This is a genomic window from Streptococcus sp. OMI870 (genome assembly GCF_047460295.1).
Taxonomy (GTDB): Bacteria; Bacillota; Bacilli; order Lactobacillales; family Streptococcaceae; genus Streptococcus.
On the sequence record NZ_JASHGM010000001.1, the window covers coordinates 634,388 to 691,551 of the forward strand.

Annotated in this window: 65 protein-coding genes (2 of these 65 running past the window's edge); 3 read left to right on the top strand and 62 right to left on the bottom strand. The window is 40.9% G+C overall.

Annotated features, from left to right (window positions below; all coding sequences use genetic code 11):
- The 42 genes from QM968_RS03160 to QM968_RS03365 all read right to left on the bottom strand — a co-directional run.
- Positions 1–1,821 carry the 5' portion of a peptide ABC transporter substrate-binding protein gene (locus QM968_RS03160; protein WP_414382166.1) on the bottom strand. 147 nt of this gene lie to the left of the window's left edge, so the window shows 1,821 of its 1,968 coding nt (coding positions 1–1,821); it begins with the start codon at positions 1,819–1,821; the stop codon falls past the left edge of the window.
- A 264-nt stretch (positions 1,822–2,085) separates the two neighbouring features.
- A complete protein-coding gene (nth, locus tag QM968_RS03165) occupies positions 2,086–2,709 on the bottom strand; it encodes an endonuclease III (RefSeq protein ID WP_315375136.1) in 624 nt (207 codons plus the stop codon).
- Between the two features lie 105 nt (positions 2,710–2,814).
- A complete protein-coding gene (locus tag QM968_RS03170; protein ID WP_414325159.1) occupies positions 2,815–3,123 on the bottom strand; it encodes a hypothetical protein in 309 nt (102 codons plus the stop codon).
- Between the two features lie 21 nt (positions 3,124–3,144).
- Entirely contained in the window at positions 3,145–3,837 is a 693-nt protein-coding gene (locus QM968_RS03175) for a 5'-methylthioadenosine/adenosylhomocysteine nucleosidase (protein WP_414325158.1), read from the bottom strand.
- Positions 3,838–3,861: 24 nt separating this feature from the next.
- On the bottom strand, positions 3,862–4,197 hold the full coding sequence (gene macP, locus QM968_RS03180; RefSeq protein ID WP_009732494.1) for a cell wall synthase accessory phosphoprotein MacP: 336 nt from the start codon (positions 4,195–4,197) through the stop codon (positions 3,862–3,864).
- 11 nt (positions 4,198–4,208) lie between these two features.
- Positions 4,209–4,754: an NUDIX hydrolase gene (locus QM968_RS03185; protein WP_129822257.1), complete on the bottom strand. Its 546-nt coding sequence runs from the start codon at positions 4,752–4,754 to the stop codon at positions 4,209–4,211.
- Positions 4,755–4,763: 9 nt separating this feature from the next.
- Positions 4,764–6,143 carry a bifunctional UDP-N-acetylglucosamine diphosphorylase/glucosamine-1-phosphate N-acetyltransferase GlmU gene (gene glmU / locus QM968_RS03190; RefSeq protein WP_414382169.1) on the bottom strand — a complete coding sequence of 460 codons (1,380 nt, stop codon included), beginning with the start codon at positions 6,141–6,143 and terminating at the stop codon, positions 4,764–4,766.
- 103 nt (positions 6,144–6,246) lie between these two features.
- On the bottom strand, positions 6,247–6,687 hold the full coding sequence (locus QM968_RS03195; RefSeq protein WP_414325154.1) for an ASCH domain-containing protein: 441 nt from the start codon (positions 6,685–6,687) through the stop codon (positions 6,247–6,249).
- The gene (locus QM968_RS03200; RefSeq protein ID WP_414382172.1) at positions 6,629–7,531 is read right to left on the bottom strand and encodes a putative PEP-binding protein; all 903 of its coding nucleotides are present in this window, start codon (positions 7,529–7,531) and stop codon (positions 6,629–6,631) included. The genes QM968_RS03195 and QM968_RS03200 overlap by 59 nt, the downstream gene beginning before the upstream one ends.
- Before the next feature lie 41 nt (positions 7,532–7,572).
- Complete coding sequence (locus tag QM968_RS03205; RefSeq protein ID WP_314837023.1) at positions 7,573–8,301, bottom strand: GNAT family N-acetyltransferase; 729 nt, start codon at positions 8,299–8,301, stop codon at positions 7,573–7,575.
- Positions 8,302–8,308: 7 nt separating this feature from the next.
- On the bottom strand, positions 8,309–8,788 hold the full coding sequence (locus QM968_RS03210; RefSeq protein ID WP_414382176.1) for an NUDIX hydrolase: 480 nt from the start codon (positions 8,786–8,788) through the stop codon (positions 8,309–8,311).
- Positions 8,789–8,828: 40 nt separating this feature from the next.
- On the bottom strand, positions 8,829–9,434 hold the full coding sequence (locus QM968_RS03215; protein WP_414382179.1) for a DUF6707 family protein: 606 nt from the start codon (positions 9,432–9,434) through the stop codon (positions 8,829–8,831).
- Positions 9,435–9,493: 59 nt separating this feature from the next.
- Positions 9,494–10,045 (bottom strand): hypothetical protein, encoded by a 552-nt coding sequence (locus QM968_RS03220; protein ID WP_414382182.1) that lies wholly within the window; start codon positions 10,043–10,045, stop codon positions 9,494–9,496.
- Positions 10,046–10,059: 14 nt separating this feature from the next.
- On the bottom strand, positions 10,060–10,656 hold the full coding sequence (locus QM968_RS03225) for an SMI1/KNR4 family protein (RefSeq protein ID WP_414382185.1): 597 nt from the start codon (positions 10,654–10,656) through the stop codon (positions 10,060–10,062).
- Positions 10,657–10,720: 64 nt separating this feature from the next.
- Positions 10,721–11,080, bottom strand: coding sequence for a hypothetical protein (locus QM968_RS03230; RefSeq protein ID WP_061563723.1), 360 nt, complete (start codon positions 11,078–11,080; stop codon positions 10,721–10,723).
- Between the two features lie 102 nt (positions 11,081–11,182).
- Positions 11,183–12,112 carry a hypothetical protein gene (locus QM968_RS03235; protein WP_414382188.1) on the bottom strand — a complete coding sequence of 310 codons (930 nt, stop codon included), beginning with the start codon at positions 12,110–12,112 and terminating at the stop codon, positions 11,183–11,185.
- A gap of 87 nt (positions 12,113–12,199) precedes the next feature.
- Positions 12,200–12,598 carry an NTF2 fold immunity protein gene (locus QM968_RS03240; RefSeq protein ID WP_414382191.1) on the bottom strand — a complete coding sequence of 133 codons (399 nt, stop codon included), beginning with the start codon at positions 12,596–12,598 and terminating at the stop codon, positions 12,200–12,202.
- Positions 12,599–12,681: 83 nt separating this feature from the next.
- Positions 12,682–13,422: a hypothetical protein gene (locus QM968_RS03245; RefSeq protein WP_023022572.1), complete on the bottom strand. Its 741-nt coding sequence runs from the start codon at positions 13,420–13,422 to the stop codon at positions 12,682–12,684.
- 161 nt (positions 13,423–13,583) lie between these two features.
- Entirely contained in the window at positions 13,584–14,279 is a 696-nt protein-coding gene (locus QM968_RS03250) for an SMI1/KNR4 family protein (protein WP_414382194.1), read from the bottom strand.
- Positions 14,280–14,306: 27 nt separating this feature from the next.
- Entirely contained in the window at positions 14,307–14,870 is a 564-nt protein-coding gene (locus QM968_RS03255) for a hypothetical protein (RefSeq protein ID WP_414382197.1), read from the bottom strand.
- 27 nt (positions 14,871–14,897) lie between these two features.
- Entirely contained in the window at positions 14,898–15,209 is a 312-nt protein-coding gene (locus QM968_RS03260; RefSeq protein ID WP_414382200.1) for a hypothetical protein, read from the bottom strand.
- Positions 15,210–15,307: 98 nt separating this feature from the next.
- Positions 15,308–15,748: a hypothetical protein gene (locus tag QM968_RS03265; protein ID WP_414382203.1), complete on the bottom strand. Its 441-nt coding sequence runs from the start codon at positions 15,746–15,748 to the stop codon at positions 15,308–15,310.
- 103 nt (positions 15,749–15,851) lie between these two features.
- Complete coding sequence (locus QM968_RS03270; RefSeq protein WP_414382206.1) at positions 15,852–16,325, bottom strand: hypothetical protein; 474 nt, start codon at positions 16,323–16,325, stop codon at positions 15,852–15,854.
- A gap of 48 nt (positions 16,326–16,373) precedes the next feature.
- Positions 16,374–16,892: an Imm26 family immunity protein gene (locus QM968_RS03275; protein WP_414382209.1), complete on the bottom strand. Its 519-nt coding sequence runs from the start codon at positions 16,890–16,892 to the stop codon at positions 16,374–16,376.
- Between the two features lie 98 nt (positions 16,893–16,990).
- A complete protein-coding gene (locus tag QM968_RS03280; RefSeq protein WP_414382211.1) occupies positions 16,991–17,728 on the bottom strand; it encodes a hypothetical protein in 738 nt (245 codons plus the stop codon).
- 163 nt (positions 17,729–17,891) lie between these two features.
- Positions 17,892–18,281 (bottom strand): Imm50 family immunity protein, encoded by a 390-nt coding sequence (locus tag QM968_RS03285; RefSeq protein ID WP_414382214.1) that lies wholly within the window; start codon positions 18,279–18,281, stop codon positions 17,892–17,894.
- A gap of 74 nt (positions 18,282–18,355) precedes the next feature.
- Entirely contained in the window at positions 18,356–18,982 is a 627-nt protein-coding gene (locus tag QM968_RS03290) for a hypothetical protein (protein WP_414382217.1), read from the bottom strand.
- 31 nt (positions 18,983–19,013) lie between these two features.
- Entirely contained in the window at positions 19,014–19,574 is a 561-nt protein-coding gene (locus QM968_RS03295) for an immunity protein (RefSeq protein WP_414382220.1), read from the bottom strand.
- Positions 19,571–19,978: a hypothetical protein gene (locus QM968_RS03300; protein ID WP_414382223.1), complete on the bottom strand. Its 408-nt coding sequence runs from the start codon at positions 19,976–19,978 to the stop codon at positions 19,571–19,573. Before QM968_RS03300 ends, QM968_RS03295 begins: the two co-directional genes overlap by 4 nt.
- Before the next feature lie 43 nt (positions 19,979–20,021).
- On the bottom strand, positions 20,022–20,408 hold the full coding sequence (locus QM968_RS03305) for a hypothetical protein (protein ID WP_414382225.1): 387 nt from the start codon (positions 20,406–20,408) through the stop codon (positions 20,022–20,024).
- A 45-nt stretch (positions 20,409–20,453) separates the two neighbouring features.
- Positions 20,454–20,792 (bottom strand): hypothetical protein, encoded by a 339-nt coding sequence (locus QM968_RS03310; RefSeq protein ID WP_070673803.1) that lies wholly within the window; start codon positions 20,790–20,792, stop codon positions 20,454–20,456.
- An 18-nt stretch (positions 20,793–20,810) separates the two neighbouring features.
- Positions 20,811–21,230 (bottom strand): SMI1/KNR4 family protein, encoded by a 420-nt coding sequence (locus QM968_RS03315; RefSeq protein WP_371610748.1) that lies wholly within the window; start codon positions 21,228–21,230, stop codon positions 20,811–20,813.
- A 202-nt stretch (positions 21,231–21,432) separates the two neighbouring features.
- Complete coding sequence (locus QM968_RS03320) at positions 21,433–22,791, bottom strand: sensor histidine kinase (RefSeq protein ID WP_414382229.1); 1,359 nt, start codon at positions 22,789–22,791, stop codon at positions 21,433–21,435.
- Positions 22,763–23,437, bottom strand: a complete 675-nt coding sequence (locus QM968_RS03325) for a response regulator transcription factor (RefSeq protein WP_003006182.1) — start codon at positions 23,435–23,437, stop codon at positions 22,763–22,765. The genes QM968_RS03320 and QM968_RS03325 overlap by 29 nt, the downstream gene beginning before the upstream one ends.
- A gap of 89 nt (positions 23,438–23,526) precedes the next feature.
- Positions 23,527–24,096, bottom strand: coding sequence for a PepSY domain-containing protein (locus QM968_RS03330; RefSeq protein WP_006596735.1), 570 nt, complete (start codon positions 24,094–24,096; stop codon positions 23,527–23,529).
- A gap of 177 nt (positions 24,097–24,273) precedes the next feature.
- Positions 24,274–24,606 carry a hypothetical protein gene (locus tag QM968_RS03335; RefSeq protein ID WP_123160027.1) on the bottom strand — a complete coding sequence of 111 codons (333 nt, stop codon included), beginning with the start codon at positions 24,604–24,606 and terminating at the stop codon, positions 24,274–24,276.
- Between the two features lie 27 nt (positions 24,607–24,633).
- Complete coding sequence (locus QM968_RS03340) at positions 24,634–25,332, bottom strand: 3-oxoacyl-ACP reductase (protein ID WP_371610746.1); 699 nt, start codon at positions 25,330–25,332, stop codon at positions 24,634–24,636.
- The gene (locus QM968_RS03345) at positions 25,325–25,561 is read right to left on the bottom strand and encodes a DUF2829 domain-containing protein (RefSeq protein WP_000141913.1); all 237 of its coding nucleotides are present in this window, start codon (positions 25,559–25,561) and stop codon (positions 25,325–25,327) included. The genes QM968_RS03340 and QM968_RS03345 overlap by 8 nt, the downstream gene beginning before the upstream one ends.
- A gap of 122 nt (positions 25,562–25,683) precedes the next feature.
- On the bottom strand, positions 25,684–27,084 hold the full coding sequence (locus QM968_RS03350; protein WP_414382233.1) for an APC family permease: 1,401 nt from the start codon (positions 27,082–27,084) through the stop codon (positions 25,684–25,686).
- Between the two features lie 118 nt (positions 27,085–27,202).
- Positions 27,203–28,030 (bottom strand): hypothetical protein, encoded by an 828-nt coding sequence (locus QM968_RS03355; RefSeq protein ID WP_414382236.1) that lies wholly within the window; start codon positions 28,028–28,030, stop codon positions 27,203–27,205.
- Positions 28,027–28,827, bottom strand: a complete 801-nt coding sequence (locus QM968_RS03360; RefSeq protein WP_414382238.1) for a hypothetical protein — start codon at positions 28,825–28,827, stop codon at positions 28,027–28,029. Before QM968_RS03360 ends, QM968_RS03355 begins: the two co-directional genes overlap by 4 nt.
- Complete coding sequence (locus QM968_RS03365; RefSeq protein ID WP_414382241.1) at positions 28,821–29,150, bottom strand: PadR family transcriptional regulator; 330 nt, start codon at positions 29,148–29,150, stop codon at positions 28,821–28,823. The genes QM968_RS03360 and QM968_RS03365 overlap by 7 nt, the downstream gene beginning before the upstream one ends.
- A gap of 255 nt (positions 29,151–29,405) precedes the next feature.
- On the opposite strand from QM968_RS03365, the gene QM968_RS03370 reads away from it, so the two are divergent.
- Positions 29,406–31,370, top strand: a complete 1,965-nt coding sequence (locus QM968_RS03370; protein WP_414382244.1) for a peptide ABC transporter substrate-binding protein — start codon at positions 29,406–29,408, stop codon at positions 31,368–31,370.
- A 393-nt stretch (positions 31,371–31,763) separates the two neighbouring features.
- On the opposite strand, the gene QM968_RS03375 is transcribed toward QM968_RS03370, so the two are convergent.
- From QM968_RS03375 to QM968_RS03400, 6 genes are all read right to left on the bottom strand, one after another.
- Complete coding sequence (locus tag QM968_RS03375) at positions 31,764–33,767, bottom strand: FtsX-like permease family protein (protein ID WP_414382247.1); 2,004 nt, start codon at positions 33,765–33,767, stop codon at positions 31,764–31,766.
- On the bottom strand, positions 33,760–34,527 hold the full coding sequence (locus QM968_RS03380; RefSeq protein ID WP_414382250.1) for an ABC transporter ATP-binding protein: 768 nt from the start codon (positions 34,525–34,527) through the stop codon (positions 33,760–33,762). The genes QM968_RS03375 and QM968_RS03380 overlap by 8 nt, the downstream gene beginning before the upstream one ends.
- 325 nt (positions 34,528–34,852) lie before the next feature.
- Positions 34,853–35,413 (bottom strand): hypothetical protein, encoded by a 561-nt coding sequence (locus QM968_RS03385; RefSeq protein WP_368403788.1) that lies wholly within the window; start codon positions 35,411–35,413, stop codon positions 34,853–34,855.
- A gap of 214 nt (positions 35,414–35,627) precedes the next feature.
- Positions 35,628–36,746 (bottom strand): DUF4767 domain-containing protein, encoded by a 1,119-nt coding sequence (locus tag QM968_RS03390; RefSeq protein ID WP_414382253.1) that lies wholly within the window; start codon positions 36,744–36,746, stop codon positions 35,628–35,630.
- A gap of 83 nt (positions 36,747–36,829) precedes the next feature.
- A complete protein-coding gene (locus QM968_RS03395; RefSeq protein ID WP_414382256.1) occupies positions 36,830–37,687 on the bottom strand; it encodes an alpha/beta hydrolase in 858 nt (285 codons plus the stop codon).
- Positions 37,674–38,966 (bottom strand): PTS transporter subunit EIIC, encoded by a 1,293-nt coding sequence (locus QM968_RS03400; RefSeq protein WP_414382259.1) that lies wholly within the window; start codon positions 38,964–38,966, stop codon positions 37,674–37,676. Before QM968_RS03400 ends, QM968_RS03395 begins: the two co-directional genes overlap by 14 nt.
- A gap of 312 nt (positions 38,967–39,278) precedes the next feature.
- Between QM968_RS03400 and QM968_RS03405 the strand changes: the two genes are divergently transcribed.
- The gene (locus tag QM968_RS03405) at positions 39,279–40,673 is read left to right on the top strand and encodes an MFS transporter (RefSeq protein WP_414382262.1); all 1,395 of its coding nucleotides are present in this window, start codon (positions 39,279–39,281) and stop codon (positions 40,671–40,673) included.
- A gap of 194 nt (positions 40,674–40,867) precedes the next feature.
- Here QM968_RS03405 and QM968_RS03410 read toward each other — a convergent pair whose 3' ends face one another.
- Positions 40,868–41,719, bottom strand: coding sequence for a VOC family protein (locus QM968_RS03410; RefSeq protein WP_414382265.1), 852 nt, complete (start codon positions 41,717–41,719; stop codon positions 40,868–40,870).
- 174 nt (positions 41,720–41,893) lie between these two features.
- Here QM968_RS03410 and QM968_RS03415 point away from each other — a divergent pair, with 174 nt between their 5' ends.
- Positions 41,894–42,589: a VIT family protein gene (locus QM968_RS03415; RefSeq protein WP_009732452.1), complete on the top strand. Its 696-nt coding sequence runs from the start codon at positions 41,894–41,896 to the stop codon at positions 42,587–42,589.
- Positions 42,590–42,783: 194 nt separating this feature from the next.
- Here QM968_RS03415 and QM968_RS03420 read toward each other — a convergent pair whose 3' ends face one another.
- The 13 genes from QM968_RS03420 to QM968_RS03480 form a co-directional block, all read right to left on the bottom strand.
- Positions 42,784–43,323, bottom strand: coding sequence for an NADPH-dependent FMN reductase (locus QM968_RS03420; RefSeq protein WP_009732451.1), 540 nt, complete (start codon positions 43,321–43,323; stop codon positions 42,784–42,786).
- Between the two features lie 167 nt (positions 43,324–43,490).
- Positions 43,491–44,414, bottom strand: a complete 924-nt coding sequence (locus tag QM968_RS03425; RefSeq protein ID WP_414382268.1) for an L-lactate dehydrogenase — start codon at positions 44,412–44,414, stop codon at positions 43,491–43,493.
- A 152-nt stretch (positions 44,415–44,566) separates the two neighbouring features.
- Positions 44,567–45,442, bottom strand: a complete 876-nt coding sequence (locus tag QM968_RS03430; RefSeq protein ID WP_414382270.1) for an Rpn family recombination-promoting nuclease/putative transposase — start codon at positions 45,440–45,442, stop codon at positions 44,567–44,569.
- 86 nt (positions 45,443–45,528) lie between these two features.
- Positions 45,529–46,614 (bottom strand): HigA family addiction module antitoxin, encoded by a 1,086-nt coding sequence (locus QM968_RS03435; RefSeq protein ID WP_414382273.1) that lies wholly within the window; start codon positions 46,612–46,614, stop codon positions 45,529–45,531.
- The gene (locus tag QM968_RS03440; protein ID WP_135782516.1) at positions 46,607–46,945 is read right to left on the bottom strand and encodes a type II toxin-antitoxin system RelE/ParE family toxin; all 339 of its coding nucleotides are present in this window, start codon (positions 46,943–46,945) and stop codon (positions 46,607–46,609) included. The genes QM968_RS03435 and QM968_RS03440 overlap by 8 nt, the downstream gene beginning before the upstream one ends.
- Before the next feature lie 118 nt (positions 46,946–47,063).
- Positions 47,064–48,665, bottom strand: coding sequence for a type I restriction-modification system subunit M (locus tag QM968_RS03445; RefSeq protein WP_414382276.1), 1,602 nt, complete (start codon positions 48,663–48,665; stop codon positions 47,064–47,066).
- 21 nt (positions 48,666–48,686) lie between these two features.
- Positions 48,687–48,980 (bottom strand): helix-turn-helix domain-containing protein, encoded by a 294-nt coding sequence (locus QM968_RS03450; protein ID WP_021144391.1) that lies wholly within the window; start codon positions 48,978–48,980, stop codon positions 48,687–48,689.
- Positions 48,970–49,335 (bottom strand): type II toxin-antitoxin system RelE/ParE family toxin, encoded by a 366-nt coding sequence (locus QM968_RS03455; protein ID WP_257738554.1) that lies wholly within the window; start codon positions 49,333–49,335, stop codon positions 48,970–48,972. The genes QM968_RS03450 and QM968_RS03455 overlap by 11 nt, the downstream gene beginning before the upstream one ends.
- Positions 49,336–49,500: 165 nt before the next feature.
- Entirely contained in the window at positions 49,501–50,736 is a 1,236-nt protein-coding gene (locus tag QM968_RS03460) for a restriction endonuclease subunit S (RefSeq protein WP_414382279.1), read from the bottom strand.
- 26 nt (positions 50,737–50,762) lie between these two features.
- Complete coding sequence (locus QM968_RS03465; RefSeq protein ID WP_414382282.1) at positions 50,763–53,492, bottom strand: AAA family ATPase; 2,730 nt, start codon at positions 53,490–53,492, stop codon at positions 50,763–50,765.
- Between the two features lie 185 nt (positions 53,493–53,677).
- Complete coding sequence (locus QM968_RS03470; protein WP_414382285.1) at positions 53,678–56,671, bottom strand: type I restriction endonuclease subunit R; 2,994 nt, start codon at positions 56,669–56,671, stop codon at positions 53,678–53,680.
- Positions 56,672–56,797: 126 nt separating this feature from the next.
- Positions 56,798–57,163 carry a TIGR02328 family protein gene (locus QM968_RS03475; RefSeq protein WP_009732446.1) on the bottom strand — a complete coding sequence of 122 codons (366 nt, stop codon included), beginning with the start codon at positions 57,161–57,163 and terminating at the stop codon, positions 56,798–56,800.
- Position 57,164, bottom strand: a 1-nt sliver of a protein-coding gene (locus tag QM968_RS03480; protein ID WP_270285316.1) for a YbgA family protein. It continues 377 nt past the right edge of the window; only 1 of the gene's 378 nt is visible here; its start codon lies off the right edge, out of view; the stop codon is cut by the window's right edge — 1 of its three bases falls inside, at position 57,164. It lies immediately after the preceding gene.

A 57,164-nucleotide genomic window follows, 5' to 3' on the forward strand; every position in this document is an offset into this window, starting at 1 on the left:
TCCTGTTCCTTTTGTACCAACCCATGAAGCAGCACGGCTGTATGGCACAGTACGTTGGAGCATTGGAGCACCACCGTTTGAAACAGTTGGAAGCGTAATAGCGCTATCTGTCAGCCAAGCTTGCGCCGCTGCATATTTTTCATAGCGTTTTGCTTGATCCAACAACTCAGCATCTGCGTCTTTCAACATGTTGGCGTATTGATCCAAACCAACTGCTGCAATCGCAGGGTTGTTTGAACCAGCATCAATACCAAGGTAGTAGAAGACAGAACCATTTACAGGGCTGATACTTTCGAGGTAAGTCGATGGGTCTTGGTAGTCAGGGGCCCAACCACCGCCTGAGATATCGTAATCTCTCGCAGCAGCTGTATCACTGAAGTAGGTAATATTTTGGAAATCGTCATCCGATACCTTTTGAAGATCTACAACGACATTATCTGCACCAAGCGCTGACTCTACAGATTGTTTGAAGGAGCTTGCTTGTTGGACCATACTATTGTCCACTTGGCTGACAATGTAGTCCAAATGAATTGGGAATTGAACCCCTTGTTTTTGCAATTCAACTTTGGCTTTCGCAAATGAAGCTTTAGCTTTTTCAGGATTGTAGAGGCTTGTTTGACCGTCGTCCAAGCTTACATCCTTCCATTGATCGCCATAAGTGACCAATTGTTTTTCAACGACTTTACCAAAATCTTCTCCATTGACTTGGACATAAGTTGGTGGCACCAAGGTACTCCGAAGGGTCTTCTCAGCCGCATCAGAACCTGAGACTTGTGCCGCATAGGATTTGCGGTCAAAGGCGAAGTTCACTGCTTGACGGAAGTCCTTGTTCAAGATTGCTTTCTTGGTAGAGGCCTTTTGCTCGTCTGTTGTTTTAGCGGTATGATCATACTTCTGACGGTCCAAGTTGAATCCAAGATAGTAGGATGTTCCCAACTGCAAACCATATACAATGTTGTCGCCAAAGTTTTTCTTGACACTCTTATACGTTGAGCTATTTGGCATAACAGATGCAAAGGAATATTGACCTTTTTCAAAGTTCTTAATGATTGCATCTGGGTTTGATCCGTCATTAAAGGTCAATTTGACATTATCAATATGGACATTTTCCGCATCATAATAATCTTTGTTCTTGACTAATTCAATTTCAGATTTTGAGGTCAAAGATTTCAAGTAGAATGGACCATTGTATAAGATGCTGCTAGGTTTCAAAGAACCAAAGTCTTTTCCTTGAGATTTCAAGAAATCAGCGTTGACCGGGAAAAGAACACCAGAGGTTGTTTTTGAGTTCCAGAAGCTTTCTGGACGGACCAAAGTATATTGGATGGTGTAGTCATCTAAGGCTTTAACCCCAACTGTATTAAAGTCTTTGGTTTCCCCTTTTACATAGGCATCCAAACCTTTGATCGAATTTTGAATCAAGAAGAGACCTTCTGATTTCGATTCAACAGCGTGTTTGATCCCTGTCACAAAGTCTTGAGCCGTAACAGCCCCATATTCTTCTCCTTCGCTCGTATACCATTTGGCATCCTTACGAAGTTTGTAAGTATAGGTTAATCCATCTTCAGAGACAGTCCAATCTTCTGCTAGACTTGGTACAAAGTTTCCGTATCGGTCATTTTCAAGAAGACCATCGACTAGGTTACTTGTGATATCTGAAGTTGTTGTACGAGTTGCAGCGATATAATCCAAGGTATTTGGGTCGGCTGAATAGACAAATGAGTAGGTTGCTTGATTGCTACTACCACCGCTACATGCTGCTAAAAGAAAGGCACCTGCAACAGAAACTCCTGCAAGAGCTAACAGTTTTTTTGCTTTCATCACTATCTCCTTATGTTAGATTTTCTATCATTATACACTATTTCTTAAAAAAAACCAAATCTATTTTAAAAAAGTTCGCTATTTCTGAATGAATATAATAAGATGTCAAGAAAAAGCATCTTGAAATCGATCTCAAAGAAGCTAGATAGGCGAGTCTAGGTGCCTACCACCACAGATTTGCAAAATTTCATCTTTCAATCCTTTTAATAAATATACGTTTACGTAAAAAAAGACCCCCGCTGGTCTATGCGGAGAATCTCCTCTTTAATCAAAATGATAGAGCTGTGGGTACTGATCACATTCTGGATTTTTAGGATGGCAAATAGCCCGTCCAAAATAGATCATGGCCTGATGAGCTGGTAACCAGCGTTCAGGAGGTAGGACGTCCATGACTCGCTTTTCCACTTCTAATGGGGTTGCTGACTTCTTGACAATGTCATGGTGCTTGCAGATGCGCTCCACATGCGTATCGACAGCAAAGGCGGGAATTCCAAATCCCACACTCATGACGACATTTGCTGTCTTACGTCCTACTCCTGCCAGGCTTTCTAACTCTTCACGAGTCTGAGGCACCTGCCCATCAAAGTTGTCCAACAATTGTTGGGCACATTTTTTGAGAAACTTAGCCTTATTGCGATAGAGGCCTAATTTGGAAATGTGCTTAGCGATAGCTGCTTCACTAGCTGCTGCCATGGCTTGTGGGGTTGGAAAAGCCGCAAACAAACCTGGTGTCGCTTTATTAACAGCTGCATCAGTCGTCTGAGCAGAGAGCATGACTGCCACTAATAATTCAAAATGATTACGAAAATCTAGACTCGGTTTCGCATCTGGAAAAAGGGCGATAATTTCTTCAATCACATGACGTGCTCGTTTTTTTGATAAGACCATAACTTCTCCTTTACATTACTAGAATCTATTATAGCATGAAGGACCGATAGAGGTTAAAGAAATGGCTTCACAAAAAGGACTCGTCCTTGGACAAGTCCTTTTCGATTAGTCTAAAAAATGAGTATGCTTGGTAACCCATTGGGTAACCTTGATATTTAACCAGAACACATAGATCCCAAATGTAATGATGGTAAAGAACCACCATTTAATCCAATTTCCAAACAACTGCATGGCTGTGCCGTCAAAGTACTGACGACGACCATCAATCACGGTATGCTTGATCTTCCAGTTATACAGTATGCACATGCCCCAAGGAGCACAAATACCTAAGGTCAGTACAGTAATAAGAGTTGCTAATAAAACATGGCCAATATATGAAAACAGGCCTCCATCAAAATATGATTCACGATACATTTTCAATCTCCCTATCTTTTTCTATACTAATCTCTTCAAGAAAGTAATCAAGGTTTGAGCAGAGCGCTCGCCAGCCTGAATGATAAATTCATCAAAAGAGATATTGGCTTCGTGATCGGCCGTATCACTCATAGCCCGAATAACCATGAAGGGACGGCCAGCTGCATGAGCGGCCTGAGCAATGGCTGCCCCTTCCATCTCAACTGCCAAAACTTCTGGGAAATGCTCCCGAATCCTTGCGACTTTTTCCTCACTAGCAATAAAGCTATCTCCAGTCGTAATGAGACCCACGTGCGTTGCAGTAGCTTCTTCTTCCAGTACTTTTTTCATTTCCGATACAAAATAGCGACTAGATTCAAAATAAAGCGGTTGGCTGGCCATCTGGCCATACTGGTAGCCAAAAGCAGTCACATCCACGTCGTGATAAGCCAATTTATCCGCAAGAACAATATCGCCAACAGCTATTCCTGGGGCCAGAGCACCTGCAGAACCCGTATTGATAATGGCTTCCACTTTGAAATCATTGGCTAGGACCGCTACACTCATAGCAGACATAACTTTTCCGATGCCACTTTCAACTAAAACGACTTCATGGTGACCGATTGATCCCGTATAGTATACTTTTCCAAGACGCAGATGTTTTTCCCCATTTTTAAGAGCTTCGACAAGGATCTTTAACTCCTGTGGCATGGCTGCAATAATTCCAATTTTCATATCATTTTTCTCCTTGTGACGATCTTACAGACGCCAAATAGCAATAATCAAGACAATGAGGAGCACGATGATCCAGAACAAAATCTTATTAAGTTTGGATTGGAGAACACTTTGTTTTTGTTCCTCAATTCGACGACTCTTTGTTACCGTTGGCTCCACTTGGATCTGCAAGGTATCCTGCGAATAACGCTCTTGTGGGCCTTGGCTTCGACTTTCTCTGACGGGACGTTCATAGCCAAATCCTCTGTGGTCTGTTCGAAGGATCTTCGTCTCTTCGTTATCTAGCATCTTAGGGCCCGAGATCTCCTCGCCACGCCTCGCTCGTTCAATCATTTCATCTGTTAATAAAGGTTTTCCCATTGGATCCTCCTCTATTTATTGGATAATTCCCAGTACTGAATCGCCATAATGGTCTTGGCATCACAGATCTCGCCAGCTTGGATCAAGTCTTTAGCCTCCTTCAAGGTCACTTCTAGCAGCTCTAAGGTCTCATCTTCATCTTGAGGGCGAGGATTTTCCACTTTTTTCAAATTGGTCGCAGCATAGAGTTTGATCCGCTCGTTGCAAAACCCAATGGCAGAATAAAAATCATACAACAACTCTAGATCCGCTGTGTAACCAATTTCTTCTTCCAATTCACGCAGAGCAGCTGCTTGAGGATCCGCATTTTCACCCTTTTCCAACTTCCCTGCAGGGATCTCTACAGAAGTTCTCTCGATCGCCTTGCGGTACTGCTTGACCAAAATGGTCTTGCCCTCATCTGTGATCGGTAAAACCGCTACTGCTCCATTATGAAAAATCAAATCACGCTGCGCTTGACCTTTCCCGTCGGGCAGTTCCACCTGATCTGTGACCACTTGAAAAATCGGTCCTTGATAAATCTCCTTGCGCTCAATGGTTTTTTCTTCAAATTGCATGAAAACCTCCTATTTATTTTTAGGATGATGAGGAAGGCGAGTCGCGTACTCATCCTTATTGACTTGACGGCCACGACCAATTGCAATCGCATCTGCTGGTACATCCTTGGTAATGGTGGATCCAGCACCTACTAGGGAATTGTCGCCTAATTCAACTGGTGCAATGATGGTCGAATTTGAACCAACAAAGACATTGTTGCCAATAAGAGTCTTGTATTTATTTTTGCCATCATAGTTGACGGTGATGGTTCCTGCACCAAAGTTAACGTTGCTACCAACTTGGCAGTTGCCAATGTAGGTCAGATGACCAGCTTTGGTATTCTCTCCGATAGACGAACCTTTGACTTCGACAAAGTTTCCAATATGGACATCTTTGGCCAGGCTAGAACCAGGACGAATATGAGCGTATGGTCCTACTGTCACACCATCTGCTACCGTGCTTTCTTCAATCATAGAGTTGGTGATGACAGCACCTGCACCGATTTCACTGTCCACAATATAGGTTCCATTGGTTAAGACGGCTTCAGCCCCAATTTTTGTGTGCCCTTTTAGGGTAACATTGGCTTCGATTTGCACTTCTGGTGCGATCTCAACATCGACATCGATATAGGCTGCATCCGGATTGACAAAGCTCACCCCATTGACCATGTGGGCTTGGTTAATGCGACAACGCATGATGCCTTCTGCTGTCGCAAGGGCCACGCGGTCGTTAACCCCGAGACTTTCATCAAAGTCTTTGAGCGTATAGGCTCCAACTTTCTCTCCTGCTTCTCGGAAGATCCCAATCACATCTGTGATATAGTATTCACCTTGGGCATTGTTGGTATTGATATTCTTCAAAGCTTCAAAAAGACGGGCATTGTCAAAGACATAAGTCCCTGTATTGATTTCTTTGATTTGTTTTTCAAAATCTGTCGCATCTTTTTGCTCGACGATGCGAAGCACTTCCGCGTTGTCATTACGAACAATCCGGCCATAGCCAAATGGATTCGCTGCTTCGGCTGTCAAAATCGTTGCCACATTCTTGTGGTTGATATGGAAGTCGATCAAGTGTTTGAGACTGTCACCCGTAATCAAAGGAGTGTCTCCTGCAATGACGAGGGTATGCCCTTCAAGGCCTTTCAAGACTGGCTCTGCCATCATAACCGCATGGCCAGTTCCCAATTGTTCGGTTTGTTTGACAAACTCTGTTTGTCCCACTAAGACTTGCTCTACCAATTCCGCCTTGTGGCCCACAACTGTTACAGTCTTTTCAGGTGAGATGGCTCCAACACTACGGAAGACATGCTCCAACATAGAGATCCCTGCAACCTTATGAAGAACCTTGGGCAGATCTGATTTCATACGGGTACCTTTCCCCGCTGCTAAAATAATGGCATAATTTGGCATAACATTTCTCTTTTCTGTACAATATCGCTTACATTATACCATTTTTTAGCCCTTTTGGAAAATAAGACCAGATCAAAAAACTCTCCGAAAAGGAGAGCGTGTTCTATAATGGATAAACCTTGCGAAATTCTTCTAAAACTACCTTGCTGTCAGGTGTAAAAACCAGACCTGCTTCTCCAAAGCAGTCTTTGAAAAAGTCTTCATGAACCTGACGCCAATAAGCTAGAGATTTGTCTCCCTCACCTTCCTTATAGGCATGGTCGGCTGACACTTGATGGAAGGGCTGAACAGAAACCTTTGTAATTTCAATAATGCAGACAGCTTGATCATTACTGTCTAAAACGACATCAAAGGTTCCTTCTTGCGGAAGGGGTTCGTTCTCTAGTGCGTATAGATTATAGGCTGAAGCTGTTGCTGTTTTTTCGCCTTTAAAGACCAGTTCCGCTAAAAGCTCTGGATCCACTCCAAAGGCCCAGGCGTCTATCTCATCTCCGATAGAGGGGTTGATTTGCTTGTAGGCATTCCACATTTCTTGAGGTGTCATAAGTTCTCCTTTGTAATTTTTTACTTTCTTCTTTTATATGTTTAAGATGGTCTGGATGGTCAATTTCTAAATCAAAAATCTCTGGAATAGAGCTGTAATGGAGAATACATTCGATACCCATCTGATTCATTTTTTGTATGAAAGAAGGATTCAGATAGCCTGCTACAGCGAAATCAATCTTGTTCTTCTTTGCTTCATCCTGCATCTGTCTCAACATATCTAACATAATTGGACTTTCCATATCATGCCATTGACTGTTTCTCACAGTCGCAAAAATAAAAGAAGTTAAATCATTCATTCCAACTACAATCTTTGAAATGCCCATTTCTAGTATCCTGTCCAAGTCGAAATAAGCTGATGGTAATTCAATCATCGTGCCGACTTTCCCGGTATAACCATACTGACGCAATACTGTAATAGCTTGTTTTAATTGTTCGGCATCATTGACAAAAGGAAAAATAACAGACAGATTGGGATTGGTTTGAAAAACTTCTGTAACAACATTTGTCTCAGCCTGAAATTCATCTGGACATGCCAATAAACGCCTAGTCCCTCTATATCCAAATAAGGGGTGGCGTTCGTCAAAATACTCTTTAGTCCCGTCTAGACTATTTGCTTCTGCATTTGTTAACTCTGAAAAGCGATACCAGACTTCTTCATCTGAGTACAAATGACAAATAGTGTCTAGATAATCTTTCACAAATTGCTGGCAATTTGGTAATAGTATGTTTTGGTTTAGTTCTCTCAACAAGTATTCCCCACGAATCAAGCCGACGTGGTGCAATAAATGGGGATAAACTTTCTCAACAATTTTTTCGCCACTAAGAGCTAGTTGATTTTGCATGTTCATTCACCTCGTCTTAAAAGATACAATATCAGATATCATTATATGACACTTTCCTCTAGTTCAAAAGCTTCATAAGGTTCAACTAACTCATATCCTAAAAATTCTGCTACTTTTTTGGAAGCCTCGTTATGAGCATCCCAAAGTGGAAACATATCTCTATTTAAACTCTCTAGAATCATTGCAGCACCAAGCTTTTTGGCAAATCCATTTCCTTGTTCGTTTGGTCTAGTTGCAACTTCCACTTCAACTGCTTCACGGTAAACTAACCCTGAGGAAATCCCAGCAATCACTTCATTATTTTTAAGAATCACAAAGCCAAATCCACCTTTTAAAGCAAAATCCTGGTAGGACTCAAAATCCCCCTGTAAATCTTGTGACCATTCTTCCTCAGAAAGGCAGTTATAAATACGATTATCAATAGGTACAATATTGCAACCTTTCTCTAACTGACTAACTAGATCATTTAGAAATTCAACTTGAAAATTTGCCTTATCTTTAAAAGAATAGCGAGTAAAAGAAATTAACCCAACTTGCCGATGCAGAAAATCTTGCCACTTAGTGTCTTCTGAAATAATAATCTTATAATCTAAACCATATTGCCTAACAAAATCTTCCCAAAATCTGGAATCTAACTCCCCTGCTAGGTATAAAAAATTCCCAATATCATAAAAAATCGTTGTCCTATCACTGTTTTGATAAACAGTCCCGATTTGAGATTTAAGACCATAGAGAACCATATATTTCTTCCATGTTTTAAATAGTTCCATTTTCCCTCTATTTCACCTTCCAATTCTTATAGCTTGTCCGTTCTAATTCTGGAAATCCTAATAACTCTGCCTTCACCTTTAATACTAAAGGCGAGGCATTTTCTTCGGTAATCCGCTCAAGAGGAAGCCAAATGGCATTTGCTGAATCATTACTTCCATCAAGAACTTCATGAGGAAGGGATTTTTGAGAGCTCTCGAAATCGAGCACTACATCATAAAAGGCCATGATATGATGTACAGCGAAGTCTTCCCCCTCTTCTTGAACCAGCACGTCATAAATCCTAGGATTTAAGTAACGGCTAAGAGTATAGCCCGTCTCTTCTAGAACTTCTCTCTTAAGGGTTTCTGTCAACCCCTCACCGAGTTCCTGACTACCACCCGGTAGATCAAAACGATGTTGATAGGGGCCTCTTGTTTTTTCAATACAGAGCAGTTTCCCCTCTTGAAGACAGACTCCGTATACCCCAAAGTGATTTTTGATTTCCATATTCTACTCTTTTCTAAAAGTCCAAGATTGCTAACTCACCTTATCCTTTAAAAGGAAAAAGGCTATAAATTTCATGCTCCTTGATATACTTCTTTAGTATCTCCATATTCTCTTCGATTTTTGTCTGGATATCTGTCTCTTCACAAATTGACTCATCAATAAAAAGGTGAATCTTCAATAAATCTGTCAAGTATAGCAAACGGCGTTCCATTTCCGATTCAGGACTTGAAGCTTGCTCGATTTTTGCAAGCTTTTGCTCCAAGCTATCACCATTCAAAAATCTCTGATGAACTCTCCTTCTTATTTTTTGAGTGGATTCCTCCCCTTGTTCTAATGGAGATAAAAGGAGTTTTTTATAGACGATTACCTGATTTTCTTTTTCTCTTTCCAGATAGGCCAATAAACCCAGAGAGCTATCGACAAAGGTCCAGGTGTTATAATTCCCTTCAAATGGAACTTGTATGATACGATCTAATAATTCCTTAGCCATTTTCTCTTGACCATCCAGATAAAGTAAATAGGCCAGATGATTCAGTGATTCGAGATAACTAACTTGGGTCTTCTTATTCTTTTTGGGGACCCGGTTTAAATACAATACTAACTCGACATCATTTTCAATCTCTTCGATTAGTTCTTTCACATTCATTTCTTTTCTCCTATCCAATTCACTTTTTGTTACTGAGAAAGGCTTTTCTCAGGTCAATCTTACCGAAGTAGATATTCTTTCGCTGTCGCTTGGACGTCTGGGGAAAGGTAGCGCTCTATCAAGTCACCTGTCCCTACAATATATTCCTCCAGAGGGACATCTTCTCTTTGATTCCAAAAATTTGAAAAAGCGAAATAGAACTCCAAAAACTCCGTCAAACTTTCGCTGAGTTTGTAGAAATTAGGATCTCCAGGACTGCCCACGTAAACTGGAGAACTGTCATCTTTCATATCACAGAAAAGAATATCATCTGTATCTGTAGTAGCGAATATCTGGTATTGCCCTTCACTAAACTGAAGAATATCTTGTAAGGCCCAACATTCGACTGTCCTTGCAGGAGAATCTAATGCCAACAAAATGATATTAAAATTTTGATTAGCAAAAAATAAATCCTCATTGAACACTACATGTTGATAATAATCAAGTAATTCTCCTGTCAAATCTGAGGACTGGATCCTTAATTTTTCGTTTGAAAAACTCACTGGTTGGGGAATAAACGTTGTTTCCTCATAGAGTTTAATGATCTTTTTTAATACAGTCACTACCGCCATTTTTCTCTCCTTGGTCATTCCTCTTCCGTCTCCTTTAAGAATTCAATCCATATCTTTAGATCTGGATTTATGTCATGCGCTATCTCAGCATGCTTCCTATAATCCATATCCAAGTAGCCTTGTTCATTCCGGAAAATAATACCTTGTTCATAACAGTTTTTAAGAGCTGTTAGCATAGATTCTAATGACCGGTATTCGACCTGGGCCTCTTCTTCAAATACATAAAAACCAAGGATTTGCCCCTGACCTTCTGAAGCTAGGTTCATGGCATAAAAATCTCCCCCTCCGCTGGCAAAAATTGGGAACCAGCATTGATTCCAAGTAGAAGTCTTCCTCAACTCCTGATAGGTCTGGATACTTTCTTCCAGAGACATCAAATAGAAACCAGAAAAAAATGCCAGCTCACCGAGTGTGATTCCCTCACTATCTTTTGATCCGTTTCTCCAAGTATAAAGGGTACGCAAGTCCTGAGTTGGCTGCAATGGGATTTCCTCAAACAATTCTTGAATCTGTTGGAAAGATATACCCGGATTTAGATAGTCTAAACAAGAATGATCTAGCTGTTGGAGACATTTTTCGATCTCATTTAATAATTGGGTGATCATTTCCATTTGTTCTCCTTGCCTTGTAAATCATTAGAGACGAGTTCCTTCGTCCCTAGAAAAGAGCTTGCGATTATTCAATCCCATCCTCTTTATTGTACTCTATCATGCATTTGACCGCATATTCTACCCATTCCCAAAAGTCATTAAACTCTTTCCGTTGCTCCCAGCCTTCGGTAGCAAAGTCATGAATGAGTTGGACCTTATTGCCCTTTCCTATTTCAAAACAAGCTGTATCATCACAATCTCCTCTTTTAGCAAATGGAATCAACTTTCTGCTTGGGTACCTTTCCTGCAATCCCTCATACAAAGATAGGGCCCATTCTGAATCCAACAGATACCAACAATCAAAATCAACTAAATTGAGTTCGATACATTTTTTAAAAGATTCAGGATACTGAAATATCCTTTCGTCCAGTAAATAGTTTTTCATTAATTATCTCTTTTTTTGTTACTATTGAAATATCACTCCCTAAAGAGGATGTTTCTTATACATTGATACTACTATAAATCGATTGCTCATCATTTCACACTGCTACTCTATGATTGTGCCAAGTATCATCTTATTTTGCCCGGATATCTGAAATTCATCCATCAAATAGGGTAAAAAGTCATCAAGCAAGGGATGGCTAATCCCGTCGATTGGGAATCCTCTTTTCTGACGTTCTTTTAATAAAACTAAGATTTCGATTGGGAAATACTGCCATAGTAAGGTATTGAATTCCACTAAATGACTGTCTTTGGTGTTCGCTAAATGATAATCACACATGGATATAATTGTTTCTCTAAAAATAGCCACATCCTCTGAAAAAATAGTTTCCATAACCTGTTTATAGGCATCATTCACATTATGATAAGGATTGGAGTCCAAAGGTTTATATTTAGCATCACAGGTATTTTCGAGCAAGCTAGCTAACCGGTCGCCCTGTCCATTTCCATAAAGAAAAACGACTAAAGGCAATAAACTCTTGGCTGAAAAGAAAATAACTTTTTTCCCTTTTTCAACTTGGGCTTCTTTAAAATAGGCTAATTTATCAATTAAAAACTCTACATAAGTATCATCTAAATAGGCAAGGGCAAATAAGATAGTCAAACAAATATCTGTATCAAAGTTTGAGCCCCCTTTAGCTAAATATTTAGCAGAAGCCATATCTGCCATTACAGAACAAAAACAGCCATTTAGCAAAGATTGATAGGTTTCAGAGGTCTTGTTTTCAATGAACTCAGAAACCAAAGTATATGGTTTAATAGCATGAACCATCCGTACATGTTTATAGGAGTAAGTTTCTGTTTTCCCGTTTTCCTCCCAATTGATCTCAAGGCTTTTTTTGCCTGCTTTTAATGCTTCTAAAATTGCTTTAGTAGTAAAAAGCTGTGCTTTTTCAAGATCAAAATCTCTCGCCTTTAGCACTTGATTTTTAATGGTTGTTAATTTCCTTTTTTGATTTGAAAGTGTTTTATTCATATTGACCTCTAAAATTTCATTTCTTACACTTAACTACCACTTTTTTTGAAGGATATCTCTTCCTGCATTCCTATACTATCCAGTATTTCACAAAGAAGAATTGATCCACTTCCCTTCACCAAGCCATTCTTTCTTATCAATCCACCATTTCCCCTTTTGAAACACCATTTGAAAACGATAGAGGGTTTCTATACCAGAACGATTCTCCTTGATGTAGAAATAAGCTTGATTCCCGTCATGCTCTTCATCAACGATAGGATGCGTCTCAAATTTGTATTCAAATGGAAAGCGGACTGATAAGGACTCTTCCCTTGCTCTGAGTGTTTTTTTAGATGTACAAAACTGATCAAAAATCGGAGCTAATTCATCCTTCAACATCTCTTTATCAGCTTTGTTTCTTAGGCTCCTAGTGGCCTTTTTCTCCCAAGAATACATAGCCTGCATAAACTGGAGTAAGGTTTCTTTTGCTAGATTCGTATGGCTCATATTTCCTCCTACTTAAACAACGGGACTAAAGTTTCGTTTATTATGAAAACATCGGTCATAAAAAGCTGTATTAAAGGCATTTTTTACTCCTCACGCATGCAAACATGTGGTAACTCTCTTCTAAGAAGTTCCCTTTGCTTTTGATTTGTTCTTCCCGTTGTTAAAAATCGGAGATGTTTCAGACTCTTCAGGTAGCTAACTGTTGATGCGTAGTTAAAAATAGACGTGTCAACAAAATCTAAAAAACGAAGCTCACTAGAGGACTGGATAAAATCCAATTCTGGTAAATTTTTATTTGCTGTAAATGAAAGATAGAGCAACTGATTTAAATCCCTTATAAAATCAAAGTCCGGCAACTTTACACCATAATCAACGTGCAGATAACTCATACCTGTATGAAAAGAAATGTTCTCTATCGTCTCCAAATTTGTCATAGAAGATATCCCTAGAGCTTTCACACAATCTTTCTGGGGTAAGATGATCTTTCTTACTCTTCTAGCCCCAACTAATAAAATCTTTTCTACTTGTTCATATTTTGAAAAGTCTAGCACATCAGATTTACTTCCCATCAAGTAAATCACTCTCGTATTGCTAGGTAACGAAAGCTGATTAAAATCCACATCCTTCATCATATCCTCTGGGTTTTCAACAATGTACTTTTGTCTTAATAAGCGATTGATATCGATGAATTCTTTATAAGTCAATGTTTCGTCCAATAATGGTGCAATCTCTTCAATAGAATGCAGAGGCTCCATTGCCATTAGATTCTCTCTTTCGGAAAATCCTTTTTTAATGATCTCTAAATATTTATCTAAACTGGTCATCATTCACCTCTTTTCATGAATATCATGCTTCGTTTTCTTTGTTCAACCTATCTATTTTTACAATGACACTTTTACAAGAAGAATAAGCAATTGCTTGTCTCAAAAACTAAAATCACGAATCTCAAGAATATTTTTTTCTAAATAAACTTTATCCTGCTTGCTCAATCTCGATCAAAGATAACCTTGACTCTAGCTCTACCCAAATCATCTAGATATTGCTCCAGTTTCGTAATCGACTCCTCCGAATCAGATAATTGAACAAGCAAATCCCCATTGATAGTCATGACATCCTTTGTCGGTAAAAGCATGAGATTCTCAACGCTTGGATCATTCACAATCATTAAGGAAGGGGAATAAATACAGCTTGTGGAGAGGTCTAGATTTCCAAATCGCTCCCTAGCAGACACAAAAATAGATTCCATCCCACCTTGGGCTTTCAGAATAAATTCCCTCTCGAAAAATGCTTCAAAACTGTCATAGATCTCGATGACATCCATAGTAATCCCATCTAAATAATAAACTTGATGACTTTGAATGTTCCCATCTTTCAATCTATAAGCGAATTGATCTCCAATAGCAGACATACCAAAAAAATAGTAGTCTGATGCATAATCTCTCCAGACATCTTTCCATAGCTCATCCGAATTCCAAGAGTCCATCGTGATGGCTTGAGCAGAATCTGTACCAAACAAACGATAATAGCCACCATAAAATTCCAAGCCGTTGGTTATGGAGAGCAAATCCAGGTGAGCTTGCGGAAACTGTCTGGCTTTGAGTTTTTCTAGTTCAAAAGCTGAGGCCCCACTTTCTTGTATAACCAGATCCTCACAACATTTTAAAAAATTCTTCATTTTCATTTGCTTCTCATCTCTCTCTATTTGGCTTTAGCCCAGCATAAATGCTATAAAATCATTTCGATAGGCTTCAGGAAGTTGCTTCTCGACAATAGCATTGATTCCTGTTAGAAAACCTTCTTTATAGTCCGACAAGTCCTCATCAATGTAGATGTTATTCTCAAACTTGGTGATTTCTAGCTTTTTCATCTGACTATAGGTAGACAAGAAAGTAGATAAAGAGGGGCTTAAGCTATAGAGCTTAGAATTTCCAGGAATCTTGCCAAATACAGGACTAAGCTCGCTAGTTAGATCACAAAAAATTGGCTCATCCCCCATCATGTGAGCAAAAACCACATAACTCTCTTTCCAGCTAGGATCCTGCCATCCTTCTGATGCGGCTTTACATAGAGGGAGAGGAATTAGAGCAAGATCATAGGGAGCTCCTATAAAATAAGCTTCTTCATCAAAGTCTAAATGCTGGTAAAAGTCTTTTAGTTGACCAGTCAAAGAAAGCTTCTCTACAGTCAGACAGTCACTAGTAAATACAAGCTCTCCTAAACCCTTGTTTCTATGATAGATTTCTACAAATTCCTTCAACAAATTAAGCATCATGATTGGATTCCTCTCACATTTTTTGGATTATATTTGGCTATTTTCAACTGACAATTGTGCATCATTCTGACCGCTAGCGACAGCCTGAGCCCAAATTCGTTCAAATTCCTCTTGACTAATCTTGATGGAGTCTGATAGATCCAACTCATCTTTTCGACCATCATAGAGTAGAAACCCTACTTCTGGAACATAATCCTGTAGGCAAGAGGAAGCATAAGAGTGCCCATTCAAAACGTTAATTTGTCGACTTGCACGCTGACCAGTAAACTCTGTATAAATAACTCCTAGGCCTGTCATAAACTCACTATTGCCATAATAATAATATTCTTTTTCACACATTAGAACCACCTTTACCATTTGTCTCTCCAAGAATGGCATTCTTTCCTCTTTGCCTCTTTCATCGACTAATTCAATGTTGAGCTTTCACATTATAGAACCTACGGGTTATTAGCCTTATTCTCCAAGACTCTCACTTCTACTTTATCCTCCGCTAAATGGAGATCCAGTACTTTTTCCTGATCTTGAAAGAATAGCGTCAAGTCTCTGGTAGAAAATTCAGTAAAATAAGAGGACAAAAATTCATCCAAAGACTCCATTTGAAACAAGACGTAAACTGGTGAAAACTCCCAAAAAACTAGGATAAACCGACTGCTATTGCCAACAAGACTTTGAATTGACCTACTTAGATCTTTAGTAGTAAGGTCGATAGAAAACTCATAAAGGCAAGGAATCGGAGAATCGATAGGATTCAACTCCCCAGCATACCAAGCAATTTCTCTCGGTTTAGTGGTCAGAAAATGGACATCCTTTATCCCCTTCAAATTCTTGATTCGTCTTTCAACTTTTAATAAGGATAATTTCTTTTTTACGTCACTCATTGTTCTTGTTCTCTCGTTAGCTAAAGGGTGCTTGCTTCATGAAAAACATTTGATAGGTCAGAATAAATCTCTAGCAAAGCCTCATACTTTTAATCATGTTATCTTAAATAGCAAACAGGATCCCTTCAAAATACCCTATCGGCCAATGTCCCATATAATACAAGTTAACAATATTTTCCCAATAAGAGCCTAACGACAAGGACTTTTCTACTAAATATTGTCTAAAAGCAAAGGCCATTCCCATTTTAGCAACATTTGAAAAATCATGCGCTCTGGATACAAACAGGCTTTTATCCATCTCTCTTGCCTTTTGGAATATAATTTGACTAACCCTTTTCATATAATCTACAAGTTCCTCTGGAACCTTAAGATCCCCATAAAATGGATCTTTATCACTCAGCGACGACGGAAGCCAATTCATTTTTTTATATAGATTCTCAAAAGCTTCTTCCGTAGGATTTATAAAAGCTTCATTGACGTTTTTTATAAAGATAACATGATCTATCTGTTCAGTTTCTCCCATTTTAAAAAAGAAATCACTTTTTATAAGACGTTCAATCTCATCATCCCAATTCATCCAGTCTACCTCAATTCTGTCATTTAAAAAAAATATCTGATTTCATAACTAAATGTTGATTCCTCTTGCTTTTAAACTTTCAATAATTCTTTTTTCTAAATGAGAAGAAAGCCAAACTGTCCATTCTTCATAATCCTTGCTCTCCTCAAAAGAAATAAACTTTTCTTGACCATTCTGCCATAATCTAGGCTTTTCATGCGGTAAGGCAGGAAGAAGTAACTGTATTTGAGAAAAATGAGAATCTATTTCGCAGTCATACTTCTCTTCTTGTCCGACTTTCGGCCAACGTTTTTTATATATTCCCAGACCATTTATGGCAATTGGCGGAAATAACCTTCCTGATTGGATGATGTCCTCTATTTCAGGAGACAATCCATTGATTAAAGTAAAAACCTCTATGAGTATACCGCCACCACCTAGATCTTTGATGATTCTACAATAGGCGAATTTTTTATCTTCTCCTAAAAAATCAGACTTTTTAAATCTCTCTAAATCGGATCTATCAGATAAAAACAAAGGAATTGCGAAAATTTCTCCACCGGAAACATTTGCTAATTTATTTACCATAGTTTTTGAGCCTTAATTTTTTGTATTCTATTTTGTTATATTGCCATTTCTTACTATACTTGCTTACTTGCTATTGACAAGTATTTTATGGACAATGGCTAGTTTTTTTGGGTTCGTTCAGCTATGTTTTTAAACTCTAGCTTGCTCACAACCTCATTCTGTTTATCCAACAGATAAAGGAAGTTCCCTTTTGATTCCAGTCTACCAAGTTTGGCCCCATAGTCCATCTCGTGAGCAGGGCAGGATTGAATCAACTGACGGATGCTCTTATCCTTGTGCTCTATCTTCCAAAACAAATCCACCTTATCCAGCTGATGCTCCACTTGAATGGAATAGGTCGTGGATTGGATCTTCTTCCTTTTCCACTCCCAGCTATTTTCATAATCGTTTTTCTCTATTTCATTGACTACATCCTCTATCAAGGAGCAAGGAATGGAGAGCTCCTGAAACACGCGCTTTACCCCTTTTACCAAGGCCTCTAAGAGCAGCTTTTTCTGTTCCAATGGACTCAAGGTTTTATAGCTAGAAAAATCAAATGGGACCTGGACAGTATAGGCACCAAGTAGATTTATGATGGCTGGATGACTAATCGTTTCTACACATTCTACGATGATTTTCCAACAATCCTTGGTCACAACTGGTTTGAAGAGGCGCTCTACCATGGAGGTCATACATTTGGATTCATATACGAACGCTCTTCGCAGGTCTTTCCAATTCTGTCGATAGTCCTCAATTCTAGCTTCCTCGTAAGTTAGCGCAGCGGAGTCCATCAGCTCCTCAATCCTCTGTTGATTTTCCACATAGGGCTTATCTAATTCAAAATACTGTAACTTCATATTCGTGGTCTCGTAGTTTTTTCTTGTAGAAAGGTTTAGCCTTAGGTCAAGGTCTAATGTTTGTGCTCTTCCTTCACTTTTTCCCATAGTCGTGGTGTCCCTCCTAGCAATGGAGGATTCTTTGATCATCCAGAATCTCCGCAAATAAGCTAGGAATACATCTTTAAGTATCAATCTTCACAGGACCAATCTCAGCAATTCTAATAAGGTCAGAAGATCCTGATAACATCACATCATTTTGGTTTTTAAAATTGAATTCAACCTTATTCTCTAAAAAAAGCAGTTCCAGTTGACCATTCACCTTATGAATCCCCTTAGAATAAAAATGGATTTCATCTAAATTAAAAAACTCTAAATTAATTTTTATAGCATTAAATGCACTTTTCTGCCACTTTTCAGGGAAATTAGTTGGCAAATCAAATAAATAAAAGACAAGATCTAATTTGTAATCGTAACATAATACAGTATCAAGAAATACATTCTTCAATTCCAAATCACCATCAAACAGATGAATAATCTTTTCCCCGCCCACTGCTTTTTCAAACCATTTCACAATATGAACTCCTTTTTTAAAAATGAATAAAAGTCTTGTTTTTAAGAGTTATTGTTTCGCTCTTTTAGGAGATTTTAGAATAGACTGACCCTCCTGCCGTCCTTTCCTTTGGATACATCATCAATGATTGTATTTATATGTACTTCATTAAATTGACGAGAAAAGTCTACAATTTTCTGGCGATTCTGTTCTGGATATAGATAAGATGCAGCCAAAATGAACATAAAAGGAGCGATTGTTCCTCTTATATTTTCCAAATAAACATCCTTGGTGATAAAGGTCATGATCTTCTCAAAATCGTCATCTTTCAGCACAATCTTTCTCATATAGAGTGCTGCACAAGCGCCAGCAGCTTGCAAAGAGTTATTCGATTCCAAGGACTCATAAACAAAAGACAAGTTCTCTGTTTCTAAATTTTCTAGATAAGCAATCGCTACTGCTAGAGAGCGGTAGGTTACGGGTGTTGGAATATCTCTCAGCAGCAACGATTTGAGATAGGGGACTTCTTCTGTGCAATCCGTTGCGGCCATGGCGTAGAGTAAGTACATTTGTGATTCCCATGATTTAGGTTTTTCCATCTCGCCTTCCAAGGCTTGATGCAAAAATGGTCCATATCCTTTTAGTTTACCCTTTAAAATTTTATTCGCAGCTTTTTTTACCAAGGGCGTACGTCCTGAAGTTAACTCATCTACATAGTCCATTTTTAAATCCTCTTTATATTTCCATTTGAATTTACTGTTCTTTGTTCAGGATATGAAAGAGATCATCTCTTAGTACAATTCCATCGTCTTCTATCAAATAGGCCATGTGCTCCCAGAAAGGCAATTCTTGTTCAAGGGGCTTTTCCAAGGCAAGTACTTGGTTCTTCAAATTTGCTGCAATCTCTTCGACTTCATCTTGCTCAATCTCATAAAACTTTGCTTTCAAAAGAAAGATGCCTGATAGAAAAAGTGAATAAGAGGAAACAAAAGCTTGCAAGGAAGAGTTGACATAAATCCTCGCTTCTTGAAAAACTTCCCTTCCTTCTTGATTACAAAGTAAAAAGATTTGCTCCTCTTCTCCAATCACAAAAAATCCTAAAAAACACTGGCCAACAAGCCTATAACTCTCTTTATTTTTCCTTAGTTCGACTAGTTCGTCACCTGCTTTAACAAAAGAAAATCCCATTTTGGAATAATCCTCTAAATATGCCAAAAGGTTGAAACGAACCTCATCCAGACGAAATGGTTTCTCCTTTGTAGATACCACACAAAAGCCTTGCTCCTTGACTAATTCATCAATAGTGACTGTCATTTTTCTATCCGATCTCCTAGGTTATTTTCACCCAATTTTTTTAACTTCCAAAGTTTGATAGCCGCATCTTTTCTGAGTCCCATAAAGAGGTTTGCTAATGTTAATGCATCCTCTTTTTTATAGACTTGAGAACTAATACTGGCCCATCCATCTTGCAGGCATTCAATTTTTAAATAGAAATCTCGCTCTTGTCCAAGTTTCCCAGTTACATCATCTATTTCATAAGAAGCGGACAGCAAAGACACTGAGATAAAGTCCCCCGGTCTTCGATACATTCGCATGACGGATTCTTTCTGATTAAAAGAGTGGATATCCTCTTTTGTTTCAGCTCTATCACGATCGGATAAAATCACCCACTCCCTATCATCCTCTGATGAATAAAAACGCCATTCTTTCTCAACCATATCCTGCTCCATCTTCTAGTACTTCTCTTGTTATCAACTACACCTAGTAGTATGCGACTTCCCCTAAACCATATTCTAAAATTTCAAGACTATTGAGGGAGAATTTAAGTCCTCTACCATGCTCCGAGTCCTCAATCAGTCCAAATTCCAAGCCGAAAATTAAGTCTATATTCCTTTGTTCAGACAAGATAAAAACAGAAAGGAGTCTTGCATGTGTTAGTCTTGGAAATTCCTCCTGAATTTTTTCCAAAGCTTTTGGATACCATACTGATGATTGATCCAGTAGATGATCGAGTTTTGCTTTATAAGACGGAGTCAACTCCTCATTGATAACTTCTAAAGAATCACTTAAAGCAAGGCAGACCTTTTCTCTTTCCTCTGGAATTGCTACATACATCTCGTTATGGATATCAAATTTATATTCTCTCATCACTATCTTTCCTCCTTTTGTATACCATTTCTCTAATCGGCCTAGCTAATCATCAAAAGGCATAAAACTATCATGCTGCTGATAATAATTCAAAGCCTCGACCAAGTCTTGGAGACTTGCATTTGGTTTTTCTTCAAGTGCGACTGCAAGAACATCAATCAACTGCTCTCCATAGTAGACTAGTTGCAGATCTTGCTCCGTCACTTCTGTCGGGTAGATATCACGGTCTTCCACGACATCCGGATAATCGGACACCCAATAGAGCCTAGCTAGTGCCAGTTCTCCATCCTCCTTGCCATAGAGGCAAAAATCATCTGATACTAATTGATCTACGCGCACCTGCTCAATTATCTGCTCTAGTGAAAGTTCTTGGTGTTTTCGCATCCCTTCTCCTTTTTCGTCTCACTCTTCAACAAAAGAGTTCAAAAATTCCTCAAAAGAAGCCCATTGACCGTAGATCTCAGCTGTTTCTTCTAGAACATAGAAGTACACCTTGCCATAATCTTCTGCCCTTAAAGAAAGAGCATAGTTACCCGATCCAGGATCATAGGCAAAATGGAGAAGGTCTGTAGCCTTAAATCCAGCGGGCACAGCCTCATCGTCAAACCATTTCATAGACTTCCTCATCTCTTCAAGTGAATCAAAGGAATTGAAAGGAAAGAGATGATAATCATCGTGAACACCCCTTACTTGGGGCTGGCCACCGTTGTACTGGAGATAAAAATCCTTCATGGCTTCCGGCAATTTCTTTCCAAGAAACTCCTCAAATTGTAAAAGATCTTCTCTTGAAATAGCTGGATCTGTGTCTATCAATACGAGCATCCCGTCTCCTTTTTGAGTCTCTCTTTCCATAGTTTGACCTCCATATTACAGGTCCCTTTTAGGCTATCATACCATAAGATTCCCTTTCCATAAAGCTAAAACAGAAAATGAGCCTAGCGGTTTTACTAGACTCATTTTATCCTTATTATTTCACTTTATTATTTTCCCTTTTCAACCCATACTGATCGCTCAATCAACCGTCTTAGACAGAAGTCTTGTCCTGGATCTGTGGGAAAGTCACACGAAAGAGACTTCCTTTTCCTTCTTCAGAGATGATTTTCACCTCTGCTCGATGGAGGTCTGCAATGTCCTTAATAAAGGACAACCCAAGTCCGATACCACTATTGAGGCCCTTGTTCCGAGAATCCTCCACCTGATAGAAGCGATCCCAAATCTTGCTCAAATAGTCTGGCGCTATCCCAATACCATCATCCGCTACCTTGAGAACAGCACCAGCTGGACTAGCCACCAAGTGGATGGCAACCTTGGTCTTGGTAAATTTCACTGCATTGCTCAATAGATTATCCAGCATCCGAGTGACCAAAACAGCATCCCCCTGAATCCAGAGGTCCGGCTGAATGCTCACTTCAAAGGCTATGGGGCTTTCGCCCCACTTTCTTTCCTGTCCCTGACAATAATCTGACACCAGGGTTGATAGACAAACGGGTTTTAAATCCGACCACTGCAGGTGTTGGGTCTTGGATATTTCCAAGATCTGCTCGGTCATCGATTTCATTAATTTAGCCTGCCGATGAATGACCGTCAAAGATTCCTTGGTCTCCTCTAGGTTATCTGCATATTTGGAGCCAAACTCACTCTCCGAAACGATGACTGACAGAGGGGTCCGCAACTCATGGGATACATTTTGGTTGAATTGCTTTTCTTTCTCAAAAGTCGACTGAACAGAAGAAATCAAATTATTAAAGACCTTGGTAAGACGAGACGTTTCTACATAATCCTTCTGATGCTCGGTCGACACGCGCTTACTGTAGTCTCCGCTCTCTGCAATTTCCTCTGCCATTTGGGTCACCTCTCTGATCGGCAGAAAGGCCTTACGAAGGATCCGACGTCCACCCCAGGCCATCCCAAGGATGGACAGAGGAGCTAGAATGGCCAAGGAAAGAAGAAAGATACTTAATTCTCTTCCTAGACCAGAAGCAAGGCGCACGCCCCGTATCCATTTGCCCTCACTTTCATTATAGACATCAAAATAATAATAGGTTGCTTGGGAAGAGGTATACGTCGACAATTTCCCAGACTCAAAGCCAGCATTGATATCAAAGCCACTTGGTAGAGCACCCTGCTCCAACTTCATGTTTTGATTGTAGAGTGCAAAATAATTGCCGTCATCAAAGGGCTCAAATTCCTCAAGGTCTGAAGCTACTTCCATGGTCTTCTGCTCCAGTTCCCCACGTGAGCTATAGCTGGACCAGGCTCCGGAAATGATAAAAGAAGCACAAAACATAAGAACAAAGAGAAGAGAAACAAAGAGGGTATACCACAATGTCACCTTAGAAACGATGGAGGGAGACTTAGAGTCCTTCTTCATTTTTGAAAACATAGCCCATCCCCCTTTTTGTCTGAATAATCGATGGATTACCTAATTTTTTGCGGATATTCTTGACTAAAACATCAATGATATTAGACTCTCCAACATAATCAAAATCCCAAATATGCTCACGAATCTGTTCCCGACTTAAAACCACATTGGGATGGCGCACCAGACACTCTAGTAACTCATACTCCTTGGAAGTCAGGTCAACCAAAACACCCTTGTGTTGGATGGTCTTTTTTGCCAGGTCTAAGGAATAGTCACCAAATTGGACCAGGTTGGTCAAGTTTTCTCGATTATTTCGTCTCAGCATGACGCGAATCCGAGCCAGTAATTCATCAAATTCAAAGGGTTTGACCAAGTAGTCGTCTGCACCAGCATCCAGTCCTGTTACCTTGTCTTCTAGGCTATCTTTAGCCGTTAGCATCAGAACTGGGGTCTTAATCTGATGATTTCTCAAGTAGCTCAATACCCCCAAACCATCTAGCTGCGGCATCATAATATCTGAAATAATCACGTCATACTGGGACACACGAATGTAGTCCAAGGCCTCCTGACCATCATAGGCCGCATCAACACTATACTGCTGGGTTTTCAGTAATTTAACGATGCTACGATTCAAATCTACTTCGTCTTCAATCACTAATACTTTCATAGCCACTTACTCCAAATTTCTTCCCTTATTATACCATGCTTCCATAAAAAATCTCGGCTAGGAAAAGCCTAGTCGAGATCTTACTCTAGTTAATCGTGATCCAGCTCCACATCTTCTTCCAATACGGTACCTGTATTGGCATCTAACTCTAACTCAATTTTTTGATTGCCTTCTCGCAAGCTAACGCTATAGACAAGTTTACCATCTTCTACATCTAACTCTACTTTTTCGATACTAGCATTCGAGTATTTTGATTTCAGCTGGCTCTCTACCTTAGCCAAGTCCAACTGAACACTTGCTCCGATTAATTGCTGATCTTCACGATCCTGACTCAGATCCTTAGTTTTTGACTTCAAGATAGCACCAGACTGGCCATCGATCTTATATTCTTTTTCATTTTTTCCATCCAAGATGGTCACTTCATACACTGCTTTTCCATGTTTTTCTTCTTGCTCGTAGCCAATCACTTTTCCACCCTTAGCTTCTTTCAGAGCTTTTTCTTGAGCTTGTGCAAGGGTGACAGATGCAGTCACTGTTGAAGAAGTAGTCTTTTTACTTGTTCCAGTATCGGCAAAGGCTACTACAGAGCCTAGAGCGGCAGTTGATAGAGAGAAGATTGCGAGACTTGCAACGGCTTTTTGTTTAATTGATTTTTTCATGTTAGTTACCAACTTTCTTTTTTTCTTATCAAGTTCTTCTTGATGATTCTATTTTATCTAAGAAAGATGAATCCAAAATGAATGAGAAAAGATTTTTTAAAAAATTTTTTAAAAAAGACTGAGTAAATCGACGAGCTTTTTGCAGCTATCTTTCTTAGTCCCCTTTCTATTTCTATCTTACTCCTCCTGCAAGATCTGATTAATAAAGTCTGTAATTGATTCAGCTACCTTTTGCATTTCGAGAGAACCTAGCGCACCTAGATCATTTTCATAAATGCTATCGTCCCCATTCTTTTTGAGGAAATAGGCCAGATCCCCATCTTGACCGATCATAAAGAAATCTGGTTCATCCTCATCAATCTGGTAGGTTTGATTGCGTTCGGTAAGATCTTCTTTAGCATAGAGACAAATACCTGTCTCACCAATGTCATAACCTGGCTGATCCCCTAAGTCATCAAGAAATACCTGATATCCTTTCGGTAAGGAAAAACCAAAATCATATTCGTGCATGCTTTAACCTCCTGCTTTCTCAGTTCTCTATTTCAAACTCCAACCACCATCAATGGTCAGGATTTGTCCCTGCATGGCAGAGGCCTTCCCACTGGCCAAAAAGAGACTGATTTCTGCCACTTCCTCTGGCTCAATCCAGCGTTTGATAGGTGTTTCACTGGCTACCCAATCTGCCAGACCACCTGGTTCAAAGTCAGCAGCGGTCATACCAGTCTTAACTGCACCAGGAGCAATGCCAAAGACCTGAATCCCAGCTTCAGCATAGTCTAGAGCTAATTGCTTGGTAAATCCTGCTAAGGCATGTTTAGAAGAGGTATAGGCGTGCCCACCTCCGCCTGCAAGGCTAGAAGCAATGGAGCACATATTGATGATGATCCCTTGCTTCTTCTCCAACATTTGAGTCAGATAATGTCGTGTCAGCTCTACCGGAGTAACATAGTTGATCTCAAAAATCTCCTGAATCTCCTGAGCGTTTTGCTCAAGAAGCGGTTTGTAATCGTCCAATACTCCCGCTGTATTGCACAAGACATCTACCTCAGGACACCAGTCGAAGATTGGTGTCAAATCCAAGGTTAAGTCTCGCTGTAAGAAGTGAAAATCGCCTGGCAACTGAGGATCTGCTCCTTGGTCCACTCCATAAACCTGATAGCCCTTTTCTAAAAACAAACGAGCTTGCGCCAGACCAATCCCGGTGCTCACGCCTGTAATCAAGACCCGTTTAGTCATGTACTTCCACCCAATCTGTCGCTAGAACATCACAGGGAGTTGGACTCCACATGGAAAAGCCTTCGCCTTCACCAGACACGTTAATGAGGAAATAAGGTGTCACTTCCAGAGCCACTCCATTTTGCTCGATGGTATCGAAAAGCTGGACATAGTTCTCTGCTCCGCCCCAACCCGTACGCACATATTTCTTTTTTGCCTTTAGTCCAGGCAAGATTTCTTCAAATGTCATGATCTTCTCCTTTGATTTATACTCCCTTTCATTATAACAAAAACAAGCATCCTTGTTGCTTACTATTTGGCCTTTCTTCTTCATCTGGTCAAAAAAAGCCAGAGTAGTTCTCTGACTTTTCGTTAAGCTTCTTGCTTATTTTCTTCAGAATGTTGGTAGCCATAGCTGAAATAAAGGACCGTCCCAATCAAGAGAGCAAGGCCAAAGGCCATCCAAGTTCCTAAAGAATACTGGGTCATGAAAGAGACGCAGATGATAATGGATAAAATAGGCAGGAATGGAACCAAAGGAGTCTTGAACTCCCCTTCCTTTGGTAGCCCTTGTTCTTTACGAAGTTTAAGAATAGCTATGGCCATCATGATCAAATAGGCTAGGGTACAGATATTTAAAAAGGAGGCAATGCTCGCTAATGGGAAAACCCCACCTGCAATTGCTGCAGCAATCCCAGCTAGTATCGTTGCCTTTTTAGGCACCTTGGTCTTAGGATCCAACTCCCGCATCATACTGGGAAGAAGACCATCACGCGCTAAACTATAGATCATTCGAGAAAGAGCAAAGGTCATGGAAATGCAGACGGTGATGAGGGTAAAAATCGCAACGAGGGAAACATAGGTCCCTGCCCAAGAGGCTCCTACCTGACGGAGAGCATAGGCAACCGCATCATCCACATTCAACTGACTAAAAGGTACCATCCCCGTTAGCACCAAGGTTACCAAGATATAGAGCACCGTCGTAATCATCAAACTGAGAACAATCCCCCGAGGAATATTCTTTTGAGGCTCTTGAATTTCATCAACCGCCATGGAAATAGACTCGAATCCTAGGAAAGCGAAAAACATGAGCGAAGCCCCCGCCATAATCCCTGTCTGACCACCATAGATTTCCCCAAATCCGTAAGGAGCAAAATTTGCCCAGTTGGCAGGATTGAGATGAAACATTCCTACCAGAACAAACAAAGCTAGGGCAGAGAATTTCAAAATTACCAGGATCGAATTAAAGCGCAGGACAAATTTAGCATTGTGGAGAACTAGAGCCGTCACCAGAACCATGACTAAAATGGGTAACAGATCCACATAGTTTCCTGCAGTAGGATTAAAGGTCCCATTTAAAGCTGCTGGGAGATGGATACCTCCATTCGCTAACAAGCCCTTGAAATAGGCTGCCCAACCCGAAGCGACCCCGGATACAGCTGTCATAAATTCCATAACCGTTAGCCAACCTGCAAGCCAAGCTGGAAACTCACCAAAGATAGCATAGAGGTAACTATAGGCTCCCCCAGTCGCAGGAATACGAGAGGCAAATTCGGCAAAAAAGAGAGCAGACAATCCTACGCAACATGCTGCAATCACAATGGAAACAATCAAGGCTGGCCCAGCTAAAGTCGCTGCTGCAGTCCCAGTAATCGTGATGATCCCCGTTCCCACCATAGCACCGATACCTAAAACAATCAAATCCCACATTCGCAAATGGCGGTTCAGACCAGCATGAGATTTGCCAACATCTTTTTTTCGAAATAGATTCATCCCTTTTTCCCCCCTTTTATTGTCATCATTCTATCACACTTAGATTGAAAATGGTAGCCTATCTCTGACAGTAACTTCTCCAACTAATAAAGGAGGGGCACCCCTCCTTAACTGTATTTTAACCTTCTTCAGCCTTCATCTTTTTCAAGGCCCGAATGGTAAACCAATAGTATATAACTAGCCCAAAAACAATGACGGCTGTTGGCAGGAGGACAGTCATACTAGGATTCTGAATTCCTTGTGCCAAAGTCCAGCGATGCAAGAATCCCACTATTAAGAAAGACAGAATAGGAAAGATGAAGGCACGAGCAAACTCTTCTTTCCACTGCCACAGGATAAGTCCTGCACTAGCCCCTGTCATCAGGAAGGCATCCCATGGATTCGGTACCGTCAACCAGGCAAAAGCTGGCAAGAAACGGACCCCAACTATTTCACTGATAAAATAGATCCCCAGAACGAGAACGACTACTCCATAAATTACTTTTTTTGACTTCTCTTCTGCAAAAATGAGGCGACGAAGGAGATAGAAGAGTAGTCCAACGACCAAAAGCCCCAAAATACCATCCGTTAGATAGACAAGTGGCTTAAGAACCAGGACTGCTTGTGAAGCAAAATCACTTAAGAGGCGATAAAAAATCACAATTCCCGAGATAATTGCCCCATATTTTAAAACAGATCGCGTGGATTCTTTGGGCATATTCTCTATAATTTGGTCTGCCATCCCCTTGGGATCCTGTCCAAAATAGTCCTTGGCTGTCCATCCATCTCCACTTGCTTGCGAAAAATCCAGCGCTAGATTATAGACCTGCTCTTTTAAAGCTTTCTCCTCATATAAGAAACCGGCGAAATTGAAATAATCCCAGAGATCTTGGAAATAAGCTTGGTCTTCCTGGCTAAAGGTTTGAACCAAATCCTGTGTTTCTTTATAATAAATAGCTGATGTCATATTGCTTTCCCCTTTCTTTGGAGACGAAATACAATGAGGAACAGGACTAGTCCTATAAGAGGGAGTAGCCAGCGTAATACATTAGCAGTTTCTGGATTCACAAAGCGAATCCAACATCCAGTTACTAGGAAAGTCAGCCCCATTACTAGTAGACTCGTCATCACGCGATCTCTACTTCTATAAGCCATAACCGCAAACCCAAGTAGAACTAGGACAGCAAGAGAAATCGCCCAACCATCTGATAAGAAGAGACTCCCAATGTGGCCAAAATAGATCGAAAATAGTCGTACGATGTTCAGAAAAACTATCAGGCTAATCACACTTATAAAAATAGCCCAAGGCCACTTGATTTCCCCATAGCTTTGCTTGGACCAAAGCCACATCATGAATTGACTAACCACTAAGAAGATAAGGAGATCTACCAGGTAGGTTAATGGGGCGATTCTCAGTGGTGTCATCCAGGTGAAATCCATTAAATAATGCACACCAGCTAAAATCGCTCCAAGAATGATGACTAATCCCGCATAAGATCCTAAAGAACGTTTAGGCAAATCTGAAAGAACTTGATCCACCATAGCCCGTGGATCCTTTCCAAAATAATCCACTGCCCGAATGCCTGCTTTTTCAGCAAGCTTTAAGTCACATACCATATTGTAGAGCTGTTCACCGAGTACCTCTTCGTCATAAAAATAAGACTTGGCACCAATATAGGTCATCATTTTTTTCATATAGGATTGATTGTCCTTATTTAAGTGCATCAATTCATCTGACATTTTTTCTGTATAACTTTCTACCATTCTTCCCCCTCCTTCTTGATACGTTCTACTTTTGTGACTAGCTCCTGCCACTGATCCCAAAATTCCTCTAAGCGCTCTTTTCCAGTATCACTTAGGGAAAAATACTTGCGATCGGGACCATCTGGAGAGGGCCTCATTTCCCCATGAATAACCCCTTGTTTTTCTAATTTTTGAAGTAGGGGATAAATGGTCCCTGCGACAATTTTGTCAAACCCCATCTCTTTAAGACTTTGGATCAATTCATAACCATAGATAGGCTTTTTGGAAATAATCTCTAGAACACAGCCCTCCAAGACTCCTTTTAGCAATTGGGACTCTTTCATCCTTCTCACCTCTTTCTTCATCCACTAGTTGGTTTTACATACTAGCTTCTTCACTATCAGTATACTCCTTTCCAACTAGTATGTAAAGCATACTAGTGGTTTTTTAAAAAAAATTTTTATTCCTTAAAAATCCCTTAATATCAAGGCCTTCACTGTATACTGGTGTGTAAATATGCAAAAAAAGTTCAAAAAACACTTTATTTTATAGATTGATTGGAGTATAATAATTAAAATTATTCAAAAGGAGACACGAATATGAAAAAATCGAAGCTTGCTCTTTTAGCAGGTGTAGCCGCTGCTTCAACGCTTTTCCTTGCTGCATGTGGTTCATCTTCTAATTCATCAAAGGGAACAACCTACAACTACGTGTATGGTACAGACCCTGATTCCTTGAACTATTTGACTTCAAATCGTTCAACTACAAGCGACATTACAACTAACTTGGTCGATGGTTTGTTTGAAAACGATCAATACGGTAACTTAGTGCCTGCTCTTGCAGAAGACTGGTCTGTTTCAAAAGACGGGCTCACTTATACCTACAAGCTTCGAAAAGACGCGAAGTGGTATGATTCAGAAGGAAATGAATACGCTGACGTCACTGCAAATGATTTCGTGACATCTCTGAAATATGTAGCCGATAAAAAGTCCGATGCTCTTTACTTGGTTCAAAACTCAGTCAAAGGCTTGGATGACTATGTAAATGGGAAAACCAAAGACTTCTCAACCGTTGGGGTCAAAGCTGTTGATGATCATACTCTTCAATATACTTTGAACCAGCCAGAATCTTTCTGGAATTCTAAATTGACCACTTCTACTATGATGCCGGTCAATGACAAATTCTTGGAATCAGCTGGGAAAGATTTCGGTAGCGTGAAACCAAATGGGATCCTCTACAACGGGGCCTACATTTTGAAGTCCTTCACTTCAAAATCACAAATCGAGTTGGAAAAGAACCCTGAATATTACGACAAGAAAAATGTTCACATCGATACCGTTAAATTAACTTACTTCGATGGATCCGACCAAGACTACCTTGCTCGTAACTTCTCAGATGGTAACCTATCTACTGCTCGTCTCTTCCCAACTAGCTCAACCTACAGTACGATTGAGAAGAAATTCAAGGATAACATCGTTTATTCCCCACAAGATTCTACTGTTTACTACGCTTACTTCAACGTCAACCGTCAAAATTACGGCCATACGAAGAAGACATCTGATGAGCAAAAGAATAACACCAAAACAGCTCTTCAAAACAAAAACTTCCGTCAAGCTTTGAACTTTGCTTTAGACAGAACTTCCTACAGTGCTCAAGTGAATGGGAAAGACGGAGCATCAAAAACTCTTCGTACCCTTCTAGTTCCACCGACATTTGTGCAAGCAGATGGGAAAGACTTCGGTACTCTCGTTGAAGAAAAACTTGCCGCAACAGGAGATGAGTGGAAAGGTGTTAGCTTCGCAGATGCTCAAGATAGCTTGCATAATGCGGATAAAGCCAAAGCGGAACTTGAAAAAGCGAAGGCTGAATTGCAATCACAAGGTGTTCAATTCCCAATCCATATCGACTATGTTGTGGACCAATCCTCTAATGCTCTTGTCCAACAAGCAGACTCTTTGAAGAGCTCAATCGAAGCAGCCCTTGGTACAGACAATGTCGTGATCGATGTACAAAAATTGTCTACAGACGATGCAGATAACGCTACTTATTTTGCCCAATCACCAGAGCAAAAAGACTTTGATATGGATATCACTGGTTGGGGACCTGACTTCCAAGACCCATCTACTTACTTGGATATCTTAAACTCAACAGATGGTTCAACCTTGACTGGTATGGGACTTGATCCTAAGAAAGACCAAGCACTCATCGAGAAAATTGGTTTGAACGAATACCAAGCATTGCTAGATGCTGCCAATGCTGAAAAATTGGATACCAATGCACGTTATGAAAAATACGCTGCTGCCCAAGCTTGGTTGACAGAAAATGCCATGGTTCTTCCAATCTACTCTAAGGGTGGAGTTCCATCTATCACTAAGGTAACACCATTCTCAAGAGCAAATTCTGCAATTGGTATTAAAGGTGAAACAACCTTCTTCAAATACCAAAAGGTTCAAGACAAGACAGTCACAACGGCTGACTACGAAAAAGCTTATAAGAATTGGTTGAAGGAAAAAGAAGAATCAAACAAAAAAGCACAAGAAGAACTTGCAAAACACGTGAAATAATCACGATAAAAACACCGAGGATCAAATCCTCGGTGTTTTTTAATGTTTACAGATTTTTTTTACATAGATAAAGCTAAGTGATGTAGAAACAATTAAGATAATACATACTATTATGCCCATTCAAGCATACACTGAAACTTTCCGCCGTGAGAAAAGTGCTAGAAACACTATTGTTTCTAGCACTCGGGAGTTTTGAAACCTTAGGTTCAAAACTAAGTCATGGAACTTCTTGGAAGTTCGCTGACGTCCGTACTCACCTAAGGAAAGTTTCAAGGGGAGCTTTGTCCTCAATCTGTAACACCGAGAATCAAATCCTCGGTTTTATTGATTAAAAAAAGTGTCCCAAGTGATCTCTTTTTCACCTATTTTCCTAAGCTTCCATCGTATCAAACGCTATCGCACGACAATCTTCCGATAACTTCTAGAAGTCAGTAGAAAGACGAGAACATAAGAGATGAAAAAGACAGCACAAATGGAAAGAGTTGTTTGAAGGACCAAGCCCGCATTGGTTGCTCCTAGGATGGCAACGATTTTTGCAATCATCTTGTAAGCTACTCCTAGGTACAGGAAGGAGAAGAATAATGGAAGGAAAAAGACGGTGAGAATCTGTTTGCGAATGGTGGTGGTCGTTTGCTTTTTGTCCAATCCTACTTGTTGCAAGATTACAAAATTTTCCCGGTCCTCATAGCCCTCTGAAATCTGTTTGTAGTAAATGACAAGAACTGTAGCTAATAGAAAGATCACCGATAGGAAAATCCCTATAAAGAGGAGTGTCCCTGCTGATTCACGCCAATCTTTCTCTATACTGTATCGATCAAATCCACCAAAATAAGTCGCACCATATTGACTGATTTTGTCTGTCGAATACAGCTCTTTGATCAAGCCAGAAATAAAATCTTGGTTATCTTTATTTTTAGCAGTAATAGAGAATTCCAAATTTTTATCAACTTTTAGTCCCAATTGGTTCAAGTCAGGGAGGACCAGGTACAAGCCCATTTGGTGTTGAAACAGGTCGGATTGAGGGAGTTTTCCTTGGATAAAATTGGAGTTTAGTTTTTCTTTAATCGTGAAGGTCTTCCCATTGATTTCTAATTGTGAGTCTAATTTCCCAGGATACTGATATCCATAGGCTAGGATTTCATTTTCCCCAAGCTCAACTTTTTGACCGGTCAGTTGCTCATAAGTTGCCTGATCAAAAAAGTTGACCACTCCTTCTGTCTTCAACTCCTGACCAGTTGATGAAGTAGACTGGTCATTCACCTCTAAGATCCTTCCATCAATCTTTCGAATTTCAGCTGACCAGTATGTTGTCTGTGCCACCTGATAATCGGACAGTTTCGTCGCATCGGCAGTTTTCTTAATTTGAGCTTGAACATCTTCAATAACCGGTTCTGTTTCAGCATCTGAAGTCATATGTCCCACACTAATCATGTAATCAGAAGGGTAGACAGTATCTAGGTAGTTCTTCCCTCCAATAAAGATATTGAGCGACCCTGTTAAGGTAACCAAGACCATGGTGGAAAGAATACTAATGGTCGCAAGGCCCGCTGCATTTTTTCGCATCCGAGCAATTAAATTAGAGACAGATATAAAATTCTCTGGCTTGTAGTAATAGGATTTCCGACCTTTGAGAAATCTTAAGAAGGTAATGGATCCTGCGTTGAATAAGAGATAAGTCGCTAGAATGACCAAGATGACGGCAATAAAGAATCCTTGAACCGCTGCAACTGGCCGCTCAACGGTTAGCGCTATATAAAAAGCAATTCCTAAGAGCCCTAGTCCTAACAGAGTTTGAACCAGCAAGAAGCGTCCCTTCTTCTCCCCTGCCTTTTTCTGTTGCATGAGGTGGAGGGAACTGTAGCGCAAGAGGCGGAAAGAATTCAACAAAAGAATGAGGCCAAAAGCTAAGGCTAACCCAAGTAAAGTGTTAAGAACAGCCCCTATCTGGAAGGTTGATTGAATGACGACTGGTAGCCCCATACATTTTAGGAGCAAGGCAAAAATCAAGCGATCAAACAAGAGCCCCAATCCCAGTCCCGCACCAACTGTAAGGATATAGAAGATAAGCAATTCCCATAGGGTCATGACGAGGAGGTGCTTCTTCTCCATTCCCAGAACACTGTACAGTCCCAATTCTTTGGAACGATTTTTCATGACATAGCCATTGGCATAAGCCACTAAAATGATGACGACCAGCTGGACGACGAAACTACCAAAACCAAGAACAGTTCTCGCCGATCCCCCTCCGTAAGTATCCTCTAAATGAGGGGTCGATGACAAGGCGATAAAACTATAAAGGATCATGGTCGTTAATATGACAGCCAGGGCAAAGGGGTAATAGAGTTTGCGATTTTGTTTAAGGTTGGAAAGAGCTAATTTACTTGTTAATTTAAACATCACGATCCTCCTTTCCCGCCATGACCGTCAAGGTATCTGAGATTTCTTGGAACATCTGACGCTCTGTCTTTTCTCCGCGGAAGATCTGGTTGTAAAGAATCCCGTCCTTGATAAAGAGCACGCGCTTGGCCCGTGCTGCCGCTGCGGTCGAGTGGGTCACCATGAGAATGGTTTGGCCCATGGTATTGATATCTTCAAAGACATCTAGCAAAGCAGCCGAGGACTTAGAATCCAGCGCCCCTGTTGGCTCATCGGCCAGTAGGATTTCTGGCGAGGTGATGATAGCCCGTGCCACAGCCACCCGTTGTTTTTGACCACCAGAGATTTCGTAAGGGTATTTTTCAAGCAGTTGGTGGATGCCCAACTCCCGACTCACGCTATCGACCTTACTCATCATTTCCTTGACCGGTCTACGAGAGAGGACCAGAGGGAGAAGAATATTGTCTTTGACAGACAAGGTATCCAGCAAATTGAAATCTTGAAAGACAAAGCCTAGTTTTTCCCGACGGAAGCTCGACGCATCCTTGTTCTTGATGGTCGAGGTGTCCATGCCATTGAGGTAGACCCGTCCTTCGGTCGGCTGGTCCAGCATGGCTAGGATATTGAGAAGGGTGGATTTCCCGGATCCTGATTCCCCCATGATGGCGACATATTCCCCTTTTTCCACGGTGAAGTGAATGTCTTTCAAGGCTTCGACCTGTGTTCCTTGAAAGCGGGTTTTGTAGATTTTTTTGATATGTTGAACGTCTAGTAGGGTCATGGTCCGTTCCTTTCTAGCTCGAAAAAGCTTCAATTGTTTTTTACAAATCAATTGTACTAAAATAAGAACGCTTTCACCATAACATAACCTTACATTTTCCCCTTTATTTCTTACATTTTTGTAAGAAAGCAAAAATAGGCTAGGACAAAATTCCTAGCCTCTTAATTGTTTTTGGATTGTCGAGCAAGACGCAGTGGTTGAGTGGGCTCTACTACGCTGATTTCATCAGCTTTTACAGCCCTACTCAACTGTGCGGAGGTGGGACGACGAAATCGAATTCTAACGAATGACCGATTTCTGTCCCACTCTCATTTTCATTTATGAATTATTCATCATCTGAAGATGAAGAAGTATATGGTGAAATTGCTTGATAAGCACTTTCAATAGCTTGTTTAGCAATATCACGAGCACTCTTTAATTGTTGTGCAACTTGAGCACGAGGTTGCTCAGGAATAACTGTATCATCAGAACCAAGGGATGAAAGTGAGTCGTTAAAAGCTTTTCTTGAACTTTCCATAGCTTGGATAGCTGGGTCTACTTGATTATTATAGGCCTCTTTTCCAGCAGCTGGAATCTTATCACCAATTTCTTTGACATATTTTGTGTAGTTATCGAGCATTTTTCCATAAATGGTTTTCATATCACCAAGTGTTTTGGCGTTATCGATTTCTTCATCTGTTACCAAGACGATTTCTGGAACATCAACTGAAGATTTTGATGTTTTTGAGGAACTGCTTGATTTGCTTTCTGAAGTAGATGATTTTTCTACTTTGCTAGAAGAAGCCTTTGCTTCTTTGTTAGAAGATTCTGAAGCAGTTTTACCAGAACATGCTGCCAATGTTGCAACTGACAAGAGAGCCACACCGGCTGTAAGAAGTTTTTTCATCATTATTCTCCTATAAATAAAGTTTGAATATATTTTAAATGATTTTCCTTTCATTGTCAAATATTTTCTGTTTTCAAATGCTTATATAACGGTTTTTATCACTATCTTTTAACATATTTTCTTTCCCAAACAACACTGCATGTTTTGGTTTTTTATGCATATAATGAATGAATAAAAACCAGAAAATACTCATTTTCTGGTCTAATGCTTCTTCTTACTGATGAAGCAGTTGCGTAAATTCTTCTTGAAGTTCCTTGTTTTCTGTTGGTTTTAGGTACATCTTTCCACCATTGGTCGTTGGGGAATGAAAGACAATGCCTTCTCCTGTATCTGTAATAGCAAAGAAATAACTATGCACATCTGGATACTTGTCCCAATTGCTATAGCGTTCCACTATGCGGTATTTTGCATTTCCCTGACCAGTATCTGTATAAATAGCATCCATCTTGCTATTGTCCCCTAGAGTATAGAGGTTGTCTGGTCCTACATCACCGCCAGCAATGCCTTTTTGGTAGTTGGGTTGCCCCATCTTTTCGCCCCAGGTCTTCATAAATTCTGCTAATTTTGCTGATTTTTCAGCATTCCAAGGTGTTTTCTCCTGGCTTTGGGTATCGCCTCCTGATGGTGTGCTTTCAAAGGTTTGCCAGTCAAAACTCTTGAGGTCCAGTTTATCCTCATCCGATTTTCCAAAGAGGGCATTCAGATCTGACCCAGGTACCTGAACTTCTTCTTCCTGGACTTTTGTCGCGGCTTGAGGTGTCTTTTCTATTCGTGAAAGCACGGCTACACCACGGCCAGTTCCCGACAACCAGCTAACTTCTATGACATCTCCTCCCTTATAGAGGGTTGTCGCATTACGCGCTCCTCCGTGTCCAGCGACGAAACCTTCAGCAAGCAAGGTCGGCTTTTGGTCCTTGAGGTAGTAGACTCCTGTCGCAAAGTAGGTCCCATCGGTTTGCTGGTTGGCGATGATCATCTCATCTACCCCATCGCTATTTAAGTCCTTAAAGGCATAGCGAACAGCTGCTGGCTGATTGATGACAGTCTCGATCACCCAGCTATTGATCATCCGATCTTCTTTGGCTAATGCATCATTCAATTTGGAAATGGCATCCAAATCTTTTGAAGTGGCAAAAATCTTTTGGTAGTCTGAAAAAACAGACTGGTATAATTGTTTGTTGTCTGCTTTTTTCGCTTGTTTCTTTGCTGAAGTCTGGCTCGTTGCAACCTCTTTTTTAGGACTGGACTGGCGCTGGTATCTTTGGTAACATCCTGTTAACAAGACCATACTTGAAGCCACTAATCCCAACTGGATCCAATGTTTTCTTTTCATCTGATCTCCTTTAGTCTCCCGTGTTTTCATACTGAACTTTATTATACTAAAAAAAGAGTGAGGAAGGAATCCCTTCTTCACACTTAGTTTTCTTTATTTGGTTTGGTTCTACGATCCATTTGACTTTCAACATGCTCTTTCACCAAGGCAACCACCTCATCATTGGTTGGAAGGTCCGAGTGCTGGGCATCTTCCCCCGTCACTGTGATCTCCGTATAACTAGCAGCTTGGTTTTGGTAGATATATTTCCCAGCAGAAACACTGGCATCTGGGACTAACTCATCGGAATCATAGGTGATGGTTCCTGCTACTGAATACATATGAAGCGTATTGGGGATGGCTTTTTTTCCCTTGATAAAATCGGCCAACATCTCAGATTTATTTTGAATATTGGTTTCCGTGAAATTATAGGGAGTTCCGATGGTCATGAGGGTCTTTAGATCCACATCATAATCTTCTAGATAATTTTCGATAAAGGCTGTATAAATCAAGCCCCCGTTAGAATGACCCAAGCCCTTGAAATTATTAAAATTGTATTTTTCTTGAAGGGCTTCAAAGGCTTGATTGAATAGTTTAGCCTGCTTTTTAATATTGCTATAGCCATCTTTGTTGTTTTCAAAACCAACCACAATCACTGGTTCATTGTCCTTGGCATCAATACTACCGCTATAGGTGATATGCCCATCATTCCATACCTTGAGCTTGAGCAGACTGTGCTTGGTGCCTTGGCGGCCTTGGTTGAGCTTGGTCACCAAGCCATCAAAGCGGTTCTCTGTTGCTGAGCTTCCTGGAATCATGATGATGGGCGACAGTTTGGAATTATAAAATTTCTCGATTTTTGAAACATTGGTTCGAGTCCAGCTATAAGAAGGTATGGCTAAACCGATCAAGAAAAGACAGACCAAAGTGAGGACGATGGCTGTTTTTTTAGAGACTTTCATCGCTTTCTCCTTTCACTTTTAGATCTTTTCGAATACGATTTCCCATGCGGACAAATGGTAGATAAAGGAGCACGTCTATCGCAAAACAAAGTATACTCACAGCTAAGGCTCTCAGACTTCCTCCCGTTCCAATGAAAGCATAGAGAAGGCTCGGAGTCCCATCTGGCACTGGATAGACGGCTGCTGGCATAAGCTTAAAGCACAAAGCCACAGCAGCGATGGCCATATTGACCAAGGGGATCAATAAGAAGGGAATCACATATAGAAGATTGAGCAGGACCGGAATCCCTACCATGAAGGGGGCACCGTTATTAAAGAGGCCTGGAAAAATACTGAGGAGACTGACTTTCTTGTCCTTTCGACTGTGGGAGACCAGTAAGATCGCTACCAAAAGTGCTAGGACAGCGCCAATTCCAGCTACCATGCCAAAACTCCGATACAAATTGGTCAAAGTATAGAGATGAGGAATCCCCGTCGTTGTATGATGGGTCACAGCGTAATTCAGATTTTCTAAAGCAAAACTGTCATCCACAATTGAGTTTAGGGCAAAAGCCTGACTGTTGCCGACCCAAGCTGATAAGCCACTGAAGAACCCCATGACAAAGGTAGACAGGAGATGATGACTGCTTATAGTCAGAAAGCTAAAGAATTGACCGATCATTTGAAAAATACGGTACTGATTGCCAAGAAGGAGGAGAATATTCAGGCTAACCCCTAGAACCAAGGACAAGAAAATGGGACGCACAGTCTTGGGCTGATAGATAAAGTCTTTGTCCACAATCTGGTCGTCACTAGCCTTGGATAGTCGAAAGATCTGTCCGATTAGATAGCCTAAAACAATGGCTAAGAGGATATTGGTCGTCGCAGGTAAGTTGATTCGCGTCAGTTGTCCATCATTGAGTGGGCTCACCAATAATTCCTGAGACCCTACAATCAAGCTGACCAAAAGAGCAGTGACACCAGCTGTCCCCGTACTTCTACCATAGTGCCCAGCTGTATATTTCCCAGCAAAGTAAGTCGCTAAAGGCCCCGCTAGACCTCCTAGAAAGTTGGAAAAATTAATAAGAACTTGACTGACCACTTGATCCCATGGCAACCAACTATCCATCGAAAAGAGTTGATGAATATAGCCTGGACCAGAGAAGACCGATAAGGCGATCACCCGAACGATTCCTGAAAATAAGAAAAAAGGAAATAAGGAAACGAGTGTTTTCTGGGATATTTGAATTAAACTATTTTCTCGTAACCAAAAAAACTTCTGGACTAAATACTTGGCCATGGCGCCCCCTATTGGTGTGTTCACGTTGCTTGCTTTCTTCTTATTATATCATAGTGGTGAGCAATCCCTTTCATTTTTAGAAGCAGCATCTTTTGAGAATACTTTTAAAATTTTCACAATTTTTCAAAAACTCTTTGACAGGGTTCTTCATTTCCTCTATACTATTTGTTAGCTAACAAAACGATGAATCAGGTTAACGTCGGTCCTGCTATGCTCATAGCAATTGGATTTGACAGGAAATGAGATCGCTACAATGGATTTTCAGACCATTTTTACAACATTATAGGAAGATTTAGGAGGAATCAGACGTCTATGTCACAAGAAAAAATTTCAGCCAAGGTCTTGTTCGCGATCTTTGCGACAGGGATCCTGTCCTTTTGCGGGGTGGCTGGAGAAACTGCCATGAACATCACCTTTCCAATATTGATGAAGGAATTTGAGATCAACACCGCAACAGTCCAGTGGGTTACCACCATCTATCTTCTAGTGGTTGCCTGTGTGGTCCCCTTATCTGCTTATCTCAAGCGTTCCTTTAAAATGAAGTCCATCTTTTTAGTTGGAAATCTCCTATCTGTTTTAGGTGTTCTTATCGACTTCTTAGCTCCAAATTTTGGCTTTGTGGTCCTGGGGCGATTGGTCCAAGGAATGGGGGTTGGTTTTGCCCTCCCTCTGATGTTTAATATCATTTTAGAACAAGTCCCAAAACGTAAGATCGGTCTCATGATGGGAGTGGGGACCTTGATTACAGCCATTGCACCCGCTATTGGGCCTACTGTCGGGGGACTCTTAACCGCTAGCTTCGGCTGGCGGTCCATCTTTTTAGTTCAATTCCCGATCCTTTTGGCCTCACTAGTTGCAGGACTTCGCTCCATTGAGCAAATCAGTAAAGTCAAGAGGGAAACCTTTGATATCGGGAGCCTTCTTGCCATCATTGCCCTTTTCATAGGGTTGATTCTAGGTATTCATGGCCTAGCGGATCATGCGTTCTTCAGTTTTTCTGTGCTTGGTTGGCTGGTGATCGGAACCTTGGGACTGGTCCTTTTGGTCTGGCGGTCCAATCAGTTAGAGACTCCCATTATCAATCTTTCTATTTTGAAAAATCATCGTCTCACTGGCCATATTCTAGCCTTCTTCACCTTTCAATTAGGTTCTCTTGCCATGAGTTTTCTTCTTCCTAATTATGTCCAATTGGTCAACCACTCAAGCACGACGCTTGCAGCCTTGATGCTGCTTCCAGGAGCCATCATTGGAGCTGGTTTTGCTCCCTTCTCCGGTCTGATTCTAGATAAACTGGGGGCCCGCAAACCGATCCTCCTTGGAGCTGCTTTCATCCTTCTGGCCCATTTTCACTTTACCCTCTTGGGCCTGAAGCTGACAAATGGCTTGATTCTCATCTTTTACATGATCTTCATGACCGGTATGGGACTTGCCTTTGGCAATATCATGACAAACGGACAGAAACAACTCTCTCTGGAAGAGCAACCCGATGCGAACGCAATCTTTAATACCTTGCAACAATTTGCAGGTGCTGTTGGAACAACTCTGGCTTCCTTGATCGTTGCCATGAGCCAAGCCAATCAAAAGTTGGATTTCACCCAAGCCACAGCTAAAGGAAGTCGCAACGGTTTCATGGCCTTATTTGCCTTAGGTATTTCCCAACTCCTTCTCTTATTTTGGGTGGTGGGAAAAGATAATGAAACGAACTAATTTATCTCATTAAAAAGGGGTTGGGCAAAAAACTGTCCAACCTTCGATCTTTGATAGAAATAACTGTATGACGCAGTGGTTGATTGGCATCTTTGTTCGCTTGATTAAGCTCCAAAGAAGACCTAATCAACTTTGCGGGGGTGGGAAAACGAACTCTTCTAAATTAGTTGGAGTTCTTTCCCACTCCCTTTTTGTTATCCTTTTCTTACCCTCGTTACAATACCATCAGGATCTTCAAAAGAAAATTCACTAGATGTCACCCAGTTGATCGGAGCCCTTTGTGTTTTCGCTCTTTCTGCAATAACAACTAAGTCATCTTTGTTTGCCACTTCAACGACGTAATAGGCAAGTCCAGGAAATTCTGCTTTTCTCTTGTCCAAGTTTTTTCCACCCCACTCATTGACAGCTAGGTGATGGTGGTAATCTCCTGAGGCAATCCAGCTGGCCGATGGAATGGTGAACTTATTGGCTAGGCCCAAAACTGCTTGGTAGAAAGTTGTTGCTTGCTCGCTATCCTTGACCGATAAGTGGATATGCCCCATGCGGGTATCTGGCGCAATGACAAAAGGATCAACCTTGCGGCCCATGTCATAAATTTCTTGTGCTGAGAGTTCCTCTGTCACCCCAATGATGCGGCCATCATCCCGAATATCCCAGTCGGCAACAGGTTTATCTCTATAGAGTTCGATACCATTTCCTTCTGGATCTTCCAAATAAAGAGCTTCGCTATAGCCATGATCTGCTGCGCCAACAAAGGGATAGTTCAACTCCGCAATATGTTTAAACACATCTGCTAGATCCTCGCGAGACGGCAATAAAATCGCCATATGGTAAAGGCCATAAGACTCCTTAACATTCTCATCTCGTGGTGTTTGAAATAAGTGCACTAAGGGCTTTCCCCCAGCTCCCAAAAGTACATCTTGATCGGATTGCGACAGAATCATGAGGCCAAGGACTTGTGTATAAAAAACGGTTTGTCGTGTCAAATCCTTAACATTTAGCACTGCTTCTGCGAGGTAAATCTTACTATTATATGTGTATGCCATATCTCCTCCTAGTTGTAAAATTGTTTGTTACATTGTATCTTTTTACGATGTACTGTCAACCGTTATATCATTTGTTTTATTAAATTGTCGAACTTTTATCATTTGAATGTAAGTACTTGCTTTCTTTCTGTTTTTTATTTATAATCATTCTAAATAAGATAAAGGAGACATTGTATGACTGAAATGAAACATGGAGTAGATGAATCATTTGGCGATCGCTTGAATATCTTAAGAGCTGCGGTTCTAGGGGCCAATGATGGAATCATTTCTATCGCTGGAGTGGTGATCGGGGTGGCCAGTGCCACGCATAACATCTGGATCATTTTCTTATCTGGCTTGTCTGCAATTCTGGCCGGTGCCTTTTCGATGGCGGGTGGTGAGTATGTTTCTGTTTCCACACAAAAAGACACGGAAGAAGCTGCTGTGAACCGCGAACAAGCCTTATTGGATCGCGATCCAAAGTTAGCTAGAGAATCTCTCTACCATGCTTATCTTGAAAATGGAGAATGCGAAACTTCAGCAAAAATTCTGACAGAGCGGGCCTTTCTGAAACACCCCCTCAAAGCCTTGGTCGAAGAGAAATACGGCATTGAATACGAAGAATTTACCAATCCTTGGCATGCAGCTGCATCTAGCTTCCTTGCTTTTTCTATTGGTTCCCTTCCTCCAATGCTCTCTATCATTCTCTTTCCAGCTAACTATCGCATTCCAGTGACAGTCTTCGTTGTTGGACTATCCTTGATCTTCACTGGCTATACCAGTGCGAAACTAGGAAAAGCACCAACCAAGCCAGCCATGCTTCGCAACCTGATCATTGGCCTCCTTACCATGGGAGTAACCTATTTCTTTGGACAACTCTTTAGTATCTAAAAAAGCTGAGACTTTTGTCTCAGTTTTCAGATCGTAGACAACCCCTACCAGCAATAGAAACATTGCCATTTTGTAGGTTGGACACCATAGAATGAAAACTCTTAGGAATGCTGATATAGCGCTATTCGTAAGAGTTTTTTACTTTCTCTATTTTTTAAAAAAACTGAAGAAAATTGTCCAAAATGGACTTTTTCTTATGCTTCTAACAGAGCTTGTGCTTGTTTTTTCAATCCTTCCACTGCTTCATCTGTCAAGATCAATTCACCTGTTGCCCAGGCTTCTGGGTTCACGGTTGTTCCTGTGAAGTCACCCACTACTTGAGTCCGAACGAATGGTAAGAGGGCTTGGTAAGCCGCAAACATTGGCTCGTGTCCTGCATTAGCGACTGAAGAGACGGTTACGATCTTGTCTTGGAGGGCAGATGGGCCACGAGTTTCTGACAGATCAAGGGCACGGCTAAGCCAGTCGATCAGGTTTTTCACTACACCTGGAATGGCAAAGTTATAAACTGGTGAGAAGATCCAAATCGCATCTGCCGCAAGGACCGCATCACGCGCTGCTTGTACCGCTGGCAAGGTTGGCGTTTCTAAATCTTGGTTAAACAAAGGGATGTCCTTGTAGTGCAAGTAAGTCACTGTTGCTTTTCCTTCAAGAAGGCTTTCTGCTTTCTGCGCCATTTGATGGTTGAAAGATCCTTGACGAAGGGATCCGACGATAAATAAAATGTTTTTCATAGTTATTACCTCTTTTGTTGTAAGATTATTTGTTACAAGTAATATTATACATACCATAGATGTAATGTCAAGAATTACAACTTGGAATTTACTAAGCTTTATTAAATTCACTAAGCAAGGGCTAAGACAATTGAGAGGCTAGGACTTTTGTCCCAGCCTCCTCTCTTTTATGCATGCTCCAGCCCTTTTTTTGTGTTTTCCTTGATGGTTTCGGCTGAATGGAGTAATTTTTCTTTTTCTTCTTCTGTCAAATGCAAGTCCAATCGTTCAATAATTCCTTTTCCACCTACAATCGCTGGATAGCCAAGATAGGTTCCATATTCTGGACGATAGTTAGAGACTGGCATTTCCTCGTGGCTATCATTGATCACAGCTTCTGCTAAGCGTTGGGCTGCTGCAGCAATCCCAAAATTGGTATAGAATTTGCCAAAAAAGACAGTATGACCACCACGCAAGGACTCGTAGTTGATGGCGTCCAGCTCTTCTTGAGAGAAGAGATCGGTGATAGCGTGTCCTTTGACACGGACCTGACTCCAAGCAACAAATTGAGAATTTCCATGCTCACCGAGGTTATAGCCAGATACACTAGCAGGAGATACCTGCAAACGATCGGCGACTGCGCGCTTCATCCGAGCTGTATCCAGCAAGGTTCCTGTCCCAATCACCTGCTCTTTTGGAAGGCCGGTATATTGTTGATAGAGTTGAGTAACCGCATCGACCGGATTGGTCACTACCAATAAGACCCCACTAAAGCCAGAAGCCTTCAAATCACGCGCTACTTGCACCACTTGCTTGCTAGTAAAAGGAAGCTCCGCAAAACGGTCATCCGTGTTATTGGCCTGCAACTCGATATTTCCAAGAGTCGACACCACGACATCCGCATCTACTAAGGCCGAATAGTCATTGACCGTGATATGAACCGGATACCCCGTATTGGCAACTGTATCACAGAAATCCAAGGCATCTGCCTTGACCTTTTTCTCATTGGTATCAATCAAGACCAAGTGATCACAAGTGTGTTTCAAAATCATGCTGTGGGTCAAGGTCGCACCCACATGCCCCAAACCAATAATACCAATTTTTCTTGTCATCAGAATCCTCTTTTCTAGTATCGATCACACTGTTGGTGAGGAGCGCTCTTTATTGACTCTATTCTACCACAATCCTAGAAAAGCGGATTGAAAAAATGGGGAAATTTTCAAGTTTTTTCAAAAAGAAAAGAGGCACTGCCTCTTTTAACGACTCAGGAAAGAAGAGTCTCAATTTCTTCAATGGTTAAGCCCGTCATATCCGAGATCAACTCAGGCAACATTCCTCGTGATACCATCTCGCATACCAACTGTTTACGACCTTGTTCGAGACCTTCTTCTCGCGCTTCGTCAATCGCCGTCTCCAGGGTCATATCATAATTTTCTTGAATGCGAATACGCTCGTCTATCATGGTCTTCTCCTCCTTGGTCCAGCTAGATGAATCTAATAATGAATCTGCGTGAGCAACGGCCTGACTGGGAGCTTTTGTAAAGGGAAGATTCCCAAAAAACTCCAGCCACTGTCTACCTGCATCTGTCAGGTTCTCATCTTTATTATACTTGTCTAGCTCTAAAAAGGCAACCTGCAGAAGATTTTGGTGCTTGCCATTTTTATAATAGGCCTTGAGTTGCTTGCCAGACCGGCTATTGGTCAGCCAGTATTTATTGATGGCGGCCTCTTCGTCTAGTAAGAGCGACTTCTCCAAAATGGCAATCCCATAGACGGGCTCCATCTGCTCGTACATCTTATGTGTCTGTCCTTGCTGGCGCAGTTTTTGTACATTCTCCACCAGCTGATTGGCCAGATAATAATGGAACCGGTTCAAGAAATACTGCTGTTTGCGAATCTGGATCTCGATGATCACCTCGGTTCCATCATGGAGCTTGGCTCTCACATCCACCGCAGTGGAGAACAAGTCATCCTCCTCATAAGCCATGCTGTGGGGCTGGCTTCCCTCCACTATCTGAGCGTCCGCCACATCCAGCTCCAAAATGTCTCGAATAAATGCTGCCGTCACCTCTGGCAAACTAAAAATCTTCTTGGCCATGATGTCCAAGGTCGGCGATACGTGCGCATGTCTCTTTTGCATCCCTGCTCCTTTTCGATAAAAAATAGAGGGAAGGTCCCTCTACTTCTATAATTCGAAAAAAATTTGGGAAAGTGAGTACAAGACCATTACGAAACGAAGTAATAGTTTTCTTTTAATTCTCTATATCTGTCAAAACTGAGAATACCCTCATTTTGTAATCTTCCTAAAACAATACTAGGATGAATATCGATTTCCTCAGCAAAGCGTAGAATATCCGACTTATCAAAGTTTCCTTGTTCAACAAAAACTTGATAGTCTTCCGGTCTTATTAAGAGATCTTTTGCAAACTGATCTGCCAGTTCCTCAGAACGTCGGTATGACTTACCATTTCCATCATCTGATGAAAACTCGTTCTCCAGAATATGCCCAATCTCATGGAAAAGTGAGAACCAGAAAATATCTGACGCTTTATTTCGATCTGTGAGTAAAAGCAAGGCACTACCATTTCCAAATTTTTTCGTAGCACCATTTAGATTGGCATTTGGCAAAGCAGGTAGACCAACTAGGACAACACCACAATCTAGCAAGATATCATACAGGCGTTGAGGAAAGACTTCAGGATCTTGTCTGGTCAACTTTCTCAAAGCAGGCAAGTTTCTCTCAAGCTTTCTGCGATTGAGCTTAGTAGTCGTTATATCACGCGCTTTTTTAGATGCCAACTCCAACATGATATTGGAGTTCACTATACTTTTAGTCGTGAACTCACGCGTATTTCGATAACTCACCTGATTGTTAAAAGATGAGAACTTGTCTAAACTCGCCACTCCTAGAATCTTGCGAAGCTCAACAATCTTTTCTTTCAATGTATAGCGTTTATCTGGAACGTAGCCTTCTGCCTTAAAATACTTGAAATCAATCATCTCACAGATTTCTTTCTCGCTACCTTCTTCTAGCTCTTTTTGTTCTACAATTTCTGCAACTTTTACATCGTAAGCATTTTGAAGATTGAGCCAAGTTTGCATGGAAACTCCGCTTAGTTTGGCTAACTTATGAGCCGTCTCTTTACTAATAGACTCCTCCGCATTGACGAGCTTGCTGACAGTCTTTGCTGAAACTCCTAAACGTTCCGCAAATTCTTTCTGCGTTACGTTATAATCTTCAATCAACTCTTCAACATACTGACCTGGATGAAAAGCAATCAGGTCTTTGTATTCAACAATTTTATTACTCATAGTGATTGCTGACCTCCTCTATTTTTAGGATTTCGATTTCAACAGGACTAGGAAATACCTTTTCTAGGTCCTCCTCACGAAATTCTACAATCAACCGATAGGAACTTTTCCGACCATCTATATCCAAAGCAAACTGTCCTTGTCTCTTTCCCTTGAGTTGGTGAAAGTGATATTTAGGAAAAGCTATCACACTGGCCAAAGAATCTGCTGCTTCCAAAAAGGTAATCAACTGATGCAACTTTACAGCAATCTTATCCGAAAAATCCTTTTTCGCACGCCTCAGCTCTGTGCACTGCTTTTCAACAGTTTTATTTGTATAGATAAGCTTCATATGTCCCTTTCTGTTAAATTAAATTACCTTTTAGGTAATTTAATTGTATCAGATTAGCAATGAAAAGACCAGTTAAAACTTTCATTAACTGGTCCTTATTGAATCAAAGACTGAGACCCTACCCCTTAAACTCCTCGACGAATTTCTTGAGTTCAGCATCGGCTTCTGGCGTTGTTCCATGAAGCTGGCTGAGCATGTCTAGAAGAGAGGCTGTCTGGGTTTCAATAGTGGCGTTGGTTTGGTTGATCTTGGCCACGATATCTGTCAGTGGCTCTACCTCTTCTTCCTCAAAGGTATCCACATAGCGCGGGATATTGAGGTTGTAGTCATTCTCAACGATCTCCTCGAAGCTAGCCAGATGGGCAAACTTATCCATGTCCTCTCTACTCTTATAAGCCTTAAGGATCTTCTCGATATGGGCATCCGTCATGATGTTCTGGTTCTTGCCCTTGTCAAATTCCTTAGAAGCATCGATAAAGTAAACGTCCCGATTAGTCCGGTTCTTTTTGAGAATGATGACCGTCGTTGGGATGCTAGTATTGAAGAAGATATTGGCAGGTAGACCGATCACGGTATCAATAGCCCCTTCTTCCAGCAAGGCCTTGCGAATGGTTCCTTCAGCATTGCCACGGAAAAGGACCCCGTGAGGAAGGACGATAGCCATCACACCATTGTCTTGTTTCAAGTGATAGTAACCATGCAAGAGAAAGGCGAAGTCAGCCTTGGACTGAGGCGCGAGCTTACCAAATGGGGAGAAGCGAGGATCTTGGAGGAAACCAGAGCTTGCGGACCACTTAGCTGAGTAAGGTGGGTTCATGAGGACCCCATCAAAGTTGGTCGGCTCTTGGGTCGGCCAGTCTTCGTCCAGCGTATCGGCATTGTGCAAGAACTGGTTTTCCACCGGAACCCCGTGTAGGATCATGTTCATTCGAGCCAGGTTATAGGTAGAGGTATTGAGCTCCTGGCCAAAGTACTGGACCGTTTGAGGCTGGTGAGAAAATTTCTTGGCATTGAGCAAGAGGGAGCCCGATCCCATGGTGGCATCGTAGATAGTAAAGCCCTGCACGTCTTCACGCCCTAAAAAGGCAATCTGGGTCATGAGCTTGGCTACAGGCTGGGGCGTATAAAACTCTCCTGCTTTCTTACCAGAGTCGGTCGCAAACTGACCGATCAAGTACTCATAAGCATCCCCAAGCATATCACCCGCATGACCTGCCACGTCCAGCACTGCCAATTCTTTCATAACGGCAGCCACTAGCTGGTTTTGCTTTTGAGGAGTAGCCCCTAGCTTCTTGGAGTAGAGATCAATGTCCTCAAAGAGGTTTTCATAGAGGTCGTCACTTTGCTCGATGTCTCGGAAACCCTGAGCCAGATCTTCCAGCTGGAAGGTGCCTTCATTGACCCGGTCCACCAAGGCCGTAAAGGTCAAGTCTGGCTTGATGACATAGTTGAGCTCATCGGTGATAACAGTGATCAGATCCTCTTGAGAGTCTGGATCCTCATAGTAGGATCGGTAAAGCGCCAAGGCTTCATCCAGACTCTCTGTCTCCTCTTCCATGGTCTCCGCCACGAAGAAGAGCAACTTATCTGAGAGGTACTTGTAAAAAATCATCCCCAAGAGATAGGACTTGTAGTCATTGGCATCCATCTTAGAGCGGAGCACGTCCGCTGAGTTCCACAGGGCTTGGTAGAGCGACTGGGAGGTTTGTGTTGTTTCCATAGTAATTCTTTCTGATTTCTTTTAGACCTTTTCTTGTTCCAGTGGGACGACAGCGAGGGTCTTGCCCAGACTGGCTAAGACTTTCAAGACCGTGTCCAATTGAGGACTGGTCTTTCCTGTCTCCATCCGAGCGATGACCGGTTGACTGACCCCACTGAGTTCTTCTAGTTTCTTTTGGCTAATGCCCTTTTCATGCCGAGCCTCGATCAGCTCAGTCATAATCGCGACCCGCAGATCACTTTCCAGGATTTCTTCCTTGGTGAAGAGCTCTGCTCTCACATCTTTCCAATTGCTGCCGATGGCACTATTCTTCATCACTTAGCCCTCTTTCCTTCAATTCTTGCAACTCCCGCTTGGCTTTCTCGATCTCTCGTCTGGGTGTCTTTTGCGTCTTTTTGACAAAATGATGCAGTAAGACAAAACTCCCATCCAGCCAAGCCACGAATAAAATCCGATCTCGCAAGGATCTCAACTCCCAGATCTCTGCATCCAGATGCTTGATGTAGGGTTGGCCAGCACGTGTTCCCTGCTGGCTCAAAAGCTCGATGTAGTCGTTGAGCTTGTTAAGTTTGATCCGGCTGTCCTTATCATCGCGACGAGCTAGCTCCCTCATGTAGTCCAAGACCGGTTGATTCCCCTGTTTGTCCTTATAAAAATAAATAGCGTGCACAAAGCAACCTCTTTTCGAATTTATTATAACTCTAAAGTTATTAAAAGTAAATACTTTTAAGTTATTAAATACCAAGGAGCACCCTTTAAAAAGATCAAAGGGGCTCACTTATATTATTCGAAAAATGCTGTGCTTATGGTTGTTGATAAGGGGAATTTTTGAAGGTTAGATAAACATATCTTGTAAGAGTTTCTTTTTGAGAGTTTCTAGCTGAGAAATTTTTTCTTGGTGAGCAGCGATGAGGTTATCAAGGTTTGAGAAGTAGGAGCCAATGGCTTGTTGTTCGTCATAACTTGGAATTGCAATTAATATTTCAATAAGATCGTTAACATTAATAGCTGGATAACTTGTTCCGGTACATCTATCAAGTACTTTACTTAAGAATCTATTATTTTGTAACAAAATTAAAAGAAAATCACTATCACACCTCTTAAAAATTGGACGCAATTGCGCATATCCAGTTGAAAATACGTAGTCTATCTCATCCAATTTAAATAAATAATTATTTTTCTGATAGGGTCTAACAGTCTGATAAAAAACATCACCTTTTTTTGCTAAACGTTGTGCCCTGGAAGGGGCAGATTCCTTGCGCTCTTCACGTATTTTATTAATTCGCGTCCCTACCACAGATTCCAAATCAATATACTTAAAATTTTCAGGTAATTCACTTTTGGGATTTGTATGTACAACATCTCTCAATTTCAACTTCTCCCACTCACCTTCAAATCCTTCTATACGAATCTCAGGAACGGTCTGTCCAGCTTTGGGAAACATCTTGGCGAGCATGGTCGCCTTGAGAGATTGGTAGTTGGTGAGATTGTCCTTGTAGCTAGCCAGAAGGTCGTCGAGGGTGCGGAAGAGTGTGCCGATTGCGGATTGTTCTTCTAGAGATGGAACGATAACATCCCATTCTTTCACCTCAGACATCGGTACCAAATTTACCATTGCTGATGCAGGGTTTGCTTTCGTTAGCTTGTTTTGCATTTCTGGTGATCTCATCCATTGTAAAAAGAATTCCTTATCAATGTTTTTATTAACTCTTAATCTTATTAGAGCTTGATTAAACACACCTTTCTCAATTCCCTCAGGTACTAGTGAAATTTTACCAATAGTACCAGCACCACTCATAATAAAGTCACCAGGTAACAACATAAATTTCTTTAATTCACGATACTTTTCTTCTAAGATTCTATATCTCGTATTAAAGTGATCATATATCGCATTTTGCTGTTCATAAACTACATACTCGCTATTTGGAACAAATAATTCTTTTTTTAAAGCACTACCAAATGGACCTCGTCTAATTCCCTCTTCTGAGTTAAGCAAATTTTTAAATTTTACTTTTTGCCAATCAATTTTAGAATTGTTAAATCTAATTTTAGGAATTTTTTTATTTCCCATCTTAATAAAAAAACCTCTTTTCTGTACTATAACTTCGTTCTTAATAAATTAATATCTTTTTTAATATCTTTCCTTTTCAAATGTGAGATCACGTTTTTCTCAGTCTCCGGACTCCAGTACAATTTGAGATATTTTTTTGTCCGAGTCATAGCGGTATAAAGTATGTTATGATTAATTTGTTCATCAACTTCATTAGTGATAACAATTTTAACAGATTCATACTCCAAACCTTGAGCCTTATGAATCGAAATTGCATAAGATACTTGAAATGGTACAGTTGATGACTTGTCTTCTAAATCCTCATCTGCACTACTATACTTATTTACATAAAATCTGACAATAGAGTTTTTGGGGCTACTATTACTTATAAGTTCTAATTCACTATCAGAAACGTCCAAGCCATTTAGAACAACATCTAGTAATTCTATAGTAAAAGAAATTCTATTATCATCAATTACTTGAATATCTTTGATAACACCTTTTAAATTATTATATAGTAGCCCATTAAATCTACTTGTCTCATTAAAAACTATTGGATCATTAATTTTATATAGTTGTGAATTCCATTCAAAACTTGGGTTCGGATTAACTGCTTGTAAAAGTCTATTGATATTATTAATTCCATAAATACCGTCATAATTCAAACTTAAAATAATTTCGTCTTCATGGATTTTTTCAAATATAGTTTCATCCAACGGGAAATTTAGGTTTTTTCTTGATAAATGCTCCATAATATCGGGTTCAATGTTTCTTACTTTATTCCAAACATTAATCAATTCATTATCCTGGGTCCTATATGGTGTATTTAATTCTACTATCGCCTCATCTTTTATGAATTCCTTAGCAAGTTCAAACCAATTTCCAAACTGTATTGACTCAATTTGAAGAACATCACCTACTAAAACAAGAAATTTGCAAGAAATATTCTTCAATAATTTAGCCATATCAGCATTACTTACCGTACTACACTCGTCAATAAATAATATATCGCACTCTATATCTGATCTATGTATAATACTTTTAATTGTCGAAAAATTGCAATTTGATGAACTGATTCTTCTCTTCAAATTTTCAACTGCTGTATGAGTTACAGCTAGAAATAATTTATCTGCTGAATTAAAAAATTGTGCAATATGATTTATAAAGTATGTTTTACCTGTTCCAGCAGAACCATATACTAAAGATACCGCCGAATTAGAAAAAAGCGAAGTTAGTTTTTCTTTTTTATAAGAATCATCTATATTATCTCCATTCTCCTCTAGCCACTTTTCAACTGATTTAGAATGATTGATATTATTATGACCTGAAAAATCTTTTAACGTATTTAATATTTCAAGCGAATCTATTTCATATTGTGAAATAAAAATTTGTCCCCTTTCTACTTTCAACTTCCTACCCGCATGTTGGCTAATTAATTTTCTATTATACTGATTTACTAATTCGTCAACTCTTCCAGAATACTCTTCTGGTAGCTCTTTTATCAAAGTATACAGTTTTCCGTATACTTCAGTATTGTTTTTTACTAGCCTAGTTAGAAATTCATCGTCTTTTCCATTACTATCAATACATTCTAATAAATCATATATTTGGGGATTGTGGTTTACTAAAGATGTACAAAATGGCATTTCATCAAAAGGAATACAACCCCATTGCAATCGTAGACCTGATAATTTTTTATTTCCCCCATCATATTGATTATTAGGATGATTGTCATAATAATATTGATTTTTTAGAACTCTATTATTCATATGAAATAATAAGTATTTCAAGATGTTAAAACCAGGCTTCTTTTCCTGAACTATTATCCTAATTTTATCTAACATGTTAAAGATATAGGATACCTTCGACCTTTCATTGATAAAAGATCTTATATATAAATATAAATCCTGATTTATCTCTATAATATCAACTAAGTTCATTTGATATTTTTTCAAAAATGACATAAGAATCTGATATTCCACGTGTGAAGATTTAATCTCATCATTCCCCATTTTTAGGATAGAACTCAGAGAATTAAATTCACATGGTCGAATAGAGACTTCCCAATCATCGATTACTAAAATTGTGAGAGGTGAGCCATATATATTTATTTTTTCTGTTCGAATATATAGCTTTGTTGCATAATTGAACAGTATCTCCTTATTGGTATATGCTGTGATTCTTTCAAATTTATTATGGTTCCCATCTGTACTAGTATATGTCACTTCATAATAAATTTTTTGATTAATGAAAAATGGTTTGATTTTCTGAATGTAGTATCTTTCGTTAAAAGAAATAGGATAAATAGGATTATCAATAGCATTAGCGATTTTAGAATAATATTCCTCAGACATTGTATCCATATTAAGTGGAAAATTATTAAGATTTTCTAACACCTTGAATCCATATGTATTTTTCAAAAAAACTTTAATTTTGAGTAGATATTCATAATATTTAATCATTAATCTCTCTGAATTATTCTCATCAAGGGTATAATGCGATGCTGAGGGTTTAAGAAATTTATGAAACTTCCTTAAAAAATTATAGTTACTATTTTCATAAATATAATTTTTTCCTAAACCCAAGTTATCATAATTCCATTCTAAGTCTACATTGTTATCATGATTATATATTTTAAGGGCGATATGTTCTACAAAATTCCGAAGCTCATTCATAATATTTTGAGAAAAAAATCCCCGTTCTCCAGTTTCCTTTATAAGCTTAATATTCTTACAAATATTTTTATCAATATCTAAAATATGTTTATCAATTTCCATAGTACATACTCCCAGCTTAGTAATACACTCCCATGCTCTTGATCACTCGAAATTTCTTTTTTCTCAATCATTTGTATAGTATTATCCTTAATTTTACTTATCTTCTATACAAATGAATAATTCAGATTATGAGATTAATTTATAAGTTTGATAAAAGAGTTCCCTCAAGTCAATGATAATTACTCCTACCTCCCCACTCTCAACGGCTCAATCACCTCTTCGATCAGTTGGATATAGGCTTCTTTGATTTGTTTTTTATAGCTGAGTGGGTTGAGGGCATCTGCCACTTCTGCCTTGTAGTCTTTGTAGCGTTGGCTCTTGGTCAGCTGGCTTTCGCCGGCTTGTTTTTTAGCGCCTTTGCGGTAGTGTTGGATATAGTAGCGGAGTTCGTCGGCTCCGATATACCAGCGTTTGGCAAAGCTTTCGATATGGCTATCGATGATGGATTCGATCATTTGGTCCAAGACTCCGGTGATGGATTGTCCTCGGTAGCGTTCGGGTTCTTCTTGGACTTGAGTCCAGAGGTTTTGGATGATCTCCGCTAGGCTTGGATTGGTCCGGTTCAGGCTTTCGATATAGCTATCCACGGTTGCGATATCCTTGTCACTCAGGGTCTGCTCGTCATTTTCCTCCTGCTGGATCATACTCTGGATCAGCATCAGGATATAGGCATAGTTGATCTCATCGACTTGGACAGACTCCAGCTCATAGTGGATATCCAGCTCATCCTCGCAGTCCACTTCTGGATCCCTGCTCTTGATCTCTGCCAGTATATTTTGATAGAGGCCCAGATAGGCTTCGAGCTGACTATCGCTGAGGCCCGTTTCCCGATAGATCTCTTCCTTATCATACTCTGAGTAGACGCGGATCGAGGCTTGGTACTTGTCAAAGACCTGATAGGCTTTAGCCACCTTGCGGAGCTGAGCCGTTGGGGCCTGCTCAAGGGCGACTCCTTCTTCTTCGAAGTCTGTGACTTGGCCTTTAAACTCTGCCCAGGCTTTTAAGAAGTTGCGTTTCTCTTCTTCCCAGCTTGGTGCTAGGACCTCATTTTCTCCTCCATTGGAGTAGAGCTTGAGGGCATTGTCGACGGCTTCCTTAAAGGCTTGAGGGCGCTGGAAGGTGATGATATGGCCGAAGTGCTTCTTATCATCAAAGATCCGATTGGTCCGGCTAAAGGACTGGATCAAGTCCTGTGGGCGCATAGGCTTGCGATCGATAAAGAGCGTAGAAAGACAAGGCGCATCAAAGCCAGTCAAGAGACGGTCGACCACGATGACCAAATCCAACTGCTCATTGCGGTAGAGGTACTTGTCCTGCTTTCTGGCCAGGCGATTGTTGACATCGGTGTTAAAGCCCCGCAGATCCGCTAGGCTAAAATGCGTACCAAACTCTTGGTTGTAGTCCTCCATGACCTGCTTCATGTGTTCTTGGTAGCCTATGGACTCTTCCTCATTTTCAGACACTGAGTAGGTGATGGTAAACTTTGGAAAATCTGGTAAATGGCGTTTGACCCGCTCGGAGACCTTGACCCGCTCCTTGCCAACGAGAATGCTCTTGAGCAGATTGTAATAGGCTTGTGCTCGTGGGATAGACTTGACTGTCAAAATAGCCTCATAGCTCTTTCCGACCCCTTTATGGATATTGAGCTGTTGCTGGCTCTTATTGAGGATGGCATCCAGGACTTCTAGCATGTGCTCCTTGTCCTCATAGGCCTGGTCTGGGATCTCTTCTTCTTGCAGATCTGAGATGATGGTGTTGCGGTAGTCTACCTTAAAGCCCAGAACTGCTCCATCATGGATGGCTTCCTTGACGGTGTATTCATGCAGACGATCGCCATACTGTTGGTGGGTGGTCTGAGCCAGGTCTCCCACTTGCTTGCGTTTGTTTTCTTTAAAGATCGGAGTCCCTGTAAAGCCGTACCAGAGAGAATTCTTGAAGTAGGCCTTGATCTCCTTTTGCGTCTGTGGCGTGACCGCCCGGTGGCACTCATCCACTACAAAGGCCACGCGCAGATCCTTGATCTTCCCAGCATCCCGCTGGTACTTCCCTTCTTCAAACTTGCGCATCATGGTTGTGATTTTCTGGATGGTCGTGACCACCACGCGCTTGTCATTGCCCCCTAGGCGCTTGACCAGTTCATGGGTATTGTCCGTCTCGTCGATGTCGATGACATCATTAGCTGCATAAGAGAGGAAGGACGAGGTCGTCTGCTGGTTCAGGTCTCTGCGGTCGACGACAAATATGGTCTTTTGAATAGCAGGAATCTGCAAGAGATTGCGTGCTACCTTGTAAGAGGTCAGGGTCTTGCCTGATCCGGTCGTGTGCCAGATATAACCTGACTCTTGGCGACGAGAGGCTTCCTGTACAGCCTCGATGGCATGGATCTGGTAGGGACGCAGGAGGATGAGGGCTTTCTTACTATCGTCGATGACTGAGTACTGCATGACCATCTGGTGGGCACGAGGGATAGAAAGGACCTCATGGGCAAAGCTGTTGAGATCGATCATGGGTTGGTTGTCCTTGTCTACCCACTTAGTCAGGAATTGCTTGTTTAGCTTGCTTTCACGGGCTGCAGCGATATAGCGTGTGTCGACTTTATTGGTCACGACAAACATCTGTAAGCTAGAGTAAATCCCCCGGAACTTGCCTTCACGGTCGTACTTTTTGATCTGGTGAAAGGCATCTAGAAAGGCTACTCGTGGACTCTTGAGTTCGATATGGATGAGAGGCAGGCCATTGATCAGAAGGGTCGTATCGAGCCGTCGATCTTGGTCTAGCGGATAGGCCTTGTCGCGTTCGACTTGGTTGACCACTTCATAGCTCGACTTACCAGCTGCAATATTGTCCCGCCAGATGACCGCGAGACGGATAGTTCCTAGGCTAGCGTCTTCTCGCTGGACTTCTACCTTGGCGATGCCATTTTCACCAGCAAGCCACTTGGCCGCTTCATAGTAGCTAACAAAGTTGAGCTGGTTCTTGATCTGGCGCTTTTCTTGGTCTGTCAAGTGATGGTCCGCCAGCACGGCGACATTGTTTTGCGCCAGCTTATCAAAGAAATTATCCCATAACTGGTCTTCATTCTTGAGATCCTCGCGATAGGTCCACTGACTCTCTCCTGAAGTCAACTGCTGGATCAGCTGTCTTTCAATCTCAAGTTCTGGAGTTGCTACTGCCTTCATCCGTCTATCCTTTTCCTGTGCATAATCTCCTATTATTATAGCATGTTTGAGAAAGAAATTAACGCTTTCAAAGCATTTTGTTGGTTTTTCGCGCAAAAAAACGAACCTGGTCTGGTCCGTTCTTTCTTAATCTAAATAAATCCCTTTTTCTGCTAGATTGTCTAGACATTCTTGTAGGTAAGTTTCCTGATGCTCGGGATAGATGGGTGTGCTCAATGCTTCCTCTTCCAGCTCTGGATAGGCTGGACAGTTCTTGCCTCGGTAGGTCGACTCCCACCACTCTGGGCTGACCTTATAGCCACGAGCGGTCATCTCCTCCATGATTAGTCGGTGATAGGCATAGAGACGATAGGGAGAGTAGTCAAAGACATAGTTGACCGTCGCGTGCTTCTTGCCCCAGCCATTGCCTCGAAGAGCGCAGCATTCCCGGTGTTGGCCCAGGAGCTGGGGACGAGGAAGTTTGGGAATCAAGTCTTGGTGCCAGAGTCTCATC

Coding starts and splice junctions, on each gene's coding strand:
- QM968_RS03175 (WP_414325158.1), bottom strand. CDS start 3,837: ATGAAAATTGGAATTATTGCAGCCATGCCACAGGAGTTAAAGATCCTT.
- QM968_RS03375 (WP_414382247.1), bottom strand. CDS start 33,767: ATGTTTAAATTAACAAGTAAATTAGCTCTTTCCAACCTTAAACAAAAT.
- QM968_RS03300 (WP_414382223.1), bottom strand. CDS start 19,978: ATGGTTGAGAAAGAATGGCGTTTTTATTCATCAGAGGATGATAGGGAG.
- QM968_RS03275 (WP_414382209.1), bottom strand. CDS start 16,892: ATGGTAAATAAATTAGCAAATGTTTCCGGTGGAGAAATTTTCGCAATT.
- nth (WP_315375136.1), bottom strand. CDS start 2,709: ATGGTCTTATCAAAAAAACGAGCACGTCATGTGATTGAAGAAATTATC.
- QM968_RS03255 (WP_414382197.1), bottom strand. CDS start 14,870: ATGATGCTTAATTTGTTGAAGGAATTTGTAGAAATCTATCATAGAAAC.
- QM968_RS03385 (WP_368403788.1), bottom strand. CDS start 35,413: ATGAAAAAACTTCTTACAGCCGGTGTGGCTCTCTTGTCAGTTGCAACA.
- QM968_RS03250 (WP_414382194.1), bottom strand. CDS start 14,279: ATGAAAATGAAGAATTTTTTAAAATGTTGTGAGGATCTGGTTATACAA.
- QM968_RS03425 (WP_414382268.1), bottom strand. CDS start 44,414: ATGACAAGAAAAATTGGTATTATTGGTTTGGGGCATGTGGGTGCGACC.
- QM968_RS03355 (WP_414382236.1), bottom strand. CDS start 28,030: ATGACATCAGCTATTTATTATAAAGAAACACAGGATTTGGTTCAAACC.
- QM968_RS03380 (WP_414382250.1), bottom strand. CDS start 34,527: ATGACCCTACTAGACGTTCAACATATCAAAAAAATCTACAAAACCCGC.
- QM968_RS03440 (WP_135782516.1), bottom strand. CDS start 46,945: ATGAAGCTTATCTATACAAATAAAACTGTTGAAAAGCAGTGCACAGAG.
- QM968_RS03245 (WP_023022572.1), bottom strand. CDS start 13,422: ATGACCAGTTTAGATAAATATTTAGAGATCATTAAAAAAGGATTTTCC.
- QM968_RS03210 (WP_414382176.1), bottom strand. CDS start 8,788: ATGGAAATCAAAAATCACTTTGGGGTATACGGAGTCTGTCTTCAAGAG.
- QM968_RS03225 (WP_414382185.1), bottom strand. CDS start 10,656: ATGGAAATGATCACCCAATTATTAAATGAGATCGAAAAATGTCTCCAA.
- QM968_RS03435 (WP_414382273.1), bottom strand. CDS start 46,614: ATGAGTAATAAAATTGTTGAATACAAAGACCTGATTGCTTTTCATCCA.
- QM968_RS03470 (WP_414382285.1), bottom strand. CDS start 56,671: ATGAAGGCAGTAGCAACTCCAGAACTTGAGATTGAAAGACAGCTGATC.
- QM968_RS03315 (WP_371610748.1), bottom strand. CDS start 21,230: ATGCTCGTATTGATAGACACAGATCCAGCTATTTCAAGAGAAGATCTT.
- QM968_RS03330 (WP_006596735.1), bottom strand. CDS start 24,096: ATGAAAAAATCAATTAAACAAAAAGCCGTTGCAAGTCTCGCAATCTTC.
- QM968_RS03220 (WP_414382182.1), bottom strand. CDS start 10,045: ATGGCGGTAGTGACTGTATTAAAAAAGATCATTAAACTCTATGAGGAA.
- QM968_RS03230 (WP_061563723.1), bottom strand. CDS start 11,080: ATGAAAAACTATTTACTGGACGAAAGGATATTTCAGTATCCTGAATCT.
- QM968_RS03320 (WP_414382229.1), bottom strand. CDS start 22,791: ATGTTTTCAAAAATGAAGAAGGACTCTAAGTCTCCCTCCATCGTTTCT.
- macP (WP_009732494.1), bottom strand. CDS start 4,197: ATGGGAAAACCTTTATTAACAGATGAAATGATTGAACGAGCGAGGCGT.
- QM968_RS03415 (WP_009732452.1), top strand. CDS start 41,894: ATGACTGAAATGAAACATGGAGTAGATGAATCATTTGGCGATCGCTTG.
- QM968_RS03325 (WP_003006182.1), bottom strand. CDS start 23,437: ATGAAAGTATTAGTGATTGAAGACGAAGTAGATTTGAATCGTAGCATC.
- QM968_RS03305 (WP_414382225.1), bottom strand. CDS start 20,408: ATGAGAGAATATAAATTTGATATCCATAACGAGATGTATGTAGCAATT.
- QM968_RS03185 (WP_129822257.1), bottom strand. CDS start 4,754: ATGCAATTTGAAGAAAAAACCATTGAGCGCAAGGAGATTTATCAAGGA.
- QM968_RS03215 (WP_414382179.1), bottom strand. CDS start 9,434: ATGAATGTGAAAGAACTAATCGAAGAGATTGAAAATGATGTCGAGTTA.
- QM968_RS03240 (WP_414382191.1), bottom strand. CDS start 12,598: ATGAGCCATACGAATCTAGCAAAAGAAACCTTACTCCAGTTTATGCAG.
- QM968_RS03420 (WP_009732451.1), bottom strand. CDS start 43,323: ATGAAAAACATTTTATTTATCGTCGGATCCCTTCGTCAAGGATCTTTC.
- QM968_RS03170 (WP_414325159.1), bottom strand. CDS start 3,123: ATGTATCGTGAATCATATTTTGATGGAGGCCTGTTTTCATATATTGGC.
- QM968_RS03195 (WP_414325154.1), bottom strand. CDS start 6,687: ATGACACCTCAAGAAATGTGGAATGCCTACAAGCAAATCAACCCCTCT.
- glmU (WP_414382169.1), bottom strand. CDS start 6,143: ATGCCAAATTATGCCATTATTTTAGCAGCGGGGAAAGGTACCCGTATG.
- QM968_RS03400 (WP_414382259.1), bottom strand. CDS start 38,966: ATGGCCAAGTATTTAGTCCAGAAGTTTTTTTGGTTACGAGAAAATAGT.
- QM968_RS03445 (WP_414382276.1), bottom strand. CDS start 48,665: ATGGAAACAACACAAACCTCCCAGTCGCTCTACCAAGCCCTGTGGAAC.
- QM968_RS03360 (WP_414382238.1), bottom strand. CDS start 28,827: ATGGTAGAAAGTTATACAGAAAAAATGTCAGATGAATTGATGCACTTA.
- QM968_RS03365 (WP_414382241.1), bottom strand. CDS start 29,150: ATGAAAGAGTCCCAATTGCTAAAAGGAGTCTTGGAGGGCTGTGTTCTA.
- QM968_RS03465 (WP_414382282.1), bottom strand. CDS start 53,492: ATGGAAATTGATAAACATATTTTAGATATTGATAAAAATATTTGTAAG.
- QM968_RS03310 (WP_070673803.1), bottom strand. CDS start 20,792: ATGCGAAAACACCAAGAACTTTCACTAGAGCAGATAATTGAGCAGGTG.
- QM968_RS03405 (WP_414382262.1), top strand. CDS start 39,279: ATGTCACAAGAAAAAATTTCAGCCAAGGTCTTGTTCGCGATCTTTGCG.
- QM968_RS03345 (WP_000141913.1), bottom strand. CDS start 25,561: ATGACATTTGAAGAAATCTTGCCTGGACTAAAGGCAAAAAAGAAATAT.
- QM968_RS03205 (WP_314837023.1), bottom strand. CDS start 8,301: ATGGAACTATTTAAAACATGGAAGAAATATATGGTTCTCTATGGTCTT.
- QM968_RS03370 (WP_414382244.1), top strand. CDS start 29,406: ATGAAAAAATCGAAGCTTGCTCTTTTAGCAGGTGTAGCCGCTGCTTCA.
- QM968_RS03450 (WP_021144391.1), bottom strand. CDS start 48,980: ATGAAGAATAGTGCCATCGGCAGCAATTGGAAAGATGTGAGAGCAGAG.
- QM968_RS03475 (WP_009732446.1), bottom strand. CDS start 57,163: ATGAGACTCTGGCACCAAGACTTGATTCCCAAACTTCCTCGTCCCCAG.
- QM968_RS03350 (WP_414382233.1), bottom strand. CDS start 27,084: ATGAATCTATTTCGAAAAAAAGATGTTGGCAAATCTCATGCTGGTCTG.
- QM968_RS03390 (WP_414382253.1), bottom strand. CDS start 36,746: ATGAAAAGAAAACATTGGATCCAGTTGGGATTAGTGGCTTCAAGTATG.
- QM968_RS03340 (WP_371610746.1), bottom strand. CDS start 25,332: ATGACTAAACGGGTCTTGATTACAGGCGTGAGCACCGGGATTGGTCTG.
- QM968_RS03265 (WP_414382203.1), bottom strand. CDS start 15,748: ATGAGTGACGTAAAAAAGAAATTATCCTTATTAAAAGTTGAAAGACGA.
- QM968_RS03270 (WP_414382206.1), bottom strand. CDS start 16,325: ATGAATTGGGATGATGAGATTGAACGTCTTATAAAAAGTGATTTCTTT.
- QM968_RS03280 (WP_414382211.1), bottom strand. CDS start 17,728: ATGAAGTTACAGTATTTTGAATTAGATAAGCCCTATGTGGAAAATCAA.
- QM968_RS03260 (WP_414382200.1), bottom strand. CDS start 15,209: ATGTGTGAAAAAGAATATTATTATTATGGCAATAGTGAGTTTATGACA.
- QM968_RS03410 (WP_414382265.1), bottom strand. CDS start 41,719: ATGGCATACACATATAATAGTAAGATTTACCTCGCAGAAGCAGTGCTA.
- QM968_RS03335 (WP_123160027.1), bottom strand. CDS start 24,606: ATGCACGAATATGATTTTGGTTTTTCCTTACCGAAAGGATATCAGGTA.
- QM968_RS03460 (WP_414382279.1), bottom strand. CDS start 50,736: ATGGGAAATAAAAAAATTCCTAAAATTAGATTTAACAATTCTAAAATT.
- QM968_RS03290 (WP_414382217.1), bottom strand. CDS start 18,982: ATGGACTATGTAGATGAGTTAACTTCAGGACGTACGCCCTTGGTAAAA.
- QM968_RS03295 (WP_414382220.1), bottom strand. CDS start 19,574: ATGACAGTCACTATTGATGAATTAGTCAAGGAGCAAGGCTTTTGTGTG.
- QM968_RS03395 (WP_414382256.1), bottom strand. CDS start 37,687: ATGAAAGTCTCTAAAAAAACAGCCATCGTCCTCACTTTGGTCTGTCTT.
- QM968_RS03235 (WP_414382188.1), bottom strand. CDS start 12,112: ATGAATAAAACACTTTCAAATCAAAAAAGGAAATTAACAACCATTAAA.
- QM968_RS03200 (WP_414382172.1), bottom strand. CDS start 7,531: ATGCAAAATCAACTAGCTCTTAGTGGCGAAAAAATTGTTGAGAAAGTT.
- QM968_RS03430 (WP_414382270.1), bottom strand. CDS start 45,442: ATGCAAAAGAGACATGCGCACGTATCGCCGACCTTGGACATCATGGCC.